Source organism: Actinomadura sp. 6N118 (assembly GCF_044326415.1).
Lineage (GTDB): Bacteria > Actinomycetota > Actinomycetes > Streptosporangiales > Streptosporangiaceae > Spirillospora.
In genome coordinates, this window is sequence record NZ_JBIRAZ010000015.1 from 1 (window position 1) to 54,075 (window position 54,075).

At 70.2% G+C, this 54,075-nt stretch carries 57 protein-coding genes, 2 tRNA genes and 1 pseudogene; 38 read left to right on the forward strand and 22 right to left on the reverse strand.

The window, feature by feature from the left end; genetic code table 11:
- Window positions 1–42 precede the first annotated feature (42 nt).
- Window positions 43–921 (reverse strand): GntR family transcriptional regulator, encoded by an 879-nt coding sequence (locus ACH34W_RS33690; protein ID WP_395965189.1) that lies wholly within the window; start codon window positions 919–921, stop codon window positions 43–45.
- 316 nt (window positions 922–1,237) lie between these two features.
- On the opposite strand from ACH34W_RS33690, the gene ACH34W_RS33695 reads away from it, so the two are divergent.
- From ACH34W_RS33695 to ACH34W_RS33710, 4 genes are all read left to right on the forward strand, one after another.
- On the forward strand, window positions 1,238–1,555 hold the full coding sequence (locus tag ACH34W_RS33695) for a hypothetical protein (protein ID WP_395965190.1): 318 nt from the start codon (window positions 1,238–1,240) through the stop codon (window positions 1,553–1,555).
- A gap of 333 nt (window positions 1,556–1,888) precedes the next feature.
- Complete coding sequence (locus ACH34W_RS33700; protein WP_395965191.1) at window positions 1,889–2,290, forward strand: hypothetical protein; 402 nt, start codon at window positions 1,889–1,891, stop codon at window positions 2,288–2,290.
- Between the two features lie 193 nt (window positions 2,291–2,483).
- A complete protein-coding gene (locus ACH34W_RS33705) occupies window positions 2,484–2,861 on the forward strand; it encodes a hypothetical protein (protein WP_395965192.1) in 378 nt (125 codons plus the stop codon).
- A gap of 288 nt (window positions 2,862–3,149) precedes the next feature.
- Window positions 3,150–4,538 carry a cellulose binding domain-containing protein gene (locus tag ACH34W_RS33710; protein ID WP_395965193.1) on the forward strand — a complete coding sequence of 463 codons (1,389 nt, stop codon included), beginning with the start codon at window positions 3,150–3,152 and terminating at the stop codon, window positions 4,536–4,538.
- Between the two features lie 9 nt (window positions 4,539–4,547).
- Here ACH34W_RS33710 and ACH34W_RS33715 read toward each other — a convergent pair whose 3' ends face one another.
- Window positions 4,548–5,024 (reverse strand): hypothetical protein, encoded by a 477-nt coding sequence (locus tag ACH34W_RS33715; RefSeq protein ID WP_395965194.1) that lies wholly within the window; start codon window positions 5,022–5,024, stop codon window positions 4,548–4,550.
- Window positions 5,025–5,192: 168 nt separating this feature from the next.
- Here ACH34W_RS33715 and ACH34W_RS33720 point away from each other — a divergent pair, with 168 nt between their 5' ends.
- From ACH34W_RS33720 to ACH34W_RS33735, 4 genes are all read left to right on the forward strand, one after another.
- Complete coding sequence (locus ACH34W_RS33720) at window positions 5,193–5,957, forward strand: fumarylacetoacetate hydrolase family protein (protein WP_395965195.1); 765 nt, start codon at window positions 5,193–5,195, stop codon at window positions 5,955–5,957.
- Between the two features lie 13 nt (window positions 5,958–5,970).
- Complete coding sequence (locus ACH34W_RS33725; protein WP_395965196.1) at window positions 5,971–6,606, forward strand: DUF2461 domain-containing protein; 636 nt, start codon at window positions 5,971–5,973, stop codon at window positions 6,604–6,606.
- A 105-nt stretch (window positions 6,607–6,711) separates the two neighbouring features.
- Window positions 6,712–6,783, forward strand: a tRNA-Gln gene (locus ACH34W_RS33730).
- A 114-nt stretch (window positions 6,784–6,897) separates the two neighbouring features.
- Window positions 6,898–6,970: transfer RNA gene (locus ACH34W_RS33735), tRNA-Glu, on the forward strand.
- 110 nt (window positions 6,971–7,080) lie between these two features.
- Here the strand turns inward: ACH34W_RS33735 and ACH34W_RS33740 are convergent.
- The gene (locus tag ACH34W_RS33740; RefSeq protein ID WP_395965197.1) at window positions 7,081–8,322 is read right to left on the reverse strand and encodes a helix-turn-helix domain-containing protein; all 1,242 of its coding nucleotides are present in this window, start codon (window positions 8,320–8,322) and stop codon (window positions 7,081–7,083) included.
- A 348-nt stretch (window positions 8,323–8,670) separates the two neighbouring features.
- On the opposite strand from ACH34W_RS33740, the gene ACH34W_RS33745 reads away from it, so the two are divergent.
- Window positions 8,671–9,693 (forward strand): AraC family transcriptional regulator ligand-binding domain-containing protein, encoded by a 1,023-nt coding sequence (locus ACH34W_RS33745; RefSeq protein WP_395965198.1) that lies wholly within the window; start codon window positions 8,671–8,673, stop codon window positions 9,691–9,693.
- 174 nt (window positions 9,694–9,867) lie between these two features.
- Here ACH34W_RS33745 and ACH34W_RS33750 read toward each other — a convergent pair.
- From ACH34W_RS33750 to ACH34W_RS33760, 3 genes and pseudogenes are all read right to left on the reverse strand, one after another.
- Window positions 9,868–11,298: pseudogene (locus tag ACH34W_RS33750) on the reverse strand (cation:proton antiporter); the annotation flags it as partial.
- Complete coding sequence (locus ACH34W_RS33755; RefSeq protein ID WP_395965199.1) at window positions 11,295–12,614, reverse strand: aspartate aminotransferase family protein; 1,320 nt, start codon at window positions 12,612–12,614, stop codon at window positions 11,295–11,297. The pseudogene ACH34W_RS33750 and the gene ACH34W_RS33755, both read right to left, overlap by 4 nt.
- 17 nt (window positions 12,615–12,631) lie before the next feature.
- Entirely contained in the window at window positions 12,632–13,708 is a 1,077-nt protein-coding gene (locus ACH34W_RS33760) for a zinc-binding dehydrogenase (RefSeq protein WP_395965200.1), read from the reverse strand.
- A gap of 364 nt (window positions 13,709–14,072) precedes the next feature.
- Between ACH34W_RS33760 and ACH34W_RS33765 the strand changes: the two genes are divergently transcribed.
- From ACH34W_RS33765 to ACH34W_RS33840, 16 genes are all read left to right on the forward strand, one after another.
- Entirely contained in the window at window positions 14,073–15,860 is a 1,788-nt protein-coding gene (locus ACH34W_RS33765) for an AMP-binding protein (RefSeq protein ID WP_395965201.1), read from the forward strand.
- The gene (locus ACH34W_RS33770; RefSeq protein ID WP_395965202.1) at window positions 15,857–16,849 is read left to right on the forward strand and encodes a PaaI family thioesterase; all 993 of its coding nucleotides are present in this window, start codon (window positions 15,857–15,859) and stop codon (window positions 16,847–16,849) included. The genes ACH34W_RS33765 and ACH34W_RS33770 overlap by 4 nt, the downstream gene beginning before the upstream one ends.
- Complete coding sequence (locus tag ACH34W_RS33775; protein WP_395965203.1) at window positions 16,846–17,832, forward strand: ribonucleotide-diphosphate reductase subunit beta; 987 nt, start codon at window positions 16,846–16,848, stop codon at window positions 17,830–17,832. The genes ACH34W_RS33770 and ACH34W_RS33775 overlap by 4 nt, the downstream gene beginning before the upstream one ends.
- Before the next feature lie 79 nt (window positions 17,833–17,911).
- Complete coding sequence (locus tag ACH34W_RS33780) at window positions 17,912–18,178, forward strand: acyl carrier protein (RefSeq protein ID WP_395965204.1); 267 nt, start codon at window positions 17,912–17,914, stop codon at window positions 18,176–18,178.
- A gap of 22 nt (window positions 18,179–18,200) precedes the next feature.
- Complete coding sequence (locus ACH34W_RS33785) at window positions 18,201–19,310, forward strand: hypothetical protein (RefSeq protein ID WP_395965205.1); 1,110 nt, start codon at window positions 18,201–18,203, stop codon at window positions 19,308–19,310.
- Between the two features lie 17 nt (window positions 19,311–19,327).
- Window positions 19,328–20,221: a diiron oxygenase gene (locus ACH34W_RS33790; RefSeq protein WP_395965206.1), complete on the forward strand. Its 894-nt coding sequence runs from the start codon at window positions 19,328–19,330 to the stop codon at window positions 20,219–20,221.
- Window positions 20,209–20,520, forward strand: coding sequence for an acyl carrier protein (locus tag ACH34W_RS33795; RefSeq protein ID WP_395965207.1), 312 nt, complete (start codon window positions 20,209–20,211; stop codon window positions 20,518–20,520). The genes ACH34W_RS33790 and ACH34W_RS33795 overlap by 13 nt, the downstream gene beginning before the upstream one ends.
- The gene (locus ACH34W_RS33800; protein WP_395965208.1) at window positions 20,501–21,373 is read left to right on the forward strand and encodes a hypothetical protein; all 873 of its coding nucleotides are present in this window, start codon (window positions 20,501–20,503) and stop codon (window positions 21,371–21,373) included. The genes ACH34W_RS33795 and ACH34W_RS33800 overlap by 20 nt, the downstream gene beginning before the upstream one ends.
- Complete coding sequence (locus ACH34W_RS33805) at window positions 21,363–22,184, forward strand: class I SAM-dependent methyltransferase (protein ID WP_395965209.1); 822 nt, start codon at window positions 21,363–21,365, stop codon at window positions 22,182–22,184. The genes ACH34W_RS33800 and ACH34W_RS33805 overlap by 11 nt, the downstream gene beginning before the upstream one ends.
- An 18-nt stretch (window positions 22,185–22,202) precedes the next feature.
- Window positions 22,203–23,594, forward strand: coding sequence for an NAD(P)/FAD-dependent oxidoreductase (locus tag ACH34W_RS33810; protein WP_395965210.1), 1,392 nt, complete (start codon window positions 22,203–22,205; stop codon window positions 23,592–23,594).
- A gap of 1 nt (window position 23,595) precedes the next feature.
- Entirely contained in the window at window positions 23,596–23,868 is a 273-nt protein-coding gene (locus ACH34W_RS33815) for an indolepyruvate ferredoxin oxidoreductase subunit alpha (protein ID WP_395965211.1), read from the forward strand.
- Complete coding sequence (locus ACH34W_RS33820) at window positions 23,865–24,563, forward strand: SGNH/GDSL hydrolase family protein (RefSeq protein WP_395965212.1); 699 nt, start codon at window positions 23,865–23,867, stop codon at window positions 24,561–24,563. The genes ACH34W_RS33815 and ACH34W_RS33820 overlap by 4 nt, the downstream gene beginning before the upstream one ends.
- Before the next feature lie 16 nt (window positions 24,564–24,579).
- The gene (locus tag ACH34W_RS33825; protein WP_395965213.1) at window positions 24,580–25,275 is read left to right on the forward strand and encodes a class I SAM-dependent methyltransferase; all 696 of its coding nucleotides are present in this window, start codon (window positions 24,580–24,582) and stop codon (window positions 25,273–25,275) included.
- Window positions 25,276–25,518: 243 nt separating this feature from the next.
- Window positions 25,519–26,196, forward strand: a complete 678-nt coding sequence (locus ACH34W_RS33830; RefSeq protein WP_395965214.1) for an MOSC domain-containing protein — start codon at window positions 25,519–25,521, stop codon at window positions 26,194–26,196.
- Window positions 26,193–26,801 carry a TetR/AcrR family transcriptional regulator gene (locus ACH34W_RS33835; RefSeq protein ID WP_395965215.1) on the forward strand — a complete coding sequence of 203 codons (609 nt, stop codon included), beginning with the start codon at window positions 26,193–26,195 and terminating at the stop codon, window positions 26,799–26,801. Before ACH34W_RS33830 ends, ACH34W_RS33835 begins: the two co-directional genes overlap by 4 nt.
- A 34-nt stretch (window positions 26,802–26,835) precedes the next feature.
- Window positions 26,836–28,245 carry an MFS transporter gene (locus ACH34W_RS33840; protein ID WP_395965216.1) on the forward strand — a complete coding sequence of 470 codons (1,410 nt, stop codon included), beginning with the start codon at window positions 26,836–26,838 and terminating at the stop codon, window positions 28,243–28,245.
- A gap of 54 nt (window positions 28,246–28,299) precedes the next feature.
- Here the strand turns inward: ACH34W_RS33840 and ACH34W_RS33845 are convergent, their stop codons facing one another.
- Window positions 28,300–29,376, reverse strand: a complete 1,077-nt coding sequence (locus ACH34W_RS33845) for a hypothetical protein (protein WP_395965217.1) — start codon at window positions 29,374–29,376, stop codon at window positions 28,300–28,302.
- A 187-nt stretch (window positions 29,377–29,563) separates the two neighbouring features.
- On the opposite strand from ACH34W_RS33845, the gene ACH34W_RS33850 reads away from it, so the two are divergent.
- On the forward strand, window positions 29,564–30,028 hold the full coding sequence (locus tag ACH34W_RS33850) for a hypothetical protein (protein WP_395965218.1): 465 nt from the start codon (window positions 29,564–29,566) through the stop codon (window positions 30,026–30,028).
- 75 nt (window positions 30,029–30,103) lie between these two features.
- On the opposite strand, the gene ACH34W_RS33855 is transcribed toward ACH34W_RS33850, so the two are convergent.
- From ACH34W_RS33855 to ACH34W_RS33880, 6 genes are all read right to left on the reverse strand, one after another.
- Entirely contained in the window at window positions 30,104–30,466 is a 363-nt protein-coding gene (locus ACH34W_RS33855; protein ID WP_395965219.1) for a hypothetical protein, read from the reverse strand.
- Between the two features lie 160 nt (window positions 30,467–30,626).
- Window positions 30,627–31,379 (reverse strand): alternative oxidase, encoded by a 753-nt coding sequence (locus ACH34W_RS33860; RefSeq protein ID WP_395965220.1) that lies wholly within the window; start codon window positions 31,377–31,379, stop codon window positions 30,627–30,629.
- A 152-nt stretch (window positions 31,380–31,531) separates the two neighbouring features.
- Entirely contained in the window at window positions 31,532–31,930 is a 399-nt protein-coding gene (locus ACH34W_RS33865; protein ID WP_395965221.1) for an NUDIX domain-containing protein, read from the reverse strand.
- A 7-nt stretch (window positions 31,931–31,937) separates the two neighbouring features.
- Window positions 31,938–32,567, reverse strand: a complete 630-nt coding sequence (locus ACH34W_RS33870; RefSeq protein ID WP_395965222.1) for a MerR family transcriptional regulator — start codon at window positions 32,565–32,567, stop codon at window positions 31,938–31,940.
- Between the two features lie 85 nt (window positions 32,568–32,652).
- The gene (locus ACH34W_RS33875) at window positions 32,653–35,025 is read right to left on the reverse strand and encodes a glycoside hydrolase family 3 C-terminal domain-containing protein (RefSeq protein WP_395965223.1); all 2,373 of its coding nucleotides are present in this window, start codon (window positions 35,023–35,025) and stop codon (window positions 32,653–32,655) included.
- Between the two features lie 16 nt (window positions 35,026–35,041).
- Entirely contained in the window at window positions 35,042–35,761 is a 720-nt protein-coding gene (locus tag ACH34W_RS33880) for an IclR family transcriptional regulator (protein ID WP_395965224.1), read from the reverse strand.
- Between the two features lie 96 nt (window positions 35,762–35,857).
- Between ACH34W_RS33880 and leuC the strand changes: the two genes are divergently transcribed.
- The 4 genes from leuC to ACH34W_RS33900 all read left to right on the forward strand — a co-directional run bounded on the left by leuC (window position 35,858) and on the right by ACH34W_RS33900 (window position 38,757).
- On the forward strand, window positions 35,858–37,369 hold the full coding sequence (gene leuC / locus ACH34W_RS33885; protein WP_395965225.1) for a 3-isopropylmalate dehydratase large subunit: 1,512 nt from the start codon (window positions 35,858–35,860) through the stop codon (window positions 37,367–37,369).
- A 14-nt stretch (window positions 37,370–37,383) separates the two neighbouring features.
- A complete protein-coding gene (gene leuD, locus ACH34W_RS33890; RefSeq protein ID WP_395965226.1) occupies window positions 37,384–37,986 on the forward strand; it encodes a 3-isopropylmalate dehydratase small subunit in 603 nt (200 codons plus the stop codon).
- Window positions 37,987–38,088: 102 nt separating this feature from the next.
- Window positions 38,089–38,322 (forward strand): hypothetical protein, encoded by a 234-nt coding sequence (locus tag ACH34W_RS33895; RefSeq protein ID WP_395965227.1) that lies wholly within the window; start codon window positions 38,089–38,091, stop codon window positions 38,320–38,322.
- 156 nt (window positions 38,323–38,478) lie between these two features.
- On the forward strand, window positions 38,479–38,757 hold the full coding sequence (locus ACH34W_RS33900; RefSeq protein ID WP_395965228.1) for an HU family DNA-binding protein: 279 nt from the start codon (window positions 38,479–38,481) through the stop codon (window positions 38,755–38,757).
- Window positions 38,758–38,872: 115 nt separating this feature from the next.
- Here ACH34W_RS33900 and ACH34W_RS33905 read toward each other — a convergent pair whose 3' ends face one another.
- Window positions 38,873–39,082 (reverse strand): hypothetical protein, encoded by a 210-nt coding sequence (locus ACH34W_RS33905; RefSeq protein WP_395965229.1) that lies wholly within the window; start codon window positions 39,080–39,082, stop codon window positions 38,873–38,875.
- 9 nt (window positions 39,083–39,091) lie between these two features.
- Window positions 39,092–39,778, reverse strand: a complete 687-nt coding sequence (gene cofC, locus ACH34W_RS33910; protein WP_395965230.1) for a 2-phospho-L-lactate guanylyltransferase — start codon at window positions 39,776–39,778, stop codon at window positions 39,092–39,094.
- 82 nt (window positions 39,779–39,860) lie between these two features.
- Between cofC and ACH34W_RS33915 the strand changes: the two genes are divergently transcribed.
- From ACH34W_RS33915 to ACH34W_RS33930, 4 genes are all read left to right on the forward strand, one after another.
- Window positions 39,861–40,865 (forward strand): lysophospholipid acyltransferase family protein, encoded by a 1,005-nt coding sequence (locus ACH34W_RS33915; RefSeq protein WP_395965231.1) that lies wholly within the window; start codon window positions 39,861–39,863, stop codon window positions 40,863–40,865.
- Window positions 40,866–40,882: 17 nt separating this feature from the next.
- Window positions 40,883–41,872, forward strand: a complete 990-nt coding sequence (locus ACH34W_RS33920; RefSeq protein WP_395965471.1) for an NAD(P)H-dependent glycerol-3-phosphate dehydrogenase — start codon at window positions 40,883–40,885, stop codon at window positions 41,870–41,872.
- A 13-nt stretch (window positions 41,873–41,885) separates the two neighbouring features.
- Window positions 41,886–43,307, forward strand: coding sequence for a trans-sulfuration enzyme family protein (locus ACH34W_RS33925; RefSeq protein WP_395965232.1), 1,422 nt, complete (start codon window positions 41,886–41,888; stop codon window positions 43,305–43,307).
- 84 nt (window positions 43,308–43,391) lie between these two features.
- Window positions 43,392–44,507 (forward strand): D-alanine--D-alanine ligase family protein, encoded by a 1,116-nt coding sequence (locus tag ACH34W_RS33930; protein ID WP_395965233.1) that lies wholly within the window; start codon window positions 43,392–43,394, stop codon window positions 44,505–44,507.
- A 120-nt stretch (window positions 44,508–44,627) separates the two neighbouring features.
- On the opposite strand, the gene ACH34W_RS33935 is transcribed toward ACH34W_RS33930, so the two are convergent.
- Window positions 44,628–46,460: a beta-propeller domain-containing protein gene (locus ACH34W_RS33935; protein WP_395965234.1), complete on the reverse strand. Its 1,833-nt coding sequence runs from the start codon at window positions 46,458–46,460 to the stop codon at window positions 44,628–44,630.
- Window positions 46,461–46,743: 283 nt separating this feature from the next.
- Between ACH34W_RS33935 and ACH34W_RS33940 the strand changes: the two genes are divergently transcribed.
- Entirely contained in the window at window positions 46,744–47,328 is a 585-nt protein-coding gene (locus tag ACH34W_RS33940) for an acetamidase/formamidase family protein (RefSeq protein ID WP_395965235.1), read from the forward strand.
- Window positions 47,329–47,428: 100 nt separating this feature from the next.
- The gene (locus ACH34W_RS33945; RefSeq protein ID WP_395965236.1) at window positions 47,429–47,893 is read left to right on the forward strand and encodes a GNAT family N-acetyltransferase; all 465 of its coding nucleotides are present in this window, start codon (window positions 47,429–47,431) and stop codon (window positions 47,891–47,893) included.
- Here the strand turns inward: ACH34W_RS33945 and ACH34W_RS33950 are convergent.
- Genes ACH34W_RS33950 through ACH34W_RS33965 form a run of 4 tightly spaced genes read right to left on the reverse strand, consistent with a single transcriptional unit; the run spans window position 47,844 to window position 51,280 of the window.
- Window positions 47,844–48,260, reverse strand: a complete 417-nt coding sequence (locus ACH34W_RS33950; protein WP_395965237.1) for a carboxymuconolactone decarboxylase family protein — start codon at window positions 48,258–48,260, stop codon at window positions 47,844–47,846. The genes ACH34W_RS33945 and ACH34W_RS33950 overlap by 50 nt on opposite strands.
- Window positions 48,253–49,092, reverse strand: coding sequence for an NAD(P)-dependent oxidoreductase (locus ACH34W_RS33955; protein WP_395965238.1), 840 nt, complete (start codon window positions 49,090–49,092; stop codon window positions 48,253–48,255). Before ACH34W_RS33955 ends, ACH34W_RS33950 begins: the two co-directional genes overlap by 8 nt.
- Window positions 49,089–49,823: an SDR family oxidoreductase gene (locus ACH34W_RS33960; RefSeq protein ID WP_395965239.1), complete on the reverse strand. Its 735-nt coding sequence runs from the start codon at window positions 49,821–49,823 to the stop codon at window positions 49,089–49,091. The genes ACH34W_RS33955 and ACH34W_RS33960 overlap by 4 nt, the downstream gene beginning before the upstream one ends.
- Entirely contained in the window at window positions 49,820–51,280 is a 1,461-nt protein-coding gene (locus ACH34W_RS33965) for an aldehyde dehydrogenase (protein WP_395965240.1), read from the reverse strand. Before ACH34W_RS33965 ends, ACH34W_RS33960 begins: the two co-directional genes overlap by 4 nt.
- A gap of 23 nt (window positions 51,281–51,303) precedes the next feature.
- Here ACH34W_RS33965 and ACH34W_RS33970 point away from each other — a divergent pair, with 23 nt between their 5' ends.
- Window positions 51,304–51,984, forward strand: a complete 681-nt coding sequence (locus ACH34W_RS33970; RefSeq protein ID WP_395965241.1) for a hypothetical protein — start codon at window positions 51,304–51,306, stop codon at window positions 51,982–51,984.
- 116 nt (window positions 51,985–52,100) lie between these two features.
- Here the strand turns inward: ACH34W_RS33970 and ACH34W_RS33975 are convergent, their stop codons facing one another.
- Together ACH34W_RS33975 and ACH34W_RS33980 are read right to left on the reverse strand one after the other, a co-directional pair.
- Complete coding sequence (locus ACH34W_RS33975; protein WP_395965242.1) at window positions 52,101–52,523, reverse strand: hypothetical protein; 423 nt, start codon at window positions 52,521–52,523, stop codon at window positions 52,101–52,103.
- A 173-nt stretch (window positions 52,524–52,696) separates the two neighbouring features.
- Window positions 52,697–53,386, reverse strand: a complete 690-nt coding sequence (locus ACH34W_RS33980; RefSeq protein ID WP_395965243.1) for an enoyl-CoA hydratase-related protein — start codon at window positions 53,384–53,386, stop codon at window positions 52,697–52,699.
- Window positions 53,387–53,466: 80 nt separating this feature from the next.
- Between ACH34W_RS33980 and ACH34W_RS33985 the strand changes: the two genes are divergently transcribed.
- Window positions 53,467–54,048 carry a TetR/AcrR family transcriptional regulator gene (locus tag ACH34W_RS33985; RefSeq protein WP_395965244.1) on the forward strand — a complete coding sequence of 194 codons (582 nt, stop codon included), beginning with the start codon at window positions 53,467–53,469 and terminating at the stop codon, window positions 54,046–54,048.
- The last annotated feature ends 27 nt before the right edge of the window (window positions 54,049–54,075 follow it).

Below are 54,075 nucleotides of genomic sequence, written 5' to 3' on the forward strand. Positions count from 1 at the left end.
GTGGGGGGTCGTCCCCCCACAAAGACTCGCCCCCCACATAAGTCACGACTTGCTGGCCGGTGTGGTGCCCGGCTTGCGGATGGCCTTGCCGTCGGCCGCGTCGGCCTGGGTCGGAGCCCGCATGACTCTGGTCGGGACCGCGCCCACGTTGTAGTGCAAGCGGTTACGGTCCGCAGGCCATACCGTCACGGTGAGACGGAAGGCCTTGCCCTCGTTGCCATAGGCGGTGCGGATCGTCTCGAAGACCACGTCCGCCGCCGAGTCGCCGAGGGCGAAGAAACGTTTTTCGTTGTCGTCGGGAGCGCGGGCGCTGATCTCGTCGTGATAGCCCACCTCCTTGTAGCCCAACGTCTCGCCGAGATACTTCACCGCGCCCTCGGGGATGTCGTGGGCCTCCAGGAGCTTGCTGGCGCCGCCCTTGAGAGCAAAGTCCAGTGGATAGTACGAGGTCTGCATGGACCATGGTTCGTTGTCGAGGTAAATCTGCTGGTGCCGGGACACGACCTGCGTGTTCGGCTCCACCTGGAGGTACCAGGCGAGCTGCTCGGACACGACCTGGATCTCGACGCGCGGCACCGAGCTCGTCGGTGTGCGGTTCTGCCCGGCGGCGTCGCGCTTGTACCACTCGCCCTCGCCGCCGCCCGGGCCGACACCCAACTCGTCGGCCGAGAGGGTCACATGCACCGGCTCCGGCCGGAAGACGATGAACGTCCCCTTGCCCTGCTCGGAGACGACATGGCCACGGTTGGCCAGGAAGTCCAGGGCTTCGCGAATCGTGTTCCGGGACGTCTCGTACAGGCTCTGCAGCTCGCTCTCGGGTGGGAGTTTGCGCCGCCCGCCGTCCTTCTCCCGCGGGAAGTCCCCGTTCTCGATGCGTTGCAGCAGATCATCGGCGACTTCGCGCCAGCGCCGCGCTGCCATCCGGTCCGCTCCTTTCCCGCCCACACGGGGTGAGACTGCCGCGTCGAGCCTCGGGTTCGTCCCACTGAGATAGATCTTCTACTTCGCCCTAGTTGCCCTGCAAGTAGACGATCCGTAAGAGATGAACCAATTCGAGGTGTTAAGCCCTTATGAAGAGGGTATCACCGGACCACCGAACTTGTAGGTACAAGTCGACGAGTGAGGCGAGTGGGGCAAGGTTACCAGCTGAGTGACCAGATGTTCAGGATTCGTCCAACGAACCAACACCTGGTCCGGCTGTAACAGCTGATAGGGCGGACGACCTAAGGAGAGGTCGGTGGAGAGAAGCCGGGTGGAAGACACCCAAGTCCCGGAGGGCGACGACCTCACATTGACGGAGGGCAACCCGACGACGAGGGCGGACCCGTTGTTCGTCATCGAGCGGGTACCGGCCGCCGACGCCTCGCGGGGGGCCTCGTATGGATTCACGGTCGTGGTCGCGGCGGGGCTGACCGGCCTGGTGACCACAGCGGGCGTCGGGCGCTGGGCGAACGCTCCCGCGACGTGGACGCTGGCCTGCTCGGTCGTGGTGTTCGCGCTCGTTCTCGTGGCGGGTGTGTTCGTGCCGGGCCTGGGTCTCGCCAGACGCTCCTGAAGGTATGAGTGCTTCATGGGACGAAGGAATGCCAGGCGTAAGGCGATGGCCGGATCCGGCCATCGCCTTGTTCCTCGGATTCCCGTGTTCCCGCCTACTGCCGGTGAAGGGAGGAACGCTTTCTGTTTCAGCAGGGCAGGTGGATCCCGATAGAGCGGCACACTTTCACCTGACCTGATCAATACTTCCGTCTCACGGGGTCAGGGGCGGAAGGGAGACGAGTGGCCGATGTGGCCAATGTCCAGATCGGCCTGTCGTCATGGGGCGGAGAGAAAAGGACATCTTGCAATTTTTCCCTCATAATGCTTGCAAGCTGCAGAGAGGGACATTGTCGTGACTGCCCCCACTCGCCCCCTGCCACATGTTCTCCCGCAGGTAGACGCCATCCGCGGCTACATCACTCAGGTGGCCGAAGCGTTCGACGCCCGAGACCTTGACCTGCGCAACGTCTGGCTCGACCCCATGTGCCCCCGCGACGCCACGTTCATCCTGGGCACCGATGCCCTGGTGTGGAACGAGTCCGAGGGGTTCATCAGGGGACGATTCGTCTCTGGCGCCCCCGGCGAACGCACCGTGCTGGCCGATCCGGTCCCGCTCGGCGGCGGCGTTCTCCTGGAACCCGGCCACGCGGCCTGGCTGGTCGAGACCGGCCGCGTCGAGTCGCCGACCGCATACCGTGCCTACACGGCCGTGCGAGATGGCCTCGATGACAAACTGGCCGGTTACAAGGTCTGACCGCCGGCTCGGGGACAGATTCCCGGCTACGGTTCGTAACGACTCGTACACTGACAAAGCCGGGAAACTTGCGTAAAGCGGTGGCGGAAGTCGGAGGAGCCCGCCACCATTGGTTGGCGCGGCCTGCCCCGCGAAAGGGGTGTGCCTGTTTCGCACCCGCCAGTTCCTGAGTCCCTACGTCCGGAGTGATCGCATGCCCGTCCGACCTTGGCGCCTGGAGTCCACCGGGCGCGTGTCGGAAGGTTCGCTCGCGGACCTGGCCTACCAGTTCGGCGAGCAGCACGAGCGCGAAGGTGATCTGCAGCAGGCCGCCGAGTGGTTCCGCCGCGCCGCGGAGTCCGCCAGGCCCGATGCCGCGCTGAAGCTCGGCGGTGTGCTCGGCCGACTCGCCGATGAGCAGCCCGCCGGGTCACCGGACTCCTCCGAGCAGCTGCTCGCCGAGGCCACCCGCTGGCTCTCCGGGGCACAGGGCGTCACCACGCCGGACGCGATCGAGCTCGTCACCGACATGCTCAACCGGCACCAGCGCCAGGCCGCCCGCCGCGGCCTCGAACCCGCTACCGCGGGCTGAGCGCGCCCTAGGGCGTGTCTCAAAGCCAGCTGCCCTACTGCGCGACGCCCAGGCACGCACCTCGCGGAGTTGTCGTCAGTCGACGGCCAAACCCGGGCCGACTCCCTCCTCCGCCCCCGCGATGCACGCACCTGGACGCCGCTCGCTACGGGCGCCGACTCTGAGACACGCCCTAGCTGCGCACGCCTTTTTTACCTTGTCAGCGGCGAAACGCCGCGAACCGTGCGAACCGAACGGCCTTGGTCGTCGTCGGACACCAGTGAGATCGAGGCACTGGAAGGTGACGAGGTGAGCGGTCAGGAGCCCGGGTACGTTCCCCCGGACCACAAGACAACCGCGGAGTTCCAGCTCCCCGGGAAGGACGCCGAGTCGACCATGGTCGACCAGCCGGTGGACGACCCCGAGGCGACGTACGAGGACTTCCCGGAGGACGACGTGCCGCTGGCCGCCGAGCCGCCCGCGACCGTGACGGACTTCACGGTCGAAGCGCCGGAGCCGGAGCCGGCGACGGTCACGGACTTCGCGATCGAGGAGCCGGCGACTGTGACGGACTTCGCCGTCGACACGTTCGAGGAGCCCGACATTCCCGTCGCCGGTGGCGCGTTGTCGTCCCCGGTGTCGGCCGCGGAGGAGGCGACGGCGCCCCAGGCGGCGAACGAGCAGCCGGCAGTGGCGGAGGAGCCGCCGCCGGTGGTGAACGAGCAGCCGCCAGTCGCGAGCACGCAACCGCCAGTCGGGAGTGAGCAGCCGCCGGTCGGGAGCGTGCAGCCCGCCGTGCCGGACGAGCAGGATCTGTGGACCGTGCACTTCGGTGCGGAGGAGGAGACCGCGCCCGCACAGGCAGCGGCGCAGCCGCCCGCCGGGACACCGCCGTTCCTCGCGCCGCCGGCCCCCGACGTCCACCAGCAGCCCGCCGCCGCGTCGCATCAGCCGCCGCCGAACGTGCCGTCCCAGCAGCCGTTCGCGTCGCCGTCGGGCGGCGTCCCGTCGCAGCAGGCGACCTCCCCGACGCCACCGCCGCCCATGCCCGGTGCGCCGATGCCCGGGCCGCCCATGCCCGCGGCGCCGATGCCTCAGGGACCGGCGGCGCGCGGCAAGTCCCGGCGACCGATCCTCCTGGTCGCGGTCGGCGCGGTGGTGGTCATCCTCGCCGTGGCCGCGGTCGGCGCCGTGTTGTGGCAGCGTGACGGAGGGTCGAAGGAGACCGGCGCCAACAAGCCCGCCCTGTCGGTCACTCCCACCGCGAGTGCGACGCCGACCGGCACGGCCACGGGGACCGCGACGCCCACGCCGACCGGTACTGGCGCCGTGCAGCCCACGGCCCCGGTGTCGCCGGTGCCCACCGCGCCGGCGGTCGGCCCGGTGGTGTCCGGCAACGGCGTCACCTACCAGCTGATGCAGCAGGACCCGGGCTACTACGAGGGCCGGATGGTCTTCACCAACCGGACCGGCAAGCCGATGAGGTCGTGGAAGATCACGTTCGACGCGCCCGGTGCCAACGTCAAGAACATCTGGGGCGGCCGCCTCGTGCGCAAGGGCACCCGCGTCGAGATCCAGCCTCTCAAGGGCGCACCGCCGGTGCAGCCGGGCGCCACGTGGGAGATCCAGTACGGCGCCTCCGGCGCCGCGGCCAACCCGAAGGGCTGCAAGATCAACGGAAAGGCGTGCGGTTTCTGACGGGTCCGGTCAGCCGGCTTCGGCGACCGCCGCGAAGCGGCCCAGGATCAGGCTCCAGGCCTCGCCGAAGCCGCCGGGCACGGCCGCCGCGGCGGTCAGCTGCTCCGGCGGGAGCTTGTCCCAGCCCCGGTGCTCCAGCTCGACGCGCGTCAGGTTGGGGCCGAGTGCCGAGAACCGCACCTCGACCTCCGTGCCCGCGGCCGGCGGGATCTCCCAGGTGAGGGCCAGCCTGGCGGACGGCTCCCAGACCGTGACGCGGCCCCAGTCGTGCTCGGTGCCGTCGGCCCACGTCTCGTGGACGCGGCCGCCGAGGGCCTCGTCCATGTGGACCATGTCCGGTCTGCCTTCGCCGAACGAGAAGGGACGGCCAGGCCACCAGCGTCCGATGCGCCTGACGAACACCTCGAAGGTGTGGGCGCGGTCGCTGCGGACGATCGTCACCTGCTGGACGGGCTCGATGCGAGCTCCGACGTTCGGCTGGGCCATGGGAGGGGGACCTTCCGGCGGCTCTTTCGGGGTCTGGGGCATCCGCTCAACGATGCCGTCCATGCTTCCAGCCCCGGCCGGAGAAGGGTAGCTTTCGGCGATTTCAAGCCTGGACCTGGGGGTATCGGGGGAACCGTGTCGGCGGTACGGGGGACTAGGCTTTTGACCATGCGTATCGCGAGGTTCTCCGCCGAGGACGGCATGTCCTTCGGCGTGGTCGAAGAGAACACCATCGCCGCCGTCGCGGCCCATCCGTTCGGCGAGCTCGCCTTCACCGGCCAGCGGTTCCCGCTGGCCGACGTGCGGCTGCTCGCGCCCATCCTGCCCAGCAAGGTCATCGCGATCGGCAAGAACTACGCCGAGCACGCGCGCGAGATGGGCGGGGAGGCGCCCGCCGAGCCGGTGATCTTCGCCAAGCCGTCCACCGCGGTGATCGGCCCCGGTGAGGCGATCGCCTATCCCGAGAAGCTCAGCGAACGGGTCGACTTCGAGGGCGAGCTGGCCGTCGTGATCGGCCGGATGTGCCGCGAGGTGCCCGCCGCCCGCGCCGCCGACGTGATCCTCGGTTACACCTGCGCCAACGACGTGACCGCCCGGGACCTGCAGAAGAAGGACGGCCAGTGGACCCGGGCCAAGGGCTTCGACACGTTCTGCCCGCTGGGCCCGTGGATCGAGACCGACGCCGACCCGGCCGACCTCGCGATCTCCACCACCGTCAACGGCGAGGTCCGCCAGGACGCGCGGACGTCGCAGCTCTCGCATGACATCCCCACTCTTGTCGAGTACGTGAGCCAGGTCATGACCCTGCTGCCCGGCGACGTGATCCTCACCGGCACCCCGGCCGGCGTCGGGCCGCTGGAGATCGGCGACGAGGTCACGGTGACGGTCGAGGGTGTGGGGAGCCTCACCAACCGGGTCGTCGCGCGCGACTGACAAGGAGAGGCGCATGGCGTTCACCGGGTTCACCGACGAGGCGTTCGAGTTCTACGAGGGACTGCTCGCCGACAACAGCAAGACCTACTGGACAGCGCACAAGGAGACGTACGAACGCTGCGTTCGCGATCCCATGATCGAGCTGTTGGCGGAGCTGGAGCCGGAGTTCGGCGCGGCCAAGATGTTCAGGCCTTACCGGGACGTGCGCTTCAGCCACGACAAGTCGCCCTACAAGACACACCAGGGCGGATACACCAGCAGCGGGTTCTACTTCCAGGTCGACGCCGACGGCCTGATGGTCGCGGGCGGCATGTACGCGCCCACGCCCGAGCAGCTACGGCAGTACCGCGCGGCCGTGGACACCGAGTCCACGGGCAAGGCGCTGGAGGCGATCGTCGACGATCTCCGCGCCACCGGCATGGAGATCGACGGCGACCGCCTCAAGACCCGCCCGCGAGGCTTCTCCGAAGATCATCCGCGCATCGAGTTGCTCCGCCACCGGTCCCTGTACGCCCATGAGGGCTGGCCCGCCGACCCCTGGATGCGCACGCGCGAGGTCGTGGACAGGGTCCGGGAGTCCTGGCGCCGCCTCCGCCCGCTCGTGGAGTGGGGCAGCGAACACATCGGCCCGCCCGACTTCACCCGATAGCGTCCGTCGCGCGGCCGGGCCGTCCCGCCAATCGGTTTTGGTCCAGGTCCCCGGGTCCTGTATTCTCTTCGAGGCGCAGGCGACCGGAAGGCCGCCCTACCGCACTGGGGTATGGTGTAATCGGCAGCACGACTGATTCTGGTTCAGTTAGTCTAGGTTCGAGTCCTGGTACCCCAGCTGATCCCCTCGATCACGATGGTTTCGTGAGAAGCCGGTTCGAACGAGGGGGTATCGTCCGGTAAGCTGGGCGAGGCCCGAGCGGAAGATCGCAAAGGCCGAACGAAGATCCAGGCCCCCGTCGTCTAGTGGCCTAGGACGCCGCCCTCTCAAGGCGGTAACGGCGGTTCGAATCCGCTCGGGGGTACGTATGAAAAGGGCTGGCGGTTCCCACCGTCGGTCCTTTTTTGGTTGATCTGGGTTTTTTGTCATTTCGTGCTGGATTCCCGCGCCGTTTTCCGGCGCGGGAATCGGTGATTAGCGGCGGATGCCTATGCGGAGGTTGAACGCCTCAAGCGCCAAAGTGACCTCGACAAGATCTTTGGGATTGTCGAGCGAGCGCTTGGTGAGCAATTCCAGGCGGCGCAGCCGGTTGAGCACGGTGTTGCGGTGGCAGTAGAGCGACTCCGCCGCCCGGGTCGCCGATCCTTCCGCCTCCAGCCAGGCGGCGAGCGTGTCCAGCAGGAGGTCCCGGCTCGGCTGGTCGAGCGCGAGGATCGGGGCGAGCACCCGCAGTTCGAGCTCGCGCGCGAGGTCGGGGCGGACGGTCAGCATGGTCGCGGACAGCCGGTCATCCAGGGTGGCCAGGCCGTGCCCGTTGGAGAGCGTGCGCGCCGCGAGCTCGGCGAGTTGCCGGGCGCGGCCGAGTTCGGTGAGGCCCTCGACGGCGACGCTCACCCCGGTGCGGCGGCTGCCGCGGGTGGGGAGGGCGGCGCCGAACGCGGCGGCGGAGAGCTCACCCAGGACGGCCACCCCGATCGCGCTCTCGCCGTGCATCCGCCAGATCACCCGGACGCCGTGGACCCGTACGGGCAGCTCCGCCGGCTCCAGCGGTGCGGCGGGGCCGTCGGCCGGCCGCTGCACCACGACGACGTAGCGGCCCTCCTCGGGGAGCGCGAAGGCGCGCGCCACCACGTCGGCCGTGGCGTGGTCGGTCTCGCCGTTGAGCAGGGCGTCCAGCAGCGCCGCCGCGACCTGACGGCCGGGCAGCTCCGCTTCGGTGGAGCGCAGCGCCTCGAGCGCGGCGGACGAGTGCCGGTCGACCACGTCCCACGCGTCGTCGATCAGCGAGATGCTGTGCGCGGGTGACACCCCTTCTTCGAAGCCCCACTGGGTGAACGCGTCGCAGATGACCTTTCCGCCGATGTGGTAGGCGCGCAGCAGTGCCTGCATGGGCACGCCCTGGCGGGCCCGGCGCTCGCCGAGCCTGCGCGGCCAGTCGAGTGTTCCGATCCGTTCTTCGGGCGGCATCCGGAAGGCGTCGAGCGCCAGGTCGATCGATCTCCCGATCCACAACGGCGGCTCCTGCGGGGGGATCCCGCCGTGCCGGTAGGCGGGCTCGGAGGCGCGCAGTGCGCTGACGACCACGTCGGTCAGCTCTGGCAGGTGCCCGCGCAGGGCGCGCAGGGCACGTTCGCGATGAACCGCCGATTCCTCTCTGGATGCCGGGGCGGTAACTGGCCTTCGGAGTGATGTCGCATCAGTCCGGCCGGTCGGCATGTCCCTCTCCACTCTGTCTGTCTTCACATTTGGAGTAGCGGGGAAATGAATGCCTCGGGGTGGTACCCGTGAACGTTGGATCACAGGTCCAAAGACACCCAACGGGGGATGGCAATCACCGGTTGAGTCGATCCCTCCTGACCGGTTTGTAAGAGAAGGTTACATGCCGAGACTCTCGTTGTTATTGTCGGCAGAGGCCAAGGACTTGCTTGCTGCGGCCAATCGCCATGCGTCTCCCAGGTCTTTGAGACCGGCCCCGCTGTATGAGGAGGTGGCGGTCTGGCGGCATTCCGCTGATGGGGGCAAGGGGGCGTAATGCGCTTGGCGCGCCCGGAAGGAGCCAGTGGTGTGGACGCGCACCCGGCTCATCCTTCTCGGCTGCCCGTTCTCGGGACGGTCAGCGCACATGTGATGGTGCAGGTCGCGGGGGAGCACGGCGTGCCCCAGGAACGCTGCCTGGAGGGCACCGGCATCGCGCCCGCCGTCCTTGCGGACGCCAAGGCGACGATCCGGCTGGAGCAGGAGCTCGCGCTCGCCCGCAACGTCATGCGTGAGCTCGCCCACATTCCCGCGCTGGGGCTGGTCATGGCGAGCCGCTACCGGCTGAGCGTGTACGGCGTGCTCGGCTGGGGGATGCTCTGCTCGCCGTCGGTCAAGGACGCGCTGACGTTCGCGTTCCGGTACCTGGACCTGACGTACTCGTGTTGCGGCATCACCTCGGAGGAGCACGACGGTGAACTCCGGGTGGGCATCAGCAGCGCGCGGTTGCCCGCCGACGTGCGGGGGTTCTTCGCCGAGCGCTCGCTGAGCGCGACCATCCGGCTGCTGGGCGATCTGATCTCGGGGGACGACTGGCTGATCGGCGTGGAGATGGCCGGGCCGCGTCCCCCGCACGCCTGCCTGTACGAGGACACGTTCGGCGTGAAGGTGTCGTTCGGCCGGAGCATGCACGCGGTGCGGATCGACCCGGACGTGCTCAGTGAGCCGATGCCGCTCGCCAACCGGCCGATGCTGGACATGATCGAGGACCAGTGCCGGCAGCTGCTGGCTCAGCGCCGGGCCCGGCTCACGCTCCCGGACGTCCTGCGCGAGCACGTCCTGCGGCGGCTCCCCACGTTGCCGAGCATGAGCAGCGCGGCCGCCGAGCTGGGAATGAGCGAGCGCACACTGCGCCGGCGGCTGGCGGAGGAGGGCAGCTCATTCAGCGCCATCGTCACCGAGGCCCGGCGCGCGCTCGCCGAGGAACTGCTGCTCCAGGGGGTCCCGTCGCTCCATGTGGCCCGTCAGGTCGGGTTCGCCGGTCCCGCGGCGTTCACCCACGCGTTCAAACGCTGGACCGGCTCGTCCCCCCGCGAGTTCGCCGGGCGCTGAGCCTCCGCCGGTCGCTGAGCCTTCGCCGGAAGCTGGGCCTTCGCCGGACGCTGAGCCTTCGCCGGACGCTGAGCCTTCGCCGGACGCTGGGCCGGGGTCCGCGCCCGTGCCCGGGTCGTCGCCGGGGTCGTCCGTCGCGGCACCCGGATGGAGGCCGGCCGCGCGCAGCAGGGGAGCGGTCATGAGGGTGGTGATCAGCGTGACGACGACCAGGACGGTGAACAGCCGGTCGTTGATGATGCCCGCCTCGCGCCCGGTCATCAGCACCACGATCTCGGTGAGCCCGCGCGTGTTGACGAGGATTCCGAGCGCCACCGAGTCGCGGCCGGAAACCCCGGTCAGGCGCGCGCAGAGCGCCGCACCCAGGAACTTGGTCGCGATCGCCAGCGCCAGCAGCAGCCCGGTCAGCCCGGCCGTCGCCCAGGTGAGCCCCGCCGCGCCCAGATCGAACGTGAGGCCGAACAGCAGGAAGTAGAACGGCAGCAGCACGGGCCGGGCCACCGAGTTCGTCCGGTCCGCGGCGGTCTCCGCGACCGGATGGCCCGGCGGCCACGCGATCCCGAAGAGGAAGGCCCCGATGAGCGCGTGCAGCCCGAGCGCCTCGGTGATCGCCGCCGACACGGCCACCCCGGCGACCAGCACGATGCCTGCCGCAGGGCCGGGCTTGCGAAGGGCGGGAAGTGAGAGCAGGACGCGCCGCCCGGTGCCGAGCAGGACCGCGCAGTAAGCCACCGCACCGAGGGCGGTCAGTGCCAGCGCCCCCGGGCTCTGGCCGCCCGCCGTGGCGAGCGCGACGGCCAGCATCAGCCACGCGACGCCGTCGCCTCCCGCCGCCGCGAAGAGGCTCATGCGCCCCGGCAGGGTGCGGGTCAGCCTCAGGTCGGTGAGGATGCGCGCCAGCACGGGGAACGCGGTGATGCTCAGCGCGCAGCCGAGGAAGAGCGCGAACGCGGCGGGCGTGCCGGCCGGGCCGGTGTTGCCGTCGGTGAGCAGGGGAGCGGCGGCCATGCCGGTGGCGAACGGGACGGACATCGAGGCCACGGCGACCAGCACGAACGAGTGGGCCGCGCCGCGCAACCGCACGGCGGCCAGCTCGCGCCCGACCTCGAACATGAAGAGCACCAGGCCGAGCTGGGCCAGTGCCGACAACATCGGCCGCACCTGGTCCGGGAACAACCACCGCATCGTCTCGGGGGAGAGCGCGCCGAGCAGTGACGGCCCGAGCGCGATCCCGGCGAGGATCTCGCCCATGACCGGAGGCTGGCCGAGCCGTACGGCCAGCCTGCCGCCGGTCCACGCGGCCAGCAGCACCAGCGCGGCGGCGAGCAGGAAGTGCGCGCCCACCCCGAGCCCCTGATGGCCGCCTCCGGCGTTCCGGCCGTCCGAGCCGAGCGTGGTCAGGACGGCCGCCACGACGGCGGCGGGGATCCCGGCGAACAGGATGCTCACGGTCACGAGGCGGCGCCGCCCGGGCGACGTGGGCCGCGGCATGCTCCCCGCCGCGGTCTCCCGTCCCGTTCCGCCGCTCTCCCGTCCAGTTTCCCCGGCCCGTCCAGTTTCCCCGGTCCGTCCCGTTTCGCCGGTCTCCTGCCCGCTCCCCGTCATGTGGCGGGCTCTTCGGCGTCACCGAGCCGGGCCATGGCCTCGCCGACGGCGTTGGCGAACCAGTCGACCTCGGTCTCGCTGAGCGTTGCGGGCGGGGTGAAGCGCACTACGGTGTCGGTGCCGAGTGAGTGAGCGGCGATCACCCGCCGGGCCAGCAGTTCGCGCATGAACCGTCCAGCGACGCGCGGGTGCGAGAGCTCGACGCCGATCAGCAGCCCGCGCCCGCGTACCTCGCGCACGAGTTCGGGGCCGGCCGCGTGCGAGGCCTCGACGACGTGCTCGTACAGCCGCTTGCCGAGCAACTGCGCGCGCGCCGGGATCTCCTCGCGTTCGATGGTCTCCAGCGTAGCGGTGACCGCGGCCATGCCCAGCGGATAGCCCGAGAACGTAGAGCTGTGCAACCGCGGGTTGCGGTCGAGCGGCGCGAACGCGGCCTCGGTGGCGACGACGGCGCTCACCGGGAGGCACCCGCCGCCCAGCCCCTTGCCCGTCAGCAGCAGATCCGGCCGTACGCCCTCGGCATCGCATCCCCACCAGGTGCCGAGCCGGCCGAGTCCCGACTGGACCTCGTCCAGGATCAGCATCGCGCCCGCCTCGCCGCACGCGTCGGCGACCTCGCGCAGGTAACCGGGTGGCGGGATGCGCACGCCGCCCTCGCCCTGCACGGGTTCGAGGATCACGCACGCCTTGCCGCCGTCGGCGGCCAGTGCCCCCCGCAGCGCTTCGGCGTCTCCGAACGGCACGGTCGTGATGTCGGGGAGCAGGGGCCGGAACGGCGCCTGGAACGCGAGCCGGTCGGTGACGCTCAACGCGCCGAGAGTCTTGCCGTGGAAGCCGTTCGCCATCGCGATGACGCGGCGGCGGCCCCCGGCACGGGCGAGCTTGAGCGCGGCCTCGACCGCCTCGGCCCCGGTGCAGGCGAAATAGACCCGTTCCAGCCCGGCGGGGGACACGGCGGCCAAGCGCCGTGCCGCTTCGGCCAGCTCGCCGGACAGCAGGCTGCGTGTGGCCAGCGGGTGCCGGTCGAGCTGCCGCCGGACGGCGTCAAGGACGGCCGGGTGCCGATGGCCGAGGATGAAGACGCCGTAGCCACCGCAGTCGAGGTAGGACCGGTCTTCCTCGTCCCAGACCAGGGCGCCTTCGGAACGCACCTCGACGGGCTGGCCTGTCTGGCCGGCGAGCCGGGCGGCCGCCCGGCCGATGTGCCGCTCGTAGTCCGCGACGATCGTTTCGCGTGAACGCGCCGCCGTGTGCTCGGGCTCGGGCTCGGTGGTGCCCTCGGTCGTTTGCCGGGTCGTTCGCTGCGTCGCTTGCATGGTGTGTCCGCCTCCGGTCAGGGGATGAGCAGGGTCCGGGCGCCTTCGCCGCGTGCCAGCGCCTCGGCTGCCGCGCCGGCGTCGGCCAGCGGGGACCGCGCGGTGACCATGGCGGCGGGGTCCAGCTCGCCGGTGAGCGCGAGGGCGGCGTAGGTGGGAATGTCGGTGGCCGGTTCGACCGAGCCGTAGACGCAGCCCTGCAAGGTACGTGCCTGCAGGAAGAGCTCCTGCGCGCTGAACCGCACGAAGTCGTCGCGGGCACCCGCTCCTGCCACCACCACCCGGCCGCCGCGCCGGGCCAGGCTCCACGCGCTCCGGATCGTCGTCGCGCGCCCGACGCATTCGATGACGTGGTCGGCGCCGCGTCCGCCGGTGAGCTTGCGCAGCCTGCCGCCCATCGCCAGCGTGGGCGCCGCGACGTGGGTTGCGCCGAGGCGCGCGGCGAGATCGCGCTTCTCCTCGGACGGGTCGACGGCGAAGACCACCTCGGCGCCCGCGATACGCGCTCCCTGGACGGCCGACAGCCCGACGCCGCCGAGCCCGATCACGGCGACCGACTCGCCCGCCGTGACGCGCGCCGTGTTGAGCACCGCCCCCACTCCGGTGGCGACTGCGCAGCCGAGCAGGCCCGCGACGTCGAGTGGAAGGCTTTCAGGCACCGGGATGGCCGCTGCGGCGGGTACGACGGTCTCTTCGGCGAAGGCCCCGACGCCGAGGCCCGGGTAGAGCGGCGTGCCGTCGGAGAGCTCGGCGAACGGCGCCGACGGCTCGCCTACCTGGGAACACAGATGCATCTCGTCGTGCACGCAGTGCCAGCACTCGCCGCAGGGCGGGCTCCAGGTGAGCACGACCTTGTCACCGACGCGCGGCGAGCCGACTCCGCGGCCTGCCGCGATGACCGTGCCTGCGGCCTCATGGCCGAGCACCGCGGGGAACGCGCCGGGCAGGGTCCCGTCCGCGAACGAGAGATCGGAGTGGCAGAGTCCCGCGCCGGCGATGCGCACCCGCACCTGTCCCGGCCCCGGGTCGCGAAGCACGATGTCCTCGGCCTTCCATGGGCCGCCGGACTCGTGAACGATCACCGCCATTACCATGCCGTCTCCTCGTATTCGTCGCCGCCGCCGGGGTCGATTCAATGTAGGGCGAAAATCCGGGAATGCTCAAGGCTGATTTTCAACCTGATTGACATCGCATATTTTGGCGCGTTCCATTAAGGTGGCGTCACCTGGGCAGCAGGGGTATTGACGCAGGTGAATGAGTGCCTTGGGGGGTTCGGTTGTGTGGCTGCACAACCGGTCCCCATTTTTTGTGCAGCGGCACAGAAAATGGCCTCATCACGCTGGGATCACGAGTTTGGACATTGACGCTCGAAGAAATGCCATGACACCGTTCTGACTCGTAGTCGGCGGCCTCGTGGCCTGCCGAAGTCACGACGTTCACTCAGGACGGGAATCCACAGTGGGGCTACTCGACTGGCTGGAAGCACCGGACGAATCACACGGGATCAGGCTTGCCGTTCCCGGCGGCGGGTGGCGGTTCCACTCCTACGCCGGACTCGCCACGGACGTCCGGCGCCTGGCGGCGTTCCTGCGGGACCGGGGTGTCCCGGCGGGCACGCCCGTGTCATTGATGTTGTCGAACCCCCTCGACTTCGCGGCCGGATTCGCGGGCTGCCTGCTGGCCGGTCTCACCCCGTCACCGATCGCCACGCCGCTCACGTTCGGCGGCCGGGCCCAGTACGCCGAGCATGTCGCCGGCGTGCTCCGGATCGCACGCCCGTCGCTCGTCCTCGCCGACGGCGAGCTGTACGACGCCGCGGCCGAAGCGGCACTGGCCGTTGGGCTCGCGGACGCCCTCGTACGGCTGCCCGAGCCGCCGGACCTCCCCGAGCCCGGAAACTCCGGCGGCCCCGGTCACCCGCGTCACCCCGGTCGCACTGGTCGCGCCGGTGGTGCGGCCGGCTCGCGGCCGGATATCGCGCTGCTGCAGTTCACCTCGGGGTCGAGTGGCCGGCCCAAGGGTGTGCGCGTCACCTGGGACAACCTCGACGACAACATCACCGCGTTGCGCACGTGGTCGCAGTGGGGGCCCGGTGACTCGTTCGCCAGCTGGCTGCCGCTCTACCACGACATGGGGCTCATCGGCGGGCTGCTCACCCCGCTCGTCTCGCAAGCCGACCTGTGGCTGATGACCCCGGACCAGTTCATCCGTTCCCCGCTGCGCTGGCTGGAGTGCTTCGGATCGCTCGGCGCCACGATGACGACGGCGCCTACGTTCGGCTACGCCTACGCTCACCGCCGCGTCCGTGAGCAGGAGATCGCGGAGATGGACTTCTCCGGCTGGCGGGTGGCGATCTGCGGGGCCGAACGGGTCGACGCCGCCGAGCTCGCCGAGTTCACCGCGCTGCTGCGGCCGCGCGGGTTCCGCAGCGAGGCACTGATGCCCGCGTACGGCCTCGCCGAAGGAACGCTCGGGGTGACCGGCGTCAAGCCGGGCGTGAGCTCGCCGGTCGTCCGGCTCGACGAGCGGGCGCTGACCCCGGGAGAGCCGGTCCGGGTGGCCGAGACCGCGATCCTCGGCGTCGACCGGGTCAAGGGCGCGGGCTGGCTCACCGCCTGCGGGCCCGAGATGCGGCAGGTACGGGTGCAGATCGTCGACGAGGACGGCACGCGCGTTCCGGAGGGCTCGTTCGGTGAGATCCAGATCGGCGGATCCTCCGTGGCCGCGGGTTACGCCACCGTCGACGGGACCATCGACTTCGACAAGGACGGCTGGACCACCGGCGACTCCGGCTTCCAGCTGGACGGTCACCTCTACGTCGTGGGCCGGATCGGCGACAGCCTCAAGGTGCGGGGCCGCCGCGTCCACGCCGAGGACCTGGAGGCCGAGCTCGCCCGGGTCGACGGGATCAGCGCCGGCCGGTGCGCCGTGGTGTTCGGCTCCCACCACGCCGTGGACGTCGCGGCGGCCGTCGTCGAGAGCTCCAGCGACAGCTGGGTGGAGGACACGGTGGCGCGGTTGCGCGCCGCCACCTCCGACTCGGTGGCCATCGCGGTCTTCAAGGGGCGCCGCGGGATCATCCCGCGCACCTCCAGCGGCAAGACGCGGCGGAGATTTCTGTGGAACGCGCTGCGGATCGGCACGTCGGGGGCCGAGCCCGTGTACGTCGCCGCCGACGCCGAGGGCCGCGCCGACCTGCCCTGGGACGTCACCACTCCCGTGCCGCAAGAGGAGACCGCGTCATGACCGTGACGACAGAGACCACAGGGACTACGACAGAGACCACAGAGACCACAGAGACCACGGAGACGACGGCGTCCACGTCGGCCGCTGTCGATCCCGCAGACCGCATCACCGCGCACCATCCCACCTGCTTCGGCTGCGGCGGCGGCAACGAGCGCGGCCTGGCCATCCGGCCTGCCTGGAAGGGCGAGGAGATGCGCTTCGAGCACACCCCGCCGCCGACCGCCGAGGGCGGCCCGGGCATCACCCACGGCGGCTACATGTCGGCCCTGGCTGACGAGGTCATGTCGATGGTCGCCGCCGAGCAGGTGGGCGGGCCCGTCATGACCCGGCGGATGCAGGCCGACTACCAGGCGCCCGCGCTCGTGGGGATCCCGCTGACCGTCCGTTCCTGGGTGGACGAAGTGCGGCGCCGGTCGGTCGTCGTCCGGCTGGAGGTGACCCCCCGTTCCTCGGAACAGGGCGACGTGGCGCAGCCCTGCTTCGAGGCGCGCGGGGTCTTCCTCGAAGTGCCGCGCGAGCTCTGGGTCAAGGCGATGGAGGCGCGCAAGCGTGGCCCCGACACCATCGACTGGAGCAAGGGCGACCCCTCGGCGTTCATGCGCTGGCAGATGAACGGCGGGCTCCAGGAGATCTTCCAGCCGGGGCGCCTCACCGCCCCGCTGCGCGTGGCCGTGCGCTTCGCGGACGCGCGACCCGCCGACTGGCTCGTCGAGGCCGACGACCGGGAACTCCGGACCACTCCGCTGAACGGCGACAAGGAGAGCGACAAGGCCGGCGACAAGGCGGGTGACAAGGACGGCGACGGGACCGGCGATCAGCCCGGCGGCTGGGACGCCCGGTTCCACGGCACCTTCCAGCAATGGCAGCGGCTGATCCGCGGCAAGGCGCCGCTCGCCGAGCTGCTCACCCGGCCCGGAACCCGGGTCGAGGGCAGGCCGGAGGCGCTGACCGAGCTGGCCGTCGCCCTGGACTACAGGAGGTTCGCATGAGCACCACGACCATTGAGATCACCGACGCGGCCGACGCCGAGGACGCTTCGCTGCCCGCCCTGCCGACCTCGCGCGAGCTCTACGGCCGCTGGGAGAAACAGCAGTGGGCCGTGGCCGACGTGAAGGTCGCGCGAGACGCCCCTGTCTGGCAGGAGATGCGGCCGTTCATCCGGCAGGAGCTGCTCGCCGCGCTCGCGGAGCTGGAGGTCGGCGAGGTCTGCGTCGTGCAGACGCTGAGCTCCCTGGTCGACCACGCGCCGAACGAGGACGACCGCATCTACCTGGCCACGCAGCTCGCCGACGAAGGCCGGCACGTGCGGTTCTTCCAGGACTACCTCAGCGACGCCGCCGGGATCGACATGGACGATGCCGACGACGGCAAGGCACTGGAGGCCGCCGCCTCGTACGGCAACCTCTTCGAGCCGACCCTGCGGCGCTCGACGGCCCGGGTGCGCGAGCCCGGCGAAGGCGGCACCACCGCGTGGTACCAGGCGCTCGTCCAGTACCACCTGATCACCGAGGGCGTGCTCGCGGCGACCGCGCTGCGCACGATGCGGACGCTGGCGAGGCGGGCCAAGCTCCCGGCGCTGACCGAGGGCCTCACCAACGTCACCCGTGACGAGACCCGGCACGTGACGTACGGCCTGATCGCCGCCCGGCACGGGGTGACCGCCGGGCACCGCGACACCATCGCCGAGACCTATCTCGCGGGCACGCAGCTCGCGGCCCGGGTGATGGTGGCGCCCGAGACCCGCGCCGTCACCCCCCTGCTGCGGATCGCGCTGCGCAGCCGTGCGGCACAGCTCACCGGGCAGTGGGACATGGCCCGCGACCGGATGTTGCGCCAGCTCGCCGTGATCGGGCTGCCCGAGCTCCGCGCCGAGGCCGCGCAGACCTGGCAGACCGGCTGCGACCAGGCGATGGACGAATACCGCGAGCGCTGGGACACCGAACACCCCGTCCGCCGCGCCGCCGCGGCCTGATCCTTCCCGTCCACATCCGACCATCCGCATCCGCATCCGATGGATTCAACGGCTGAACAGACCAATGAGAGAGGCGTACATGGAGACCACGGAGACGACCGAAGACCTGGGACGGCGCGTGCGGGACCTCATCGGCCGCATGTCCCCGCTGGGCGAGCGGACCGCCGCGTCCCACCACGACGTGATGAACGACCTGGGCTACGACTCGGTGGCCATCGTGGAGCTCGCGCTCGTGCTGGAGACCGAGTTCGAGCTGCAGCCGATCGACGACGAGCAGGCCTTCGACGTCGTCACGGTCGGCGACGTCGAACAACTCGTGCGACGGCTGTCCGGCGCCGGTGCCTGATCTGGATCTGGGAGGGGGCGCCATGCGGCTCGACACGTCCCGTACGGCCTCGTCCGGAGTGAAGGTCGCGACTCCGGCCGGCACCGGAGGCTGGCTGGGGGCGCTCGCGCGGCTCTTCACCATCCCCGCGGAGTACCGCGAGGAGGTCGTGAGCCGTGAGGGCGCACTGGAGATGTTGCGGTGCGGCGACGGCGTGCTCGACGCCCTCATCGCGGCGGGCCTGCCCTGCGGCGGCCCGTCCGGCGCCGAGCTGTTCGACCGGTACGACCTGTTCAACCTCTCGCTGGCGTCCGGCTCGGGGGCCTCGGTGCCCGAACGGAGCATCGAGTTCGCGCTGCGCTGGATGAACGGGGAACCGGACTCCTGGTTCCAGCCCCTGGAGTGGCGGTTCTCGGTCGAGCTGGAGTGCCCCCGCCTGGAAGGGTGCGGCGACGATCCCGCATGGCGGCTGGCCACGCCGCGGCCGGAGGAGTTCGGCGGCGAGGTGCTGATGCTGGAGACCTCGCCCGGTGAGGCCGAGCGCGGCCCGGACTGGATCACGGCGCGCGGCTCGACCGGGCTCGGCGTGCGCGGGCGGCTGCGGACCCGGGGGCGGCCCGGCACACTGCGGTCCCCGGTCATCCGCCAGATCGTCGAGGACTTCATGGCGGCGGAACGGCGCTGGGCGCGGATGCCCGAGGCGCTGCAGTGCGAGGACGAGCGGGTCCTCGCGCACGGCGTCGCGCCGTGCATCTCGGCGAGCCTGCACCTGGAACGGCTCTTCCGCGCGGCGGGGTTCGAGTCGGTCACCCGGCGCGGCTGGATCCTCGGCATGCTCGACCTGGCGCACGCCTGGGTCGAGGTGGTCGACGAGGACGGCGTGCGCAAGCCGATCGACCCGATCTTCGTGTTGTTGTCGGGCTACGCGCGCACTCCGCATCCGCGGTTCGCCGAGATCTGCCGGGGATCGCAGCTGAACCGGCTGCTGCCGACCGGCCTGCCCGCCGGATCCCGGCTGGCGTACCACAGCTGCGGCGGGGACGAGCACGTCCCCACGCGGCGGACCGTGATCCGCAGGGCCGCCGACACCGTGCCCGGCGCGGTGCCCGGCACCGTGTCCGGCACCCAGGCCACCGGCCGCCCTACTTCCTGACCTCCAGAGGAGCGGAGATGTCACCGGACCTTGCCACCGACGAGCGGTTCAAGACCGTGCTCGACCGGTTGGTCACCATGTCCCAGCGGGACTACTACGACCCCTACACGCTGTTCGACTGGCCCGAGTCGCTTCCCGAGGACGCCTGGTGGATGTCCCCGGAGCTACTGAGCCTGCACAACACCGCGTACGGGAAGACGCTGACGGAGAAGCAGCTGCGCGCCGTCAGCCGTTGGGAGAGCCTCAACTTCTACAGCCTGAACGTGCACGGCATCCGCGAGCTGCTCACCGAGATGATCGCGCGGATCCACACCGACGAGTTCGCCCTCCCGTCGGAGTACTTCCACCACGTCATCGGCGAAGAGAACGAGCACATGTGGTTCTTCGCCAAGTTCTGCCTGAACTACGGGCGCATCTACCCCAACCGGGCCATGGCCTTCGCGGGGCCCGGCATCCCGGAGGCCGACCACTTCCTGGTCTTCTCGCGGCTGCTGATCTTCGAGGAGATCGTGGACGTGTTCAACCAGAGGATGGGCGTGGACGACCGGCTGCATCCCACGATCCAGCAGGTCAACCAGGTCCACCACCAGGACGAGTCACGGCACATCGCGTTCGGCAGGCAGGCCGTCGCGCTGCTGCACGCACGGCTCCGAGACACCCTCGGCCAGGGCGAACTGGCCGAGCTGGAGCGCTACCTCAAGCAGTACATGCGGTCTTCGGTCGACTCGATGGTCAGCCCCGCGGTCTACCGCGACGCCGGGCTGCCCGAGCCGTACCAGGTCCGCCGCGCGGTGCTCGCCGACCCCGCCCACGAGGACTACACCCGCACGGTCCTGCGGCGCTCGGTGAGCTTCATGGTGAACGAGAAGATCTTCTCCGACGACAGGATCCCACCGGCATGCCCGAACTGACCAACGAGCCGGCCACCGCGACTCCCGCGACCCCCGCGACTCACGCGCCTGCGGACGCGGCCGGCATCGCCTTCATCGTCGACTACCTGCTGACCAAGCGTCCCGACCTGGACTCCATCGATCCCGACCTGGATCTGATCGAGAGCCGCGTGCTCGACTCCCTCGGCTTCGTGAACTTCCTGTACGCGCTGGAGGAGCACACCGGCCGCGAGATCAGCCTCGACCAGGTCAGCCCCGAAGACTTCCGCACCGTCAACCGGATCGCCAAGAGGTTCCTCCATGACGTCATCGACGACTGAGGTCCGTACAGCCTGGGACTCCGGGTTGAAGGTCCAGGACGGCTTGGCCACGCTTGGGCCGGACGCACTGGCGCTGCGGTCAGCGCTGGACGCCCGCTTCGCGGCGTGGGGCGAGGCCGGGGGAGCGCGCGCCATGGCGTACCCGCCGCTCATGACGGCCGCGGACCTCGCCAAGGTCGACTACTTCGCCAACTTCCCGCACCTCGGGATGCTGGCGGGCGGGCTGAGCCGCGAGGCCATCGAGGCGGGATATCCCGGTGAGGTGCCCGTGGACTCGGTGCCGGGCGGGCGGCTGGCGGCGGCGGTCCACGTACTGCCGCCGGCCGCCTGCTACGGCATCTACTTCGACTTGGCGGGCGAACGGCTGGACGGCGGGGCGAGGCGGGTCACCACCGTCGCGAACTGCTTCCGCCGCGAAGACCACTTCGACGGGCTCAGGCGGCTGCGCGGCTTCACCATGCGGGAGATCGTGTGCGTGGGCGACCGCGACAGCGTGCTGGCCCACCTGGAGCACTTCAAGCAGATGTTGCTCGATCATGTCGCCGCCCTTGGGCTGCCTCTGGAAGTCGAGGCGGCGACGGACCCGTTCTTCGACCCGAACGGGGCGCGCGCCCTGTCGCAGAAGCTCTTCCCGGTCAAGGAGGAGTTCGTCTACGGCGGATCCCTCGCGATCGCCTCGGTCAACTTCCACCGCAACTTCTTCGGTGAGCGCTGCGACATCAGCACCGGCGACGGCGAGCCTGCGTACACCGGCTGCGTCGCGTTCGGCCTCGAACGCTGGCTGAGCGCGCTCGGCGACCACTTCGGCGAAGACCCGGCCGCCCTGCTCCAAAGGATCAACAGTGTCGAATGAGAAGCTGTCTGACAAGGGTTACGTCCTGTCCAACGCCGACGAGGGCGAACGCCGACGACTGGAGGCCATCGAGGCGGCATACGACCCGCGCACGACCGCCCGGCTGACCCGGCTCGGCGTGGCGCCGGGCGCGCGCGTGCTGCTGCTGGGCGCGGGCGGCGGGAGCGTCGCCCGCTGGGCGGCCGAGGAGGCCGGCCCTACCGGTCAGGTCGTCGCCACCGACGTCGACCCGCGGTTCCTGGAGCCGCTGGCCGAGAAGTATCCGCAACTCGACGTCGTACGGAACGACGCCGTCAACGAGGAACTCCCCGCCGGCCCGTACGACGTTGCCCACGCCCGGCTGCTGCTCGGCCACCTCCCGCAGCGCGAGGACGTGTTGCGCAAGATGGTGGACGTGCTCGTGCCCGGTGGCGCGGTGCTCGTCGAGGACTTCGACTGGGGCTCGTACGGGCCCGCGCTGCCGAACGAGGCGGCCGAGAAGGCCATCGGTGCGGTCTCCGGTTTCCTGCGGGCCGTCGGGTTCGACACCGCGTTCGGACGGCGGCTGCCCACGGTCATGCGGAGCATCGGCCTGCGGGACGTGGACGCCGAGGGGATCGTGCTGTCGCTGCGCGGCGCGACGTTCCCGCTGGAGCCGATGTACCGGCAGACCTTCGACCGTCTGCTGCCGACCCTGATCGAGCAGGGCCATATGACCGCCGGGGAGGCCGAGGCCCTGCACGCCCGGTTCGACGACCCCGAGCACGACATGCTCACGCAGACCCTGATGTCGGTGTGGGGCCACCGCCCCTCTTCTGAGAACGACCACTGAGCGAGGAGAACAGAGTAGATGCGCAGTTCTACGAGGGTTCTGGTGATCGGCGGTGGCCCGGCCGGATCGACGGCCGCCACACTGATCGCCCATCAGGGCTTCGAGGTCACGCTGCTGGAGTCCGCCACCTTTCCCCGCTACCACATCGGCGAGTCGATCCTGCCGTCCGCGCTTCCGGTGCTGGACGTTCTCGGCGTCCGGCAGAAGGTCGAGGAGTACGGCTTCGTGCGCAAGGGCGGCGCCTACTTCGAGTGGGGCCCGGAGAACTGGGAGCTGAACTTCGACCACCTCCAGGGCTCCGACTCCTACAGCTACCAGGTCGTCCGTTCTGAGTTCGACAAGCTGCTGCTCGACCATGCCCGCACGCAGGGCGTGGACGTGCACGAGGGCGTGAGCGTCCGGGAGCTCGTCTTCGACGGGGAGCGGCCGGTCGCCGCCCGCTGGGCCCGCACGAAGGACCGCGACGAGAGCGGGACGGTCTCGTTCGACTTCCTGGTCGACTGCTCCGGCCGCGCCGGCGTGATGGCGACCAAGTACCTGAAGAGCCGCCGCTACCACGAGGTCTTCAAGAACATCGCCACGTGGAGCTACTGGCGTGGGGTCAAGCCGCTCGACAAGGGCCCCGAGGGCGCCATCGCGGTCTGCTCGATCCCGGACGGCTGGTTCTGGGCCATCCCGCTGCACGACGGCACGTACAGCATCGGGCTGGTCAGCAAGGCGAAGGCGTTCGCCGCGAAGCGCGAGGAACTCGGCGGCCTGCAGGGCGTGTACGACGACGGGATCGCCCGCTGCCCGCGGATCAAGGACATGCTGGAGAACGCGGAGCAGGTCGCGGAGATGAAGGCCGAGCAGGACTACTCGTACGTATCGGAGACGTTCGCCGGTCCGGGCTACGTGATGGCGGGCGACGCGGCCTGCTTCCTGGACCCGCTGCTCTCCACGGGGGTGCACCTCGCCACGTTCAGCGGAATGCTCGCCGGGGCCAGCGTCGGCAGCATCCTGCGGGAGGAGTTCACGGAGAAAGAGGCGCTGTCGTTCTACTCGCAGGCCTATCGACAGGCCTACGAGCGCTTGCTCATCCTGGTGTCGTTCTTCTACCGCAGCTTCAGCCGCGAGTCCCAGTTCTTCGAGGCCGACAAGCTCACCCGACGGGAACGCCACATGCTCAACCTGTACGAGTCGTTCCTGTACGTGGTGTCGGGCGTGGAGGACCTGGAGGACGCCAAGGACAGCGCGCTGGACGCCGTGGCGGCACGGCTGCAGGATTCCGGCCAGCTCTTCGCCGGCGAGAACGAGGCGATGGCCGCCATGCCGACCTCCGAACAGAACGCGGTGGGCGGGGTCTATCTCACCTTCGAGCCGCAGCTCGGCTTGCGTCGCCGCAGCGCGGCAGAGGAACTGGTGAGCTGACGTGACCTATGTCATCGCCCAGCCGTGCGTGGGAGTGAAGGACGGTTCGTGCGTGCAGGTGTGCCCGGTGGACTGCATCCATCCGGCGCCGGGGGAGCCGGGCTTCAACGAGAGCCCGCAGCTCTACATCGACCCGCTGGAGTGCATCGACTGCCACTCGTGCGCGCAGGCGTGCCCCGTGGACGCGGCGCTGCCCGAAGAGGACCTGCCCCCGGAGTGGGTGTCGTCCTTGGAGGCCAACGCCGCCTTCTTCACCGAGAAAGGACCACTATGACCAACCCCGAGAGCGTCGTTCCCGCCGCTGGCGACTACTCCAAGGAGGAGGCGGACGAGTACTACCTCACCCCCGCCGAGGCCGACCGTCTCCTCGCCAACGCGAAATGGCGCAGGTTCGCCGTGATGGGGGACAGCCTGGCGGAGGGCCTGGGTGAGGAGTCGCCCGGCTACCGTTCGGTGACGTGGAGCGACCGCACCCGCGACGCGCTGACCCGGCGGGTGCCGGACCTGGCGTTCCTCAACGTCGGGCTGCGCGACCTGATCGCCTCGGAGGTGCGCGAGCAGCAGCTCGACAGGGTGCTGGAGTTCGAGCCGGACCTGGTGGCCCTGGTGGCAGGCGGCAACGACCTGCTCCGCAAGGACTTCGACCCCGCCGACGTCGAGGCGGAGCTCGACCAGATCGTCGGCCCGCTGCGCGGCGCGGGCGCCGACGTCGTCATGTTCGCGCTGATGAACATCTCCGCCGCGATCCCCGAGGTGGCGGCGCTGAAGCCCAACATGGAGCTTCTGAACGCGCGTATCCGGGCGGTCTCGGCCCGGCACGGCGCACTCCTGGTGGACATGTGGAACCACCCGGGCTGCGCGTCCAGGGACATGTTCAGTTCCGACCTGATGCACTCCTCGATGCGCGGCCACGCACTGCTGGGAGCGGAGACCATCCGCCGGCTGGGCGTGTTCCTGGCGCCGGAGTGAAGGAGGCGATCGACAGATGGTGAGCACGAACAGCAGCGGAGCCGCGCCCTCGGTGGTCAGCGGCAACTGGCAGACCAACAAGCGCCTCGCCACGATGTGGGACCGCGGCGTCAAGAGCCGCCCGGTCGCCATGCTCTACGGCGCGGTGGTCTTCGCCACCGACAACCGCAAGATGTACCGGCACATGGCGTCGGCCGTCGCGCTGCCGGAAGGGACGGCCGTGCTGGACATCCCCTCGGGCGGCGGCGTGGTCTTCCTCGGCCTGCGGCCCGGGCGGCCGCTGCGGTACGTGGCGGCCGACATCTCGGAGCTGATGCTTGACCGGGCGCGGGCCGAGGCTCGCCGGCGTCGGCTGGACTTCGTGGAGTTCGAGAAGGCCGACGCCACGGAACTCCCGTTCAAGGACGAGGAGTTCGACGTCGTGGTCTCCTACAGCGGACTCCACTGCGTCCCCGACCCCGAGGCGGCCGTGCGGGAGTGGTCGCGGGTGCTCAAGCCCGGCGGCGCGGTCAAGGGCAGCGTGGTGGTGCGCGGTGCCTCGTTCATCCCCGACCGCTTCATCAACCTGTGGGTGAAGTTGCGGATCCTGGACGTGGTGACCCCGGTGGACGACGTGCGCCGCTGGTTCCGCGACGCGGGCCTGCGGGTCGTCCGTACCGAGACCTCGGGCGCCGTCCTCTACTTCGAACTGGAAAAGCCTAAGGACCGCTAGGCCTTCCTGGATCCGAGGGATGCCTGACGGGCCGGGCGTTCTTCGGGGGACGTGGCGTGTCCCGGGATACCGCTGGTTCGATCACGGGACACGCCACGGGCTCTTCCATGAGCACGAGCTCTTCCATGCGCGGCACACATTACTAGGCCGAACGATCGTACTAATAAGTGGTGGGTGACGGAAAGGCTGCGGACAAGAGGATGCGTTGACTTTATAGAACGACCGTGCATAGAGTTTGGCGCTGTGGATGACGTGTGCACCGAGCTGACGCTGGGCGGCCTCTTTGTGGGGCGACCGGCGCCGCTCGTCGACGGTGAACGGGAAGTGCTCAGCGCGATCCGCAAGGAGCGGGTGGCCGGCGGGCAGGTCGAGCTGTCGGCGACACAGCTGGCCGGCGACCAGCAGGCCGACATGGTGTCGCACGGCGGGTCTGACAAGGCGGTCTACATGTACCCGGCCACGCACTACCCGTTCTGGCGCTCGCTGGGGTACGAGCTGGAGCCGGGCGGCGTGGGGGAGAACGCGTCGGTCACCGGACCGGACGAGCACGAGGTCCGCATCGGGGACGTCTGGGAGTGGGGCGGCACCCTGGTGCAGGTGTCCCAGCCCAGGAGCCCCTGCTTCAAGTTCGGGATGCGACTCGGGCGCAAGCAGGCGGTCGCGCAGATGATCGAGAGCGCCCGGTCCGGTTGGTACCTGCGGGTCCTGCGCACCGGCCCGGTGCCCACCGGCGGCGAACTGCGGCTGGTCGAACGCGACGCCACCGCCCCGACCGTGCGCGAGCTCTTCACCGGTTCGTTCGCACGCGGCGCGGACAACGACCCCGCACGGCTGAGGGAGATGATCGGGACGCCTGCGCTGGCGGAGCAATGGCGGTACGCCATCGAAGGCAAGCTGGCCCGGCTGGAGGCGCGCCGATGACGACGGACGGCCGCCTGGTCCGCGGCGACCACACCCGCAGGCGCATCCTGTCGCGCGCCATGGACATCGCGTCCCTCGAAGGCCTGGAGGCCCTCTCGATCGGACGGCTCGCCACCGAGCTCAAGGTCAGCAAGAGCGGCGTCTTCGCCCACTTCGGCTCCAAGGAGGAACTGCAGCTCGCCGTGATCCGCGCGGCCAAGGCGGTGTTCGCCTCCCGCGTCGTCGAGCCCGCGTTCGCCGAGGCCCCCGGCCGGCGCCGCCTGGAGGCGCTCTGCGACGGCTGGCTCACCTACTCCGAACGCCGCGTCTTTCCCGGCGGCTGCTTCTTCTTCTCCGTCGGCGCCGAGTTCGACGCCCGTCCCGGCCGTGTCCGCGACGTTCTCGCCGACGCCCGCCGCGAGTGGCTGGCGCTGTACGCGCAGACGATCCGCGACGCCCAGCAGCTCGGCGAGCTCGACGACAGCGTCAACCCGGCCCAGCTCGCGTTCGAGCTGGACGCCTTCGCCACCGCCGCCAACTCGGCGGCGCTCCTGCTCGACGACGCGACCGCCTACGCACGCTCACGCTGCGCGATCCGCACAAGGCTGGCCGCGCTGAAAACCTGAACTGAACATGTGAATTGAATACGGAGGTATCCGGGTGACGTCAGATACCGAGACCAAGACCGCCAGCCCCCCGAAGGCCAACCCCGGACTGGTGCTGCTGCTCTGTTCCGGCGCGACGTTCATGGCGTTCCTCGACCTGTCGGTCGTGAACATCGCCTTCGTCGACATCCTGGCCGACTTCCCCGGTACGAAGTCCTCGACCCTCACCTGGGTGGTCAGCGGCTACGCGGTGACGTTCGCCGCGTTCCTGACCCCCGCCGGCCGGCTGGCCGACACCCTGGGCAGGCGCGAGGTCTTCCTCGGCTCCCTCCTCGGCTTCACGATCGCCTCGCTGGCCTGCGGTGCCGCCCCCAACCCCGAGGTGCTCATCGGGGGGCGCGTGGTGCAGGGCGCCTTCGCCGCGGGCATGATCCCGGCGGCGCTGGGCCTGCTCATCCAGCACATCCCGTTCGAAAACCTGATCAAAGCGATCGGCACCTGGTCGGCCGTGGGCGGCTTCTCCGCGGTCGTCGGCCCGATCGTCGGCGGCGTGCTGGTGGACGCGTTCGGCTGGCGGTCGGTCTTCTATGTGAACGGGCCGGTCGGCGTCGTCCTGATCCTCGGCACGTTCTCCGCGCTTCCCCGCATTCACCCGCCCGCCGGGCTCAAGCATCCCGACCTCCTGGGCAGCCTGATCCTCGTCCTCGGCATCGGCGGGGTCGTCGCGGCCCTCACCGAGGGCGAGAACTGGGGCTGGACGGACACCCGCACCCTCGGTCTCCTCATCGGCGGCGTGGTCCTGGGCCTGCTCGCCCTCCTGCGTTCCCGTGGCCACGAGGCCCCCGCCATCGCGACGAAGCTCTGGGCGAGCAGCCGCTTCGCGGTCTGCAACCTGGCCTCCCTGATCTTCGGCATCGCGATGTTCGCCTGGCTCCTCACCGGCCCGCTGCTCACGACCCAGGTCTGGCGCTGGAGCATCATGGAGAGCGCCGGGGCCCTGTCCATCGGCGCCGTCGTCTCGATGTTCGCGTCGGTCATGGCGGGCCGCGTGAGCGACCCTGCCAAACACCGCTGGGTGATCGCCCTCGGCGCGCTGCTCTTCGCCGCCTGCAACGCCCTCATGGCCAGCGACCTCTTCGGTACCGAGCCCCGCTTCTGGGACGCCTGGGTCCCCGCCTCGATCCTCGGCGGCGCGGGCCTCGGCCTGGGTGTCGCGGCCCTCTCCGCAGCCGCCGCCACGGCCCTCCCGCCCCTGCAGTTCGCCGCCGGCGTCGGCATGAACATGACCGCCCGCCAGCTCGGCGGCGCCCTGGGCATCGCCGGCATGGCCGCGATCCTCACCGCCGGTGGCGGCACCCGCGCCATCGACGCCTTCCATGACGTCTATCTCGCCTGCGCGGCCGTGGCCGTCCTCGCCGCGATAGTGGCGGTGGTGCTCCCCGCTCCCGCCACGGCCGAACAGTGATCGAACGGGCCGCGGCCGCACGGCCGCGGCCCGTTCTGTCAGAAGCACCCTGTGTCAGAGCCAATCGGTGCAGGTCCGGAGGCGGGCCAGGGCCTCGGCGGGTCCGAGGGTCTGCAGTGACACGTCGGTCTCACGGGCCCCGACCTGTGTGATCGTTCCGGTGCTGTCGATCGTGCAGGTGGTGCCGTGGGGCCACTCGCCGAACATCAGCCCGACCAGGTTGCCGCGCCGGGCCAGGGGCAGCACCACGTCGTCGTCCTGCCCCGGAGTGGAGATCCAGTACGTGGGGAGGCCGTGACCCCGGGTGGGGCTGAGGTCCGGATTGGCCTGCTCGGCCTCGGCCATGAGCTGGTCGAGTTCGAGGTGCTCGATGGCCTCTTCGAGGAGCTCGCACACGTGGAGCCGGGGAGCCAGGGCCTGGCGGAGGGATTCCTCGAAGTCGCCCTCGAAGAGCCGGTTGAGCTCGTTGCGGGTGATGACGACCTTGGCGCCGCGGGTGACCAGCTCGACCAGCACGGCGCGGACGAAGCCGTTGGCGCCCGGGCCGATCACGCCCAGGCCGGTGGGCTGGGCGAGCCGTTCGGCGGTGCCCAGGGCGGTGGCGGGAGGTTCGGGCTGGCTGGGGGCCGCCAGCGCGAGGGCGGGGACGGGGCGGGTGAGCATCTGGTGGAACGCGAAACCCAGCCCGAGAAGGACGACCGCGACGATGCTGGGGAGCGTGCCTTGCGGCAGGCCGCCTTGCGGCAGGCCCTCTTGCGGCAGACCGCCTTGGGCCGGTGCCGCTACATGAGGGGTGAGACTGGGCGCTGCCGGGATGGTCGTGGTGGGTCGTTTTGGTGGGCGTGTGCTCTTTCTGGGCCGGTGCTTGATCGGCAGGCGCTCGGCGGGGCGTCCGGGTCTCTGGCGGAGCGCCGGGCGTCTGGCGCCTCGCACTGACTTGCGGAGGGCCCGGCCGAGGTTGGGATTTCTGCCGGTGAACTCTTGGCGCAGGTTCCGGCAGAGGGCGGAACGGTCGAGCAGCTCGCGGGCAGGGCCACGGAGATGCACGCAGTCCGCTGCCGCAGCCGGAGCTCCGGCGAGGCAGAAGAGCGTCAGCGCGAGACCAAGGAGCATGCGCCTTCGAAACGTCACAGGTGGCCACCTTCCCCCGATGATGACCTGCTCGTCCGATGTAATCAGTGACCGGGCGACCGGCGGTGAGCCGACACGAAGGCATGGGGAATCCGTGATCACTCCGATACTGAGCGTGTCCATGGCTGACGGGTGTCTTGCCGGTCAACTAAAGTCATCGAGCAGGGGGCGTACGAGGGGACGGCACGTGACACAGGATCGGACGGGGATCTCCCCGGCGGCCACGCTGGCAGAGAAGATCGAATGGCTGATCCAGAACATGTGGCCCGTGGGGGTGCCGCCCGCCCGTAACAACGTCGAGACCGCTGCGGCCATCCACACGGCCACGGGCGAGGACATCTCCTCGACCACGGTCTGGAAGCTGCGCACCGGACGGCAGGACAACCCGCAGTTGCGGACGCTCACGGCCCTGGCCAACTTCTTCGGGGTACCGATCGGTTACTTCGGCTTCCCCGGTGAGGCTGACCCGATCGACGACGATCTGACGTTCAAGGCACTGCGGCGTGAGGTCGCGGTGGGCGTCGTCCGGCCCGAGGTGCTGCGCGCGTTCGTCGACCTGTCGCCGGAGGCGCGCTGGGTCGTGGACGAGATGATCCTCGCTGCGGCACACGCCGATCGGGTGCGGCACAAGAAGGAGCGCGCCGCCGACTGAGGCGCTGCCGAATGACGCGCCGCGGGATGACGTGCTGCCGGTGACGCAGCGCGGGATGACGACGGCGGGCCCTTGTCAGCAGAGGGCATCGTGGACCCGGCCGGCATGACGGGCCGCCTGCAGGCAGGCGACCCGGTCGGCCGGGTCCACGGCGCGTGAGGTGGCGACGACCAGTGCCTGGGTGACCAGCAGGGAGAACGCCGCGAGCGACTCGGTGGGCTCGGCTTCCTCGAGACGCCGGAGGGACGGGGCACGGGAGAGCGCCCACCAGGCGTCGCTCGCCTCGTTCAGCGCGGTGGCGTGGGCGGGGGACCGTTCGGCGAGGGCCGAGGTGGCGCGTTCGACGAGTTCGAGGCCGGCGAACGCGGCGGCGAGCAGTGTGGGCAGGTCGCAGGCCGAACGGATCCGGCCTGCGGCGTACGCGAAGTGCTCCTGCATGTGGTCCCCCGGTTTATCTAAGATGCCAGTGGACCTAGTCTGTCTACATCGAGCGATAGACGTCAATCATGGTTGCTCGCGTGTCGCCCACGTTGATGAAAGTTGAGCTCGGACGAGAGCCGGAGCGACCAACGTCGCTCCGGCCCTTCCAGGGGCTTCATTACGCGCGGGCGTCCTGGAAACGGGGTGCGCGCATGTTGACCAGGCTGTCGAGCTTGTGGATCCGCTCGTCATGGCCGATCTGGCGGAGCAGGCCGGCGACGGAGTCGTAGCGGCCGTACTCGTCGGCGTACGTCGTGGGCGCGGGGCGGTGCTCCAGCTCGGGGTGCTCGGCGACGAAGCTCATGTACTCGTGCTCGGCGTGGTCCTCGAAGTCGGCGTTGAGGCGGTAGCTCAGCTCGGGCTTCACCAGGAACAGCAGCCAGGACACGTGGTAGTAGAAGAACGCGACCAGCCACGGCGCGACCCGGTGCAGCAGGAACGACTGCTTGTGGCCGTCGCGCTGCACGAGGTCCTGCAGGATCAGCAGGTGCCACTGCTCGTTGTCCTGCTCCTCGCGGGTCTCCTCGATCCGCTCGTACACCCGCTTGGCGAGCGCGGACCGGCGGCGGTGCCGGGAGAGCGAGTGGTAGCCCATGCGCTCCCAGGCCTGGTACGGAACGCGGGCGATGAACTCCAGCATCGCGAACTTCACGAGCGTGCGCTCGCGTCCGTACACCAGGTCCATCTGCTTGAAGAGCATCCGCGCGAGCAGCCCGTAGCGCAGCCGCGGCGCTTCGAGCGTCTCGATCTGCGCTGCGCGCAGCTCCCAGGAGGAGAGTTTGGGCGGGCCGCCGTGGGGCTTGGTGTACGTTTCGGCGGCGTGCGTTCCGGTGGCGGTCGTTCCGGCGGTGGGGACGGTGGCGAGCGTCATCGTTCTGTCCGTTCGTCGAGGCCTTGTTCGATCTGCCTCGATGTTCTGGGGACGGAACGTGGCGTCGCGTCGGCCCGGGAGAGGCACTTGGCGTACCCCTGGAGAGAGCCACGCGGACGTGCCCTTACGACCCTCGGCGTAGTGGATCACCTCTACGGGCGCAGGAGGCCGTTCGCCTTCGCGAGGTCGAGAGCCGCCTGCGACGCGGGGGCGAGCAGGTCACGGTGCTCGTGACCGACGTACCGGAACTCGTCGACCTCACCGGCCGGAACGATGTCGCCGTCGTAGTCGGCCGTGAAGCACACCATCCGCACGTACTCGTATTCCGGCTGGTCATGCGCGGGTGCCCGCACGACCCCCAGCCGCCGGAACGTGGCCGGGGCGAGCTCGACCGTCAGTTCCTCGCGGACCTCCCGCGACAGCGCCGACCAGTCGTCCTCGCCCGGTTCGCGCTTGCCGCCCGGGAGGTAGAGAAGGTCCCGGCCGCGTGATCGCACGGTCAGCATCCGGCCTTCGGCGGCGTACACCCAGGCGACGACATCGAGCTCCACGCGATCGCTACTCGTCCCCGTAGCGGCGGGCGGAGGCGTCTTCCTGGGCGAGCCGGTGAAGTGCGGTGAGCACCTGCTCGTACAGCACGGTGGACACCAGCATGGAGTGCACCGTGCGGCTGCGCGGTGCGTCGCCGGTGACGCGGTCGATCTCGTGCTCGGCCACGGTGACGGCGGCCTTCACGTAGGGGCGCAGATCGGTGAGCGTGATCGGGAAGCCGAGCCGGCGCAGCGCCACGAAGGTCTGGGCGAGCAGGTTGCGCGCGGGCGCCTTGTCCGCAACACGCCAGCCGAGTTCGCGGATCAGTGCGTCGACGTCCTCCCGGGCGGCCCGCCAGTGCGGGTCGTCGGGCGGGAGCACATGCGGGCCGATGGCGTGCTGCGTCGTGCCGAACAGCTCGTGCATGCCCACTTTTTCGTCGTCCACCGCGGTGAGGATGCGTTTGATCGCGGCGACCGGCAGATCGCCGACCTCGCGCAGCGCCCGGATGAGCCGGAGCCGTTCGAGGTGGCGTTCGTCGTACTCCGAGCGGGTAGTACTGGCGGCGGCACCCTTCGGCAACAGTTCCTCCCGGATGTAGAACTTGATCGTCTGAACAGTGAGGCCGCTGCGGTCGCTGAGCTCTGAGATCTGCACGACGCACCCCCTTGGTTGGATACCAACACTATCCAGGAGACGCCATTGGATACCTTTGCTATCCAATCAGAGGGTGCTTTTCCGCCTACAGTGAGTCAACTTCGAGACGTAGATCGGTGATCGAGCGGCCCACCCGGAGGCGGCACGGAGCGGACAGCCGTTCGTCCAGCGGCACCCGGACGGTCGTGCGCTCGCCCGGGCCGGCGTCCACGACGGCGAAGCCTGCAAGGCCCACTGGACGGGATCCGTCCGCCACATCACGACGGGATCCGTCCGCCACATAACACTGCACGACCTCGCGGCCGAGCCGGTCGCCCGTATTGCGTACAGTCACCTCGGCTGTGCGGCCGGAGGCCGACACCGACTCGTATTCCCATGTGGTGTAGCCGAGGCCATGTCCGAACGGGTACGCCACATCTGCCGAGTCGTAGTGCCGGTAACCGATCGCCGTCCCCTCTATATAGGCGAGCACACCGTCCACCGGATGCGGCGACAGGATGTTGTCCTCGCTGGCAGGGAACGTCGTGGGGAGCCGCCCGCCCGGTTCGGCCGCGCCAATGAGGACGTCGGCGAGAGCGTCACCGCCCTCCTGGCCGGGCAACCACACCCACAGCACGGCCGCGACCTCATCGCGCCACGGCATGAGCACCGGGGCTCCTGCGTTCACCACCACGACCGTACGGGGATTCGCAGCGGCCACGGCCGACACCAGTTCGTCCTGGCGTCCGGGGAGCGCCAGCGTCGAACGGTCGAAGCCCTCGCTCTCCACGCCGTCGTTCGTGCCGACGACCACCACGGCCACGTCGGCCTCACGCGCGGCGGCGACGGCGGCTGCGAATTCCTCGTCCTCGGGCAGGTGCGGCGCGTGGTGGCCGATCGTGAACGAGCCGCCGAACAGGCCGTGCGCCAGCGTGTGGGCCACCTCTACGGTGACGCGCTGCCCGGCCGCGAGCTCGATCTCCACACGATGCTCCGGCGGGCGCATCAAGCCCTCGACCAGGTCGCCGCCGGCGAGCGACAGCGCGACGGTCTCGGCGTGGTCGCCGATCTGGAGGTCGTACGAGCCGACACCGGCAACCGAGAAGGTGTGCACGCCGGCCTCGGCGGCCGTGACGGTTGCTCGCGCGATGATCCGCTTCGTCCTCTCGGGCAGGCTCCCGAAGAAGACATAGTGTGCGGCGCGCCGGTTCTCGGAGTGGAGGAGCGCGCCGCCGTCGTCGAGATAGTCCAGCCGGATCCCGGGCTCACCGGTCTCCGGGTCGGCCGTCATGCCGACCGGCAGCTCCGCGAGCCGCTCGTGCGGGAAGACGCCCGGGTGCACGTCGATCTCCGTGCCGTCGCCGAGCACGCGGCGCAGACCCTCGTACGGCGTGACGACATGCACAGGGCTGACGTGCGCGCTGCCGCCGCCCTGGGCGCTGAAGCGCACCGCGTTCGGCCCGAGCAGCGCCACCTTGCGCGGCGCGTCCAGCGGAAGCACCCCGTCGTTCGCCAGCAGGACGCACGCGCGGGCGGCGAACTCGCGGAGCTGGTCGCGCGCGTCGTCCGGAGTCGAGGCCGGGGCGGGTGCCGGAACGCCGTCGAGCGCGCCCACCCGGGCGGCCAGCCGCAGGATCCGCAGCACCTTGTCGTCGATGAGCTCCTCGGCGACCTTCCCGTCCCGGACGGCGGCGGCGAGCCTGACGCCCCACGGACTCTGCGGCAGGCCCGGCATCTCCAGGTCCATGCCGGCGTTCGCGCTCTCCTCCGTCGAACGGATCGCGGTCCAGTCCGACACCACGACGCCGTCGAAGCCCCACGTCTCCTTGAGGAGGCCGGTGAGGAGCGGCTTGTTCTCGGTCATGGTGGCGCCGTTCACCTGGTTGTACGCGGCCATCACCGCCCACGCGCCCGCCTTGACCGTTTCCTCGAACGGGCGCAGGTACAGCGCGGCCAGCGTCGCGTCGTCCACCCGCGCGTCGTACGACATGCGGTCGGTCTCGGAGTCGTTGCCGACGAAGTGCTTGACCGTCGCCGCCACGCCCGCCGACTGCACGCCCGTCACGAAGGCGGCGCCGATCTGCGCGGTGAGCAGCGGGTCCTCGGAGTAGTTCTCGAAATGCCGGCCGCCCATCGGCGTGCGATGCAGGTTGATCGTGGGCGCGAGCTGGACGTGCACCCCCTTGTCGCGTGCCTGCGCCCCGTTCAGCCGGCCGGTCCGCTCCGCCAGCCCGGTGTCCCAGGTCGCGGCCAGCGAGGTCGGGCTCGGAAACAGCAGGCTGGGCTCGCGCTCGTCCCAGGCGGTGCCGCGTACGCCACTCGGGCCGTCCGACATCACCACGGGCCTCAGCCCGATCTTCTCGATCGGCCGCAGCGTCCAGAAGCCGGCACCGGTCAGCAGGCCGACCTTCTCTTCCAGGGTGAGTCGCTCCAGCCGCTCGCGCAGGTCGGCTTCGTCGATGCCTAGAGAAGGGCCCATGGAAGGCTCCTCGGGGTCAGTTGCTGGTGCGGCGCATGGACTCGGAGATCTTTTCGGCGGCCGCCATGACCGGGCCCGCGTGCAGGCGGCCGGGGGAGCGGGTCAGGCGTTCCAGGGGTCCGGACACCGAGACGGCGGCGATCACACGCCCGCCCGCACCCCGTATCGGGGCCGAGACCGAGCCGACGCCCTGCTCGCGTTCGCCCACGCTCTGGGCCCAGCCGCGGCGGCGGACCGAAGCCAGCGTGGTGGCCTCGAACTTGGCGCCGCGCAGGCCGCGGTGGAGGCGGTCGGGCTCCTCCCAGGCCAGCAGGATCTGGGCGGCGGAGCCCGCGGTCATGGGAAGCGCGGCGCCGACCGGGATCGTGTCGCGCAGGCCGCTCGTGCGTTCGGCGGAGGCCACGCACACGCGGACGTCGCCCTGGCGGCGGAAGAGCGAGGCGCTCTCCCCGGTGAGATCGCGGAGCTGGGCCAAGATCGGCTGGGCGATGGCCAGCAGGCGGTCCTCGCCTGCCGCCACGGCCAGCTCTGCCAGGCGCGGCCCAAGGATGAAACGGCCTTGCGTGTCACGGTGAACGAGGCGGTGGTGCTCCAGCGCGACGGCGAGCCGGTGGGCGGTCGGGCGTGCCAGTCCGGTGGTCTGAACGAGCTGCGCCAGCGAGGCCGGACCGGCCTCCAGGGCGTTCAAGACGAGAACCGCTTTGTCAAGTACGCCGACTCCGCTAGAGTTGTCCATGTCTTGATATTGCCGTCTCGTAATTTGAGATGCAAGTCGGGTGGACCGGAGCCGGCGCATCGGCGCGCCGGACGATCACACAGGTGAGGTGGAGCGATGGGCCGCACATTGGCCGACAAGGTGTACGACGCGCACGTCGTGCGACGTGCCGAGGGCGAACCGGATCTCCTCTACATCGATCTTCACCTGGTGCACGAGGTGACCAGTCCGCAGGCGTTCGACGGCCTGCGCATGGCCGACCGCAAGGTCCGCCGGCCGGATCTGACGATCGCCACGGAGGACCACAACGTCCCGACGACCGACCTGCTCAAGCCGATCGCCGACCCGGTGTCGCGCACCCAGGTCGAGACGCTGCGCAAGAACGCCGCCGAGTTCGGCATCCGCCTGCATCCGATGGGCGACGACGGCCAGGGCATCGTGCACGTCATCGGCCCGCAGCTGGGCCTGACCCAGCCGGGCATGACGGTGGTGTGCGGTGACTCGCACACCTCCACGCACGGCGCGTTCGGCGCGCTGGCCCACGGCATCGGCACCAGCGAGGTCGAGCACGTGCTGGCCACCCAGACGTTGCCGCAGGTCAAGCCCAAGATGATGGCCGTCACGGTGAACGGCTCGCTGCCCGCGGGCGTGACCGCCAAGGACCTGATCCTGGCGATCATCGCCGAGATCGGCACCGGCGGCGGCCAGGGCCACATCATCGAGTACCGCGGCCAGGCCGTCCGCGAGCTGTCGATGGAAGGCCGCATGACGGTCTGCAACATGTCGATCGAGGCGGGTGCCCGCGCCGGCATGATCGCCCCGGACGAGACCACGTTCGAGTACCTCAAGGGCCGCCCGAACGCCCCCTCGGGGGTGGCGGGGCGTAGCCATGGGGGCGAAACACAGCGTGAGGACTGGGACACGGCCGTCGAGTACTGGAAGTCGCTGCGCACCGACGACGACGCCGTCTTCGACAAGGAGGTCGTCATCGACGCCTCCACGCTGGCCCCGTTCGTGACCTGGGGAACCAACCCCGGCCAGGGCCTGCCGCTGACCGAGTCCGTGCCCGACCCCGCCGCGTTCGACGACCTCGCCGACCGGCAGGCCGCCGAGCGCGCCCTGGAGTACATGGGCCTCACCGCGGGCACGCCGCTGCGCGAGGTCAAGGTCGACACGGTGTTCGTCGGCTCCTGCACCAACGGCCGCATCGAGGACCTTCGGGCCGTGGCGGGCGTGCTGCAGGGCCGCAAGGTCGCCGACAGCGTCCGCATGCTGGTCGTGCCCGGCTCGATGAAGGTCAAGAAGCAGGCCGAGGAGGAGGGCCTGAACGAGGTCATCTCCGCCGCCGGAGCCGAGTGGCGCGAGGCGGGCTGCTCGATGTGCCTGGCCATGAACCCCGACAAGCTCACCCCGGGCGAACGCAGCGCCTCGACGTCCAACCGCAACTTCGAGGGCCGTCAGGGCCCCGGCGGCCGTACCCACCTGGTGTCACCCGCTGTCGCCGCCGCCACCGCCGTCACTGGCCGCTTGACCGCGCCCGCCGACCTCGCGAGCGAAGCGAGTGAGGTCGGCGTTGCCCCTGCCGGGGGGTCTGGGGGGTCGTCCCCCCAGAACGAAATCGACCTCTAAGGATCACGAGAACGATGGAAGCGTTCACCACGCATACCGGGCGCGCCGTGCCGCTGCGCCGCAGCAACGTCGACACCGACCAGATCATCCCGGCCGTCTGGCTCAAGCAGGTCAGCCGCACCGGCTTCGATCAGGGGCTCTTCTCGGCCTGGCGCGAGGACCCGGACTTCGTCCTGAACCAGCCGCAGTACGAGGGCGCCAGCATCCTGGTCGCCGGGCAGGACTTCGGCACCGGATCGTCCCGCGAGCACGCCGTCTGGGCGTTGCAGCAGTACGGCTTCCGGGTCGTCATCGCGCCGCGCTTCGGCGACATCTTCCGCAACAACTCCACGAAGATGGGGTTGCTGCCGGTGATCCTGCCCGCCGAGACCGTCGAGGCCCTCCAGGCCCAGGCCGAGCAGGACCCCAAGGCGGAGATCACCGTGGACCTCGGCGAGCGCCAAGTGCGGGGCACGACGGCACAGGGCGGCGATATCGTGGCCTCGTTCGAGATCGACGACTACACCCGCTGGCGGCTCATGGAGGGCCTGGACGACATCGGCCTCACCCTCCGCCACGCCGACGACATCACCGAGTTCGAGTCCCAGCGCATCCCCTGGATGCCGACCACGGTCTGACTCGGTCTGACTCCCAGGGCCACCCCGGGTTAACGAGCATGTCTCCGCACAGAGGACAATCTCCTCTGTGCGGAGACATGCTCGACTGTTGTGGGGGCCCTCATGAGTGTGCGTCCGTGGACCGGACCCAAGTGGGACGATCCGGCTCTGACCGACCTCGCGCACCGGCTGCGCGAGGCGCACCGGCTCGTCGCCCCGCTGCCGCAGACCACCCGGCGGCGGCTCATCCGGCACCTCCTGGCGATCACCGACCTGGCCAAACGGGACCCGGAACTGGCTGCCCGGCGGCTGGAGACGTTCCTCGTCGATTTCCGCGGGACGCCCCACGGGGGATAGCGTGCACGTGGCCGGATTCGGTTCGGCGCCCGGCGAGACAGGGCGAAAACGACAAAAACGTCAGCGACACGGCAACTCTTGCTGTCTGGTGATTGTGCCGATGCCGTGACTCCCTTAGTTTCGTTCGGGCAAGGGGGGGAACTAGAGGAGTAACCCATGAACAAGCGTGAGCTGGTCGACGCCATCTCTGACCGGCTGGGCAGCAAGAAGGCCGCAGCCGAGGCCGTCGACGCGATTCTGGAGGCGATCCAGACCGCCGTCGCCAAGGGCGACAAGGTTGCGATCACCGGATTCGGTTCGTTCGAGAAGGCCGACCGGCCTGCCCGCACGGCCCGCAACCCCGCAACAGGCAAGACCATCGAGGTTCCCGCGACGTCCGTGCCCAAATTCAAGGCGGGCTCCGATTTCAAGAACCTGGTGGCGGGCAAGCAGTAAGACGCACCCGCAGCGCCCGAGCCGTTAACCAAACGGCCGGGCGCTGCCGCGTTCTCCGGGCCCGGCAGTGATCAGCGCCGAGAAGATCAGCGCAGTGGAGCGGGACGGGTGACGATCAGCGCCCGGGGAGCGGGAAGGTGGAGAGGGTGATCACCGACACCCGGTGGGTGTCGTCGAGGGCCAGGTTGACGCGCTGGCCAAAGCGGAGCATCCGCAGACCCCCCGCGTCGAAGGCGGCGGCCTCGAAGGGCAGCTCGGTGCCGTCGTCGAGGAGCACGCTGCCCGAGCGCGTGCCGGCGTCGTAGGTGCGCACGGTGCCCTGCATGCGAGCACCCTATCCCGGGGCAGTCCGCATGGAGTCGCCGAGAACGGGCAGCCGCGCGGCCACCGCGGTGGTCCGGGGGCCGGCGCCGAGCTTCAAGGCGATCTTGAGGTCGTCGAGGGTGTCCACATCGCGGCGCACGCTGTCGATGTCGTCCAGCAGCAGCTCACCGGCCCCCCGTGCGCGGTGGGCGGCACGGGAGTCGCCGCCGAAGGAAGGGGAGAACGGCACGCCCGGGCGGGCGGCGTAGAGCGTGGTGCCGACCCCCGCCGCATCCGGTACGAACGCGGCGGGGACCTGGGCGGCGGCGTCCAGCACCCGGGCCAGCTCGCCGGGACGCAGAGCGGGCAGATCCGCGGAAATCGCCCCCACGCCCGTGTGAGGCGCGATCGCGCGGGAACGCTGCGCCCCGTGGACCAAGGCCGGATTCAGTCCGGCGTCGGGTTCGTCGGGCACCACCGTGGCGCCCAGGGCGGCCAGCTCGGCGGCCGGGACGGGATCGTCGGTGACGACAATCACACTCTGTACGCGGTCGCAACGCAGCGCGGCGGCCACGGTGTCGGCCGCGACGGCGAGCGCGAGGGCCTCCCGGTGCGGGCCTGCGGCTGCGGACAGGCGGGTTTTGGCGCGGGCCAGGACCTTCACCGGCACGATGAGCGACCACTGAAGTCGAGGCGCACTGGACTCTGCTGTAGACATGGCAACTCGACACTATGCGCACGCAACCGCGACACTTGAGGACACCCCTCGTTCTCAGAGGATTGACCTAGGAGGGACGGGCATGAGCCATGAGTATTCGCCGGCATGGCGGAAGCTCACGATCGTCATCCTGCGACCGCTGCTCTACGGGCTGCTCAAGCGGGACTGGCGTGGCCAACGGAACGTGCCCCGGGACGGCGGCCTGATCATCGCCGCCAACCACATCTCGGAGTCCGACCCGCTCGCCCTCGCCCATTTCGTCTACGAGTCCGGCCGCTACCCGGTCTATCTGGCCAAGTCGACGTTGTTCGATGTGAAGGTCCTCAGGGCCGTGCTGCGCGGGACCGGCCAGATCCCGGTCTACCGCGACAGTTCCGACGCCGCACTCGCCCTACGGGACGCCGAGCAGGCCCTCCGGGACGGCGAATGCCTGATGTTCTACCCCGAAGGCAGCTGCACCCGCGATCCCGAGCTGTGGCCGATGACCGGCCAGACCGGGGTGGCGCGGATGGCCCTCAAGACGGGCGCCAAGGTCGTGCCGGTGGCCAGCTGGGGCGCCCACGAGCTCCTCCCTTACAAGAAGGGGGAACCCCGGGGGCGGCGGGGCGAAGCCATGGGGGCGGAACACGGCGGCTTGCGTGGCAGGCTCAAGAAGGGGTTCCACCCGTTCCCGCGCAAGACCATGAAGGTGATCGCCGGGCCGCCGCTGGACCTGTCGAGGTTCGAGGGCGAGCCGCTCACCCGGACCGTGCTGCGCGAGGCCACCGACGAGATCATGCGCGCGATCGCCGACCTCCTCGGCGAGCTCCGAGAGCAGGAAGCGCCCAAGGAGTTGTACGACCACCACAAGGCCCAGGAGGAGCGCCGCAAGCTCCTGGCCAAGGCCGACGCCGACGCGAAGGCCGAGGCCGACGCCGCGAAGGTCGAAGCGGACACTGCGAAGGCCGACGCCGACGCGAAGGCCGAGGCCGACGCGAAGGCGCGGGCCGGGCAGGCCGTCCAGGCGCCGGGCGAGGAGCTCGGCGAAGGGCTCGGCTCCCACGAGGGCCGGCAGAACGATGGCACGGAGAGCGGGGCGACCTCGTGAGTGTTCGTACGGCCGTGATGGGCGCCGGCTCCTGGGGCACGGTCGTCGCCAAGCTGCTCCGCGACGCGGGCTGCGAGGTGACCTTGTGGGGGCGCCGCGCCGACATCGTGGACTCGGTCAACGAACGCCACGAGAACCCCGACTACCTGCCCGGGATCGAGCTGCCCGAGGGTCTCCGGGCCACCCTCGACCCGGCCGAGGCGCTGGCCGGGGCGGAGTTCGTGGCGCTCGCCGTGCCCGCCCAGACGCTCCGCGAGAACCTCTCCCAGTGGGTCCCCGACCTGCCGCCCGAGGCGGTCATGGTGAGCCTGATGAAGGGCATCGAGCTCGGCACGTGCCGCCGGATGTCGGAGGTCATCCAGGAGGTCGCCGACGTGCCCGAGGAGCGGGTGGCGGTGTTCTGCGGCCCCAACCTGGCTCGCGAGATCGCCACCGGGCAGCCGGGCGCCGCCGTCGCCGGATGCGTCGACGAGGGCAACGCGCAGCGGCTGCAGGCCGCCACGATGACCCCCTACTTCCGTACCTACACCTCCACCGACGTGATCGGCTGCGAGCTGGGCGGTGCGGTCAAGAACGTCGTCGCGCTGTGCGTGGGCATGTCGGTCGGGCTCGGCTTCGGCGACAGCACCCAGGCCCTGCTGATCACCCGCGGCCTCGCCGAGATCACCCGGCTCGGTGCGGCCCTCGGCGCCGACGAGCACACGTTCGCGGGGCTCGCCGGGATGGGCGACCTGGTCGGCACCTGCATGTCGCCGCTGTCGCGCAACCGCACGTTCGGCGAGAACCTCGGGCGCGGCATGACCCTGGAACAGGTCATCGCGGTCACCAAGCAGACGGCCGAGGGCGTGAAGTCCTGCGAGGCGGTGCTGGAGCTGGCCCGCAAGCACAACGTGGAGATGCCGATCACCGAGTCGGTGGCCGGCGTGCTCTACCACGGCATGCCGATCAAGGAGGCGGGTCTTTCGCTCATCTCGCGGTCTCCCAAGCCGGAGCGCTACGGGGTGTGACATGCTGTGAGCGATGCGTAGAGACACCCGCAGGCAGGGTGAGAACACCCGTGCCGTCCATCTGCCGTCGCCGCCCGTTCCGCAGCAGTCTCCGGTGGGCCTCCCCGTCTGGCGGACCAGCGCGTTCGCCTTCGCGGGAGCGGCGGAGCACGCCGACCTGGTGAGCGGCGGCACCGCCGGCCACCACCACGGCTGCGTGGCCAACCCGACCGCCGACGCGTTCGCCTCCGGCCTGGCCTCGCTGGAGGGCGCCGGGCTCAGCGGCGAACCCGTCGAGGGCCAGGCGTTCGGCTCCGGCATGGCCGCCGTCACCGCGGTCTTCCTCGCGTTCGCCCGCACCGGCGCCCACGTGGTCGCGCCCTCATCGGTGTACGCCGGGGTGCGCGACCTGCTGACCGGCACGCTCAACCGGTTCGGTGTCGACACGACGTTCGTCGACATGTCGGATGCGGACGCGGTGCTGGCCGCGATGCGTCCCACCACCCGGCTGGTATGGGCCGAGACGCTCAGCGAGGCCGGTCTGGGCGTGCCTCCGCTGCCGTTGCTGGCGGAGATCGCGCATGAGGGCGACGCGCTGTTCGCGGTCGACTCCACCCTCACGACGCCGGTCGTGTGCCGCCCGCTGGAGTACGGCGCCGACCTGGTCGTGCACTCGGCCTCCACGTTCATCGGCGGGCACGGCGACGCCACCGGGGGTGCGGTGATCGGCCGGCCCAAGCTGCTGGAGGCGGTACGCCGCGCCCGGGTCGAGACCGGCTCCGTGCTGGCGCCGGACGAGGCGTTCCTGCTGCGCCGCGGCCTGGAGACCCTGCCTGTCCGCGTACGGCGCCAGTGCGACACCGCCAACCTCTTCGCCGCCGCCGTTGCCGGGCACCCGGGCGTCCGCGCGGTGGAGTATCCGGGCCTGCCCGGCCACCCCGGGCATCAATCGGCCCGGAAGTTGTTCACCCGCGGCCCTGAGGGGACGCGCTTCGGCGCGATCGTCACCGTCGCCCCGCGCGGCGGGCGCGAGGCCGGGCTGGCCTTGGTCGACGCGCTGAGGCTGCCCATGGTCGCGACGTCCCTCGGCGGTACGCACACCACGGTGGCCCACGTCGCCTCGACCACGCACCATCGGCTCGACGAAGCGGGGCTGGCCGCTGCGGGCGTCGACCCGGCCGCGGTTCGCTTCTCCATCGGCCTGGAGGACGCCGACGACCTCGTCCGCGACGTGACCGAGGCCCTCGACACCATCAGCCGGGTCCTGCGCCCCACCGGTCCGCCCACGCCGCCCGGTCCGTCGAGCCCACCCGCCGGCCCGCCCGCGCCGCCGGGCGCCGCCGGTGCGCCTGCGCCGCCCGCGTCCCCCGCGTCCCCCGCGTCCCCCGCGTCCCCCGCGTCCCCCGCGCCGCCCGCGCCGCCCGCACAGGCTCCGCTCGTCGCCAAACCGCGCTGACCGCCGTGCCGGGGCGGCATTCCGGGTGCCGCCCCGCTGCCCCTCGTGGCCGATTCGTGCTGATCACCGGTAGGGTCGGCAATCATGTCCCAGGAGTCTTCAAAGATCCGCGTGGCCGTGGTGTTCGGCGGGCGCAGCTCGGAGCACAACATCTCGTGCGTGACCGCGGGCGCCGTGATGGCCGCCATCGACCGGGACCGGTACGAGGTGGTGCCGGTCGGCATCGCCCGCGACGGGCGCTGGGTGCTGCCCCCTGCCGACCTCCACCTCGCCATCGAGGACGGCCGGCTGCCCGAGGTCTCGGGCGAGGGCAGCGCGCTGGCCCTGCCGTTCGATCCCGAGAGCCGCGGCCTCATGATCGTGGAGCCGCTGAAGGCGTCCTCGGCGGCACTGGTCGACGTGGACGTGGTGCTCCCCTTGCTGCACGGCCCGTACGGCGAGGACGGCACCATCCAGGGACTGTTGGAGATCGCCGGGGTGCGTTACGTCGGCGCCGGGGTGCTGGCCAGCGCGGTCGGCATGGACAAGGGCTTCATGAAGCTCGTCTGGCAGGCACAGGGCCTGCCGATCGGCCCGTACGTGATCATCACCGACCGCGAGTGGCGGCGGGAGCGCAAGCGGAAGATCGACGAGGTCAAGGAGCTGGGCTGGCCCGTGTTCGTCAAGCCCGCCCGAGCCGGGTCGAGCATGGGGATCAGCCGGGTCGAGGCCGAGCCGGACCTGGAGGCCGCGATCGAGGCGGCCCGCGAACACGATCCCAAGGTCATCGTCGAGGCGGCCATCGTGGGCCGCGAGATCGAGCTGGGCGTGCTCCAGGGCCTGGACGACGGCCCGCCCGAGGCCAGCCTTCCGGCCGAGGTCGTAATGGGCTCCGGCGCCGACTTCTATGACTTCGAGACCAAGTACCTCGACAGCTCGCTGCGCCTGGACATCCCGCCGGACCTCGACCCGGCCGCCGTCGAGGAGGCGCAGCGCATCGCCGCCCAGGCGTTCGACGCGCTGGACTGCGAGGGACTGGCCCGCGTCGACTTCTTCTACACGGCCGACGGCAGGTGGATCCTCAACGAGATCAACACCATGCCCGGCTGCACCCCGACCTCGGCGTTCCCGCAGATGTGGGCCGCCTCCGGCCTGGACTACCCGGCGCTGGTCGACCGTCTCATCCAGACGGCGCTCCGGCGTTCCACCGGCCTGCGCTGAACGCGCGTTTCCTGAACGCGCCTCATCTGAACGCGCCCTGCCTGAAAGAGGGCGACCGGTTGCGGGATCACGTTGATCAGACGTGGTCCCGCAACCGGTCACCAGGGCTGCGGCATCCCCTCAGAACCGCAGCCAGCCCTGGTCGTCGAGCGTGGTGACGCTGGTCGCGCGGGCACCCTCGGACGAGATCGTCCATAGCGTGTCGCCCACGACCAGCGAACGCTGGATCTGTACGGGCACCTCGTAGCCCGTGTCCGGATGGCGTACCGTGCCGGCCTTGTCGATGCCCTGGGCGCCGACCTTGAGGACCAGCGCCTCGCCGCCACCCGTGGTGTGGCGTGACACCGGGATCACCGTGAGGCCGGACTTCGCCCAATAGAGGAACGCATGGGAGTCGAATTCCGTTGCCGAACTCGACTGGGGGAGCCGGAACGTGTCCACTCGCTTGGGTGCACCAGCGACGTCGAACAACGACACCTGCGTGCCGAGCGTCCGCCCCTTGGTGTCGGCGTCCTGGCCGACGCCGAGCAGCTTGCCGTCGGCGGTCGGGTGCAGGTAGGCGGAATACCCGGTGATCTTGAGCTCGCCGGTCGACCGCGGCTTGGTGGGATCGCTCAGATCCAGCACGTACAGCGGGTCGACCTGGCGGAATGTCACCACGTATCCCTTGGGCCCGATGAACCGTACCGAGTAGATCCGTTCGCCCTTGCCGAGCCCGCCGATCTCACCGACGGTCGTGAGCTTGGCCCCCTGCTGCGCGAGCACCCGTACGGTGCTCTCCGACCGCGGTGGCGCCGTCGATCCCGTTGGGGTGTCCGGGGAGCCCGGGGCGGTCATCGGCATGGTCGTCGTCGCGACCCGCAGATGACCCGCGTGCTCCGACAACGAGTACTGGTTGAGCAGGTCGCCCTGCACCGACCCGGAGGCCACGTACTTCGGCCGCCCCTGCCCGCGTACGTCGAACTTGTGGATGTCGGTGCGCTGATCGACCGGCTTCGGCGTCCTCCGGCCCCACGTGACGGACTGCGGGGGTGTCCCGGTGACATAGAGACTCGCGCCCGTTCCATAGACGGTCTGCCCGTCGGCCACCACGCCCGCCGGATCCGGATCGCCGAGTCCCTTGCCGAGATCCACGGTCAGCACGCTGAGCATCGTCGTGCCCGTGTACGAAGCGGGCCGGGTGACCTGGCCGCACGGCGTCGTGTAGGACTTGACGTCCGAACCGTTCCGTACCTCGAACTTCGGCAGCCACGCGCTGAGCGGGGCCTGCTGCACCAGCTGCCGGTTGCGCTCCACCGCCTTCTGCTCCGGCTGGCCCTGGTGGGGCTCGACCGGGAAGTCGATCCGGGGCCGCGACTTGACCACGATCCGCGCCACCGATCCGGTCTGCCGCGCGTCCACGTATTCGGTCTCCGACGTCATCGACCCCACGACCTTCGGAGTCCCCGCCAGATCGACCAGCGTGAGCCGCGTCTGCGAGCGCGTCCGCACCGGCTTGGGCATGTCCGTCCGCGGCATCACGTCGATCCCCTTGGGGGACTCGCGCGTCATCACCAGAACGCGGTCGCCGCTCAGCAACAACTGCGAGTCACCACCGCCGGGATACATCCCCGGCCCCCGCACCGGCAGGTCGAGCTTATGCGCGACCTTCCGGGTGGCCGGATCGATGACCTGCAGCTTGTTGCGCGAGATCACCACGATCCGGCGCCCATCCGTCTTGACCAGGTCGGGCTCGTCCGCTCCCGCCTCGTGCACGTTCGTCCCGGAATGCTCCTGCGGCTGCTGAACACCCTTGCCGGCCCGCCCGTCGGCCGCCTCCGGCGCGGGCAATGACCCGTCCGGCACCTTCAGCAGCGCGGGCCCATCCAGGCCCCACGGCGTCACCTGCTTGGCCGTCGCCGTCCGCAGTCCGTTCAGCAGCTCATCGCAGTTGTCATAGGCGACCAACCGCATGGGCGGCGCATCGACCGCCGCCGTACTCTTCGCGGAACCGTCACCCCCCGAGCAACCGGCCAACAGCAGCACGGACGCCACGGGCAGCGCGGGAACATATGCACGGGCACGCATTGCACTTAGACGCTGACTCTGACCCCGAGGTTCCCGCCCAAGCCAAACTTTTTTCGGCCCAGTGGAGGCAAGGATTGTCTTACTGGGCCGTAAGGGAGCGGAAATGGGTCTGAAACGCGGGGACCGGCAGGATCACTCATGTCGATGATCTCTGTGAGGAGTGGTTCACGTGGGGCTTTCGCTGGCGGTGCCCGGGCACGACCGGTGGCACCCGGAGATTCCAGGGGTGGCGGAGGTGATCACCGGCGGATCGGTGCGGCTGGAGTGCGAGGGCCGGAGGTTCGACGGGGAGCCCGTGTTGTGCGGGCCGATCGTGGTCGTGGGCGCCATGCCCGGTGACGTGATCGTGGTGGACGTGATGGCGGTCGGGCGCGCCGACGGTGTCTATTCGGCGGGCGGGCACCCGGGGATCATCGGGTGCGCGCCGGCGGAGGGCCGGGCGGGGGACGGCGGCGGCTTGCTCGGGCGGGTCACGCCGATGGACGCGGAGTACGTGCGGATCGCGGGTGAGGCCGTCCGGAGCGGGGAACGGGGCAGAGAGATCGGGGGGTGCTCGATCGCGCGGCTGGCGGCGGGGTCGCGGATCTTGCTGCCGGTGCTCGTTCGAGGGGCGAAGTTGTCGGTGGGCGACCTGCACTTCGGGGAATGCGGGGAGGCCGTTCCGGGGTGGATCGATCTGAGGGTGAACCTCACGCGGCAAGGGGTGGAGAGGTTCAGGGTGACGGGGCCGATGTTGATGCCCGACCCTGGGTGACCGGGAGGCGAGCACGCGCGGCCTGTCTGGCGGGCGGCCTGTCTCACGCGCGGCCTGTCTGGCGGGCGGAAGCGCGTTGAATGTCGCTTAAGGTGTCTGAATGATTGTTCGCCCGGCCACCGTCGATGACATCCCTGAGTTGACGCGCCTGCGTGAGCTGTTGTTCCACCGGCTGGCCGATTCGGACAACCCGGAACCCGCGTGGGAGTGGCGCGATCAATTCGCCATGGACATGAAAGAGCGGCTGGGCGGAGGGGCGCTCGGCGTCTTCGTGGTGGACGGGGACGACGGCGATCTGGCGGCGTGCGGGATCGGGGTCGTGCAATACCGGCTGCCCACTCCGTACCAGGCCAACGCCCTGGCAGGGTGCGTGCTGGGCATGGTGACGGATCCCGCTTACCGGGGGCAGGGATACGCGCGCCTCGTGATGAAGGAACTCCTCAAATGGTTCGAGGAGAACGACGTGGCCCGGGTCGAATTGCACGCGACGCCGGAGGCCGCGCCGTTGTACCGGTCTATGGGGTTCCGGGATCATCAGATCGCGTTGACCTGGCTCGCTCCTTAGCGATCAATCCGTCCACCTGGACGCTGAGTTTCGAGCCGAGCGGCCAGCCGATGTAGTGCGTCAGGAAAATGGCGATCTCGCGGAGTTCGGCGGGGGAGAGCTCGCCGTTCTGGAGGGCGGCGGGTATCTGGATGTCGAGGACGTCATTGAGTCCCTGACCCGCGAGCATGCCGATGAGGAGCAGCCGGCGGTCGCGCAGGGACAGGCCGGGCCGCGTCCAGATCTCGCCGAAGAGATGGTCCACGGTGATGCCGAAGAAGTCGCCGGGGGCGTCGCCGATCTCCCATCCGTACACCTGGCGCATCATGTCCAGGCCGCGTGCGCGCCGTTCATCCCTGTCGTTCAGCCGTTCATCCCTGTCATCCATCGGTGGGGTCCTCCAGGCCGAGGCCGGTGGCGAAGCGGGTGAGGGCCAGGCGGGCGAGGGGTGTGTCGACGGCGAGTTCGTCCGCGAGTTCGAGGGCGAGGGTGAGGTCCTTCTCGCCCAGGGCCCGGACGTGGCACAGGATGTCGTACAGCTCGTCGTCGGGCGCCAGGGGCGCCGTCGTCGAACGCAGCATGATGGAGCCGGCGCCTCCGGTGATGGCGTCGGAGTGGCGGACGGCGCGGGCGAGCTTGCGGAGCGAGACGCCGGAGGCCTCGGCCAGGCGCTGGGCCTCGGCCGCGGCGGTGAAGGCCACGAAGTGGAGCAGGTTGCGGGCCAGCTTGGTGCGGGTGCCCGCGCCGACCGGCCCCATGTGGAGGATCAGGTCGGCCCAGGACTCGAAGGGCTCCTTGCAGCGGGCGAACGCCTCGGCGGTCCCGCCGACCATGACGGCCAGGGTGCCGGCGTTCGCGCCCATGAAGCCGCCGGTGACGGGCGCGTCGACGATCTCGATGCCGTACGGCTGGGCGCGGTGGGAGAGGTCCTCGGCCGTACGGGCGCGGATGGTGGAGTGGATCGCCAGGACGGTGCCGGGGCGCGCGGACGCCAGGATCTCCGACGCGACCTCGTTCACCTGGTCGTCGTCGCGGACCATGACGGAGACGACGTCGGCGGCACGGGCGACCTCGGAGACGCTGGACGCCGCCTTCGCGCCCTTGTCGACGAGCGGGCGGAGGGCCTCGGTGCGCGTGTCGTAGACGATGAGCCCCTGGTCCGCGAGGTGCGCGGCCATCGGGGCGCCCATCTGACCGAGGCCGATGAATCCGTACATCATGAACGGAACACCTCGCCGCCGTCGACGTTGAAGATCTGTCCGGTGATCCAGGCCGCGTCGGACGACAGCAGGAAGAGGCACATGCCGACGAGGTCGTCGGGGGTGCCCATGCGTTTGAGCGCCATCTTGTCCCGGACGATCTTCTGGGACATGTTGCCGGGCACGACGGTGCGGTTGGCCTCGGTGTCGATGGGGCCGGGCGCGATCGCGTTGACGCGGATGTTCATGCTGCCCAGCTCGTGCGCGAGCTGCTGGGTGAGGCCGTTCACGCCGACCTTGGCCAGGCCGTAGAAGCCGGAGTACTGCCATGCCGCGGTGGACGACTGGTTGACGATCGCGCCTCCGCCGCGTTCCTGCATGGAGGGGTGGCAGGCACGGGCGCAGAGGAGGGCGCCGTCCATGTTCACCGCCATGAACTTCTTGTAGTAGTCCCAGTCGACGGTGAACAGGAAGTCCAGCTTCATGGTGCCGAAGATGGCGGCGTTGTTGACCAGGAAGTCGATGCCGCCGAAGCGTTCCGTGGCGGCGCCTGCCATGCCCTGGACGGACTCGGGGTCGGAGACGTCCGTACGCACGTACAGACCCTTGATGTCGTCGGCGACTTCCTGGCCGCGTTCGCTCAGGTCGGCGACCACCACCGAGGCGCCCTCGGCGGCGAGCGCCCGCGCATACGCCTCGCCGATGCCGCCCGCCGCGCCCGTGACGATCGCGACCTTGCCCTCGAACCTCATGCGACTCCTTCAGAGATGGCCTTGGTCTCCACGTACTCCTCGAACCCGGCCACGCCCATCTCCCGGCCGATGCCCGACTGCTTGTACCCGCCGAACGGCACGTCCGCCGCGTACCAGACACCGCCGTTCACACTGACCGTGCCGGTGCGCAGGCGCGCGGCGACGGCGCGCGCCCGGTCCAGGTCGGTGCCGTGCACCGCACCCGACAGCCCGTACGGGGAGTCGTTCGCGATCCGCACCGCGTCGTCGTCGCCGTCGTGCGGCAGGATCGCCAGCACCGGCCCGAAGATCTCCTCGCGGGCGGCGCGGCAGTCGTTCGTGAGACCGGTGATGAGCGTCGGCTCGATCCAGAAGCCGCGGTCGCGGTCCGCAGGACGTCCGCCGCCGCACGCGAACGAACCGCCCTCCTTGATGGCGAGCTCCAGGTAGCCCTCGATGCGCTCGCGCTGCCGCGCCGAGACGACAGGGCCACAAAGCGTCTTGTCGTCTTTTGGATCGCCCACGCCGATCCGCCGCAGTGACTTGGCGGTGATCTCCACAGCCTGGTCGTAGGCGGCGCGCGGCACCAACAAGCGCGTGGTGATGGCGCAGCCCTGCCCAGCATGAGTGGCGACGCTGAACGCGGCGTACGAGCAGGCGGCGCGCAGGTCGGCGTCGTCGAGCACGATGAACGCCGACTTGCCGCCGAGCTCAAGGAAGACCTTTTTCAACGTCTCCGCCGCGGTGGTCATGACAGCACGCCCCGTCGCGGTGGAGCCGGTGAACGAGACCAGGTCGACGCGCGGATCGCCTGCGAGCTGCGCGCCGAGCGCGTGGTCGGAGGAGGTGACGACGTTGACGACCCCTGCCGGGATGTCGGTCTCCTCCGCGATCAGTGTGCCGAGGAAGGCGGCGCACCAAGGGGTGTCGGGTGCGGGCTTGAGCACGACCGTGTTGCCGGCGGCGAGTGCCGGGCCGAGCTTGGCCAGGTTGATCTGATGGGGGAAGTTCCACGGGGTGATCGCGCCGACGACGCCCACCGGCTCCTTGACCACGCGCCGGTGGCTGGGGATGCCCATCGGCTCGGCCCGCCCCAGATCGGTGCTCCACTCGTACGACTCCGCCAGGTCGGCGAACCAGCCGAGGTCGGCCACCGGGGCGTCGAGCTGGGCCCCGAACGTGAGGAACCGGGGCGTGCCCACTTCGGCGATCGTCAGCTCGCGCAGTTCGCCTGCGTGGCGTTGGAGGGCGTCGCGCAACTGCCGCAGGCAGCGGACGCGCAGCGCGACGTCGGTCGCCCAGCCGGAGGAGTCGAAGGCCTGCCGGGCGGCGCCGATCGCCTCCTCCATGTCGGCGGCGGTCGCGTCGGCGGCCTCGCCGAGGATCTCTTCGGTCGCGGGATTGAGGGTCTCGAACGTGCCGCCCGAGCCGGGGACGAGGCGTCCGTTCACGAGCAAGCGATCGGTTGTTCTGGACACCTGTCCAGACTACAGTTCGGCTCATGAGCGAACGCAAGCCCCATGCGGACTATTCGGGCGAATTCGATCCAGACTTCAAGTTCGAAGACCTGTCCAAGGAGGCACTCGTCCGCCTGGTCCGCGAGTACGCCCTGATCGTGCACCTGCTCGACCGCTCCGCCCTGACTGCCGTGGGCCTGCGCTACGGCCAGAAGGTGGTCGAAGAGATCGCCATCGAGGAGTGGAAGGGAGCCAGCCCGATCTACACCGACCGCATCCGCGAGATCATGAAGATCGAGGGCGACGGCGTCTCGGCCATCTTTAAGGTGCTGCAACTCGACCCCGGGTTCGCCCAGCACTACATGGACGTCGAGTACGAGCTGATCTCGGAGACGCACGGCTTCTTCCAACTGCGCTCGTGCGGTGCGCTGCTCGATGTCGAACCGTTCGGTGAACGTTCCATCAAGGGCATGTGCCACACCATCGAGGACGGCACGTTCGACATCACCGCACAGGCCGTCAACCCCAAAGCGCGCATCCGGCCCGTGCACCGGCCGCCGCGCGTGCCCGCCGGCCGCGTGCCGCACTGCCGCTGGGAAGTCATCATCGACGACGACACCGAGGTGCTCCCAGAGGCCGACATCACCCGCATGACCCGCGGGACCACGGCCGCCCGGCACCGCTTCCCACCCATGCGCGATGGCACCCCGCACATCCCGGAGTAGTTCAACGCTGCACGATCACCAGTGCAACGGGCCACAGGCAGGCGACATGGAACGGCCCGTTCACCGCATGCGGTGAACGGGCCGTTGTGAGAGGTGGGAGCAGGGCTCAGTCGTCGTTAACTGAGGGTCACCCTGGCGTCCAGCGCCGAGTGCACGCCGGTGTGGAACCTGGTCGGCGCGCCGCCGCAGTCCTTGTAGGTCTTGGTGGGTCCCTTGGGGACGAACTTGACCTTGGCCCAGACGCACCGATTGTTGTTCTTGGTGTCGTTCAGGGGGTTCCCGACCACCCAGCGCTTGAACCCGAAGGCGCACTCCCGGTACCTCAGGGAACCGCCCTTGATCTTGATGGTCGTCCACTTGCTGCACCGCACTGCCGCCTTGCCCTGCTCGGCCGCGACCCCGGCCTGCTGGGCGACGGTGGCCGGACGCTCGGCCGGCGCGGCCGTGGTGGCGGCGGACGCGGTGCCCGCGCCCGTGAGGACGGCGGTGCCGATGGCGGCCCCTGCCGCCAGACTCGCCGGAATCCTCGCGATCTTCATGGTTACTCCTCCCCCGAGGGAGCGATCCCCCGGCTGACGCTTCCCCGTCTCGTACGGGGAAGCCGATGAGATCTTCAGCCGGAGCGGCGAGGAGAACACAGCCCCCTTTCAGGCGTGCTCAAAACCCTTGACCGGATGAGGACAGTCCCTGTGTCGGGCTGTGCCCGGGTTGGTCAGGTGAGTGCGATTTCGGCCTCGTGAGCTGTGGCGGCGCTCTCGTGCAGCGACCATTGGTCCAGCGCCGAGCGGCGGGCCGCCTGGAGGGCCTCCGGTGGGGTGGCGGCGATCTGGGCAGCGAGTGTGAGGGCGGTCGGCAACGCGTTTCCGGGGTCCACGACCTGGGTGACCAGCCCGTAGGTGAAAGCGTCGGCGGCGGAGAGGCGGCGGCCGGTGAGGATCAGCTCCATCGCCCGCCCGTGCCCGACGATGCGCGGGAGCCGGACCGTGGCCCCGTCGAGACAGGGCAGCCCGTTGCCCAGGTTGAGCAGCCCGAACTCGGCCGTCGTGGAGGCGATCCGGAGGTCGGCCCACAGGGCGAGTTCGAAGCCGCCGCCGAAGCAGTAGCCCTCGATCGCGGCCACGATCGGCTTGGTGGCAGGGCCGCGCGTCACCTGCATCGGGGGAGGACCCTCGGCCGTCGGGATCGGGAAGTCGCCGGCCGCGATCGCCTTCAGATCGTTGCCCGCGCAGAAGGTGCCGCCCGCGCCGGTGAGCACGGCGGCCCGCGCGCCGGGCTCGTTCTCGAACGCGGCGAAGGCGTCGCGCAGCTCCTCCGCCATGGGACCGTCCACGGCGTTCCGCCGTTCCGGGCGATCGATGGTGATGATCTGGACGCCGTCGCCGTCCTCGGTCCGTACGGGCATGCCCGACCTCCTGGAATATCTAGATCGATCGTCATACTAGATAGATCGATCTAGTGAGAACAAGGGCTAGGGTTGGCGGCATGGCGAACGACACCCGTCAGCGGTTGCTGGAGGCGAGTGCGCAGCTCTTCCGCGAGCAGGGGTACGCGGGGACCGGGCTCAAGCAGATCACGACGGCGGGCGGGGCGCCCTGGGGGTCGCTCTACCACTTCTTCCCTGGCGGCAAGGAGCAGCTGGGTGCCGAGGCGATCGCTCACTCCGGCGCACGCTACGAGCGGCTCTTCGAGCTGACCTTCGCGCGCGCGGGCGAGGACGTCGTCCAGTGCGTCCGCGACTTCTTCCAGCTCAGCGTGGACGCCCTGGAGCAGTCCGGCTGGGCCGACGGGTGCCCGATCGCCACGGTGGCGATGGAGGTGGCAAGCACCAGCGAGCCGCTGCGGCACGCGTGCGCCGAGGTGTTCGCGTCGTGGGAGGCGGCCTTCGCGCGTGGTCTGGCGGGGGCGGGGATTCCGCGCGAACGGGCGGCGGAGCTCGCCACCTACGCGCTGGCGGCGTTCGAGGGAGCCATCGTTCTCAGCCGCACGGCGCACGACACCCGGGCGCTGCGGATCACGGCTGACCTGGTTGCCACGACCTTGCGGGCGGAGTTGCCCGACGCGTGACCAGGGTCACGGATGGAGCCGTTGTTC

What these genes read in the sequence shown, in the direction of transcription:
- ACH34W_RS33690 (WP_395965189.1), bottom strand. Translation starts at nt 921, where the DNA reads ATGGCAGCGCGGCGCTGGCGCGAAGTCGCCGATGATCTGCTGCAACGC.
- ACH34W_RS33705 (WP_395965192.1), top strand. Translation starts at nt 2,484, where the DNA reads ATGCCCGTCCGACCTTGGCGCCTGGAGTCCACCGGGCGCGTGTCGGAA.
- ACH34W_RS33715 (WP_395965194.1), bottom strand. Translation starts at nt 5,024, where the DNA reads ATGGCCCAGCCGAACGTCGGAGCTCGCATCGAGCCCGTCCAGCAGGTG.
- ACH34W_RS33720 (WP_395965195.1), top strand. Translation starts at nt 5,193, where the DNA reads ATGCGTATCGCGAGGTTCTCCGCCGAGGACGGCATGTCCTTCGGCGTG.
- ACH34W_RS33725 (WP_395965196.1), top strand. Translation starts at nt 5,971, where the DNA reads ATGGCGTTCACCGGGTTCACCGACGAGGCGTTCGAGTTCTACGAGGGA.
- ACH34W_RS33740 (WP_395965197.1), bottom strand. Translation starts at nt 8,322, where the DNA reads ATGCCGACCGGCCGGACTGATGCGACATCACTCCGAAGGCCAGTTACC.
- ACH34W_RS33755 (WP_395965199.1), bottom strand. Translation starts at nt 12,614, where the DNA reads ATGCAAGCGACGCAGCGAACGACCCGGCAAACGACCGAGGGCACCACC.
- ACH34W_RS33760 (WP_395965200.1), bottom strand. Translation starts at nt 13,708, where the DNA reads ATGGTAATGGCGGTGATCGTTCACGAGTCCGGCGGCCCATGGAAGGCC.
- ACH34W_RS33770 (WP_395965202.1), top strand. Translation starts at nt 15,857, where the DNA reads ATGACCGTGACGACAGAGACCACAGGGACTACGACAGAGACCACAGAG.
- ACH34W_RS33775 (WP_395965203.1), top strand. Translation starts at nt 16,846, where the DNA reads ATGAGCACCACGACCATTGAGATCACCGACGCGGCCGACGCCGAGGAC.
- ACH34W_RS33780 (WP_395965204.1), top strand. Translation starts at nt 17,912, where the DNA reads ATGGAGACCACGGAGACGACCGAAGACCTGGGACGGCGCGTGCGGGAC.
- ACH34W_RS33785 (WP_395965205.1), top strand. Translation starts at nt 18,201, where the DNA reads ATGCGGCTCGACACGTCCCGTACGGCCTCGTCCGGAGTGAAGGTCGCG.
- ACH34W_RS33790 (WP_395965206.1), top strand. Translation starts at nt 19,328, where the DNA reads ATGTCACCGGACCTTGCCACCGACGAGCGGTTCAAGACCGTGCTCGAC.
- ACH34W_RS33795 (WP_395965207.1), top strand. Translation starts at nt 20,209, where the DNA reads ATGCCCGAACTGACCAACGAGCCGGCCACCGCGACTCCCGCGACCCCC.
- ACH34W_RS33800 (WP_395965208.1), top strand. Translation starts at nt 20,501, where the DNA reads ATGACGTCATCGACGACTGAGGTCCGTACAGCCTGGGACTCCGGGTTG.
- ACH34W_RS33810 (WP_395965210.1), top strand. Translation starts at nt 22,203, where the DNA reads ATGCGCAGTTCTACGAGGGTTCTGGTGATCGGCGGTGGCCCGGCCGGA.
- ACH34W_RS33820 (WP_395965212.1), top strand. Translation starts at nt 23,865, where the DNA reads ATGACCAACCCCGAGAGCGTCGTTCCCGCCGCTGGCGACTACTCCAAG.
- ACH34W_RS33825 (WP_395965213.1), top strand. Translation starts at nt 24,580, where the DNA reads ATGGTGAGCACGAACAGCAGCGGAGCCGCGCCCTCGGTGGTCAGCGGC.
- ACH34W_RS33835 (WP_395965215.1), top strand. Translation starts at nt 26,193, where the DNA reads ATGACGACGGACGGCCGCCTGGTCCGCGGCGACCACACCCGCAGGCGC.
- ACH34W_RS33855 (WP_395965219.1), bottom strand. Translation starts at nt 30,466, where the DNA reads ATGCAGGAGCACTTCGCGTACGCCGCAGGCCGGATCCGTTCGGCCTGC.
- ACH34W_RS33860 (WP_395965220.1), bottom strand. Translation starts at nt 31,379, where the DNA reads ATGACGCTCGCCACCGTCCCCACCGCCGGAACGACCGCCACCGGAACG.
- ACH34W_RS33875 (WP_395965223.1), bottom strand. Translation starts at nt 35,025, where the DNA reads ATGGGCCCTTCTCTAGGCATCGACGAAGCCGACCTGCGCGAGCGGCTG.
- ACH34W_RS33880 (WP_395965224.1), bottom strand. Translation starts at nt 35,761, where the DNA reads ATGGACAACTCTAGCGGAGTCGGCGTACTTGACAAAGCGGTTCTCGTC.
- leuC (WP_395965225.1), top strand. Translation starts at nt 35,858, where the DNA reads ATGGGCCGCACATTGGCCGACAAGGTGTACGACGCGCACGTCGTGCGA.
- leuD (WP_395965226.1), top strand. Translation starts at nt 37,384, where the DNA reads ATGGAAGCGTTCACCACGCATACCGGGCGCGCCGTGCCGCTGCGCCGC.
- ACH34W_RS33895 (WP_395965227.1), top strand. Translation starts at nt 38,089, where the DNA reads ATGAGTGTGCGTCCGTGGACCGGACCCAAGTGGGACGATCCGGCTCTG.
- ACH34W_RS33900 (WP_395965228.1), top strand. Translation starts at nt 38,479, where the DNA reads ATGAACAAGCGTGAGCTGGTCGACGCCATCTCTGACCGGCTGGGCAGC.
- ACH34W_RS33905 (WP_395965229.1), bottom strand. Translation starts at nt 39,082, where the DNA reads ATGCAGGGCACCGTGCGCACCTACGACGCCGGCACGCGCTCGGGCAGC.
- cofC (WP_395965230.1), bottom strand. Translation starts at nt 39,778, where the DNA reads ATGTCTACAGCAGAGTCCAGTGCGCCTCGACTTCAGTGGTCGCTCATC.
- ACH34W_RS33915 (WP_395965231.1), top strand. Translation starts at nt 39,861, where the DNA reads ATGAGCCATGAGTATTCGCCGGCATGGCGGAAGCTCACGATCGTCATC.
- ACH34W_RS33920 (WP_395965471.1), top strand. Translation starts at nt 40,883, where the DNA reads ATGGGCGCCGGCTCCTGGGGCACGGTCGTCGCCAAGCTGCTCCGCGAC.
- ACH34W_RS33925 (WP_395965232.1), top strand. Translation starts at nt 41,886, where the DNA reads ATGCGTAGAGACACCCGCAGGCAGGGTGAGAACACCCGTGCCGTCCAT.
- ACH34W_RS33930 (WP_395965233.1), top strand. Translation starts at nt 43,392, where the DNA reads ATGTCCCAGGAGTCTTCAAAGATCCGCGTGGCCGTGGTGTTCGGCGGG.
- ACH34W_RS33935 (WP_395965234.1), bottom strand. Translation starts at nt 46,460, where the DNA reads ATGCGGTTGGTCGCCTATGACAACTGCGATGAGCTGCTGAACGGACTG.
- ACH34W_RS33945 (WP_395965236.1), top strand. Translation starts at nt 47,429, where the DNA reads ATGATTGTTCGCCCGGCCACCGTCGATGACATCCCTGAGTTGACGCGC.
- ACH34W_RS33950 (WP_395965237.1), bottom strand. Translation starts at nt 48,260, where the DNA reads ATGGATGACAGGGATGAACGGCTGAACGACAGGGATGAACGGCGCGCA.
- ACH34W_RS33955 (WP_395965238.1), bottom strand. Translation starts at nt 49,092, where the DNA reads ATGATGTACGGATTCATCGGCCTCGGTCAGATGGGCGCCCCGATGGCC.
- ACH34W_RS33960 (WP_395965239.1), bottom strand. Translation starts at nt 49,823, where the DNA reads ATGAGGTTCGAGGGCAAGGTCGCGATCGTCACGGGCGCGGCGGGCGGC.
- ACH34W_RS33970 (WP_395965241.1), top strand. Translation starts at nt 51,304, where the DNA reads ATGAGCGAACGCAAGCCCCATGCGGACTATTCGGGCGAATTCGATCCA.
- ACH34W_RS33975 (WP_395965242.1), bottom strand. Translation starts at nt 52,523, where the DNA reads ATGAAGATCGCGAGGATTCCGGCGAGTCTGGCGGCAGGGGCCGCCATC.
- ACH34W_RS33980 (WP_395965243.1), bottom strand. Translation starts at nt 53,386, where the DNA reads ATGCCCGTACGGACCGAGGACGGCGACGGCGTCCAGATCATCACCATC.
- ACH34W_RS33985 (WP_395965244.1), top strand. Translation starts at nt 53,467, where the DNA reads ATGGCGAACGACACCCGTCAGCGGTTGCTGGAGGCGAGTGCGCAGCTC.